This window comes from Patulibacter ginsengiterrae, assembly GCF_056269115.1.
Genome location: NZ_JBWDOG010000005.1, coordinates 171,972 through 225,549 on the forward strand (window position 1 = coordinate 171,972; position 53,578 = coordinate 225,549).

The 53,578-nt window shown below is 73.5% G+C and carries 59 protein-coding genes (2 of these 59 only partly in view); 43 read left to right on the forward strand and 16 right to left on the reverse strand.

Annotated features, from left to right (window positions below):
• Together ACVUH9_RS09850 and ACVUH9_RS09855 are read left to right on the forward strand one after the other, a co-directional pair.
• Positions 1-256 carry the 3' portion of a hypothetical protein gene (locus ACVUH9_RS09850; RefSeq protein ID WP_475756357.1) on the forward strand. Its footprint begins 65 nt before the window's first position, so only the last 256 of its 321 coding nucleotides appear in the window; its start codon lies off the left edge, out of view; the stop codon is at positions 254-256.
• A 258-nt stretch (positions 257-514) separates the two neighbouring features.
• On the forward strand, positions 515-928 hold the full coding sequence (locus tag ACVUH9_RS09855; protein ID WP_475756359.1) for a (R)-mandelonitrile lyase: 414 nt from the start codon (positions 515-517) through the stop codon (positions 926-928).
• 11 nt (positions 929-939) lie between these two features.
• Here the strand turns inward: ACVUH9_RS09855 and ACVUH9_RS09860 are convergent, their stop codons facing one another.
• The 3 genes from ACVUH9_RS09860 to ACVUH9_RS09870 all read right to left on the reverse strand — a co-directional run bounded on the left by ACVUH9_RS09860 (position 940) and on the right by ACVUH9_RS09870 (position 2,504).
• On the reverse strand, positions 940-1,455 hold the full coding sequence (locus tag ACVUH9_RS09860) for a DUF892 family protein (RefSeq protein WP_475756361.1): 516 nt from the start codon (positions 1,453-1,455) through the stop codon (positions 940-942).
• Positions 1,456-1,528: 73 nt separating this feature from the next.
• Positions 1,529-1,945, reverse strand: coding sequence for a DUF2834 domain-containing protein (locus ACVUH9_RS09865; protein WP_475756363.1), 417 nt, complete (start codon positions 1,943-1,945; stop codon positions 1,529-1,531).
• Positions 1,946-2,036: 91 nt separating this feature from the next.
• Positions 2,037-2,504 (reverse strand): MarR family winged helix-turn-helix transcriptional regulator, encoded by a 468-nt coding sequence (locus ACVUH9_RS09870; RefSeq protein ID WP_475756365.1) that lies wholly within the window; start codon positions 2,502-2,504, stop codon positions 2,037-2,039.
• 81 nt (positions 2,505-2,585) lie between these two features.
• On the opposite strand from ACVUH9_RS09870, the gene ACVUH9_RS09875 reads away from it, so the two are divergent.
• Positions 2,586-2,966 (forward strand): cupin domain-containing protein, encoded by a 381-nt coding sequence (locus ACVUH9_RS09875; protein ID WP_475756367.1) that lies wholly within the window; start codon positions 2,586-2,588, stop codon positions 2,964-2,966.
• A gap of 32 nt (positions 2,967-2,998) precedes the next feature.
• Here ACVUH9_RS09875 and nicT read toward each other — a convergent pair whose 3' ends face one another.
• Positions 2,999-4,156, reverse strand: a complete 1,158-nt coding sequence (nicT, locus tag ACVUH9_RS09880; RefSeq protein ID WP_475756369.1) for a Nickel transporter NicT — start codon at positions 4,154-4,156, stop codon at positions 2,999-3,001.
• A gap of 668 nt (positions 4,157-4,824) precedes the next feature.
• Here nicT and ACVUH9_RS09885 point away from each other — a divergent pair.
• The 11 genes from ACVUH9_RS09885 to crcB are packed head-to-tail and all read left to right on the forward strand — an operon-like array spanning position 4,825 to position 13,798.
• Entirely contained in the window at positions 4,825-5,826 is a 1,002-nt protein-coding gene (locus tag ACVUH9_RS09885) for an urea transporter (RefSeq protein ID WP_475756371.1), read from the forward strand.
• Positions 5,823-6,128 (forward strand): urease subunit gamma, encoded by a 306-nt coding sequence (locus tag ACVUH9_RS09890; RefSeq protein ID WP_475756373.1) that lies wholly within the window; start codon positions 5,823-5,825, stop codon positions 6,126-6,128. The genes ACVUH9_RS09885 and ACVUH9_RS09890 overlap by 4 nt, the downstream gene beginning before the upstream one ends.
• Before the next feature lie 6 nt (positions 6,129-6,134).
• Positions 6,135-7,010 (forward strand): sirohydrochlorin chelatase, encoded by an 876-nt coding sequence (locus tag ACVUH9_RS09895; protein ID WP_475756375.1) that lies wholly within the window; start codon positions 6,135-6,137, stop codon positions 7,008-7,010.
• Between the two features lie 15 nt (positions 7,011-7,025).
• The gene (gene ureB, locus ACVUH9_RS09900) at positions 7,026-7,499 is read left to right on the forward strand and encodes an urease subunit beta (protein ID WP_475756377.1); all 474 of its coding nucleotides are present in this window, start codon (positions 7,026-7,028) and stop codon (positions 7,497-7,499) included.
• A complete protein-coding gene (ureC, locus tag ACVUH9_RS09905) occupies positions 7,499-9,223 on the forward strand; it encodes an urease subunit alpha (protein WP_475756565.1) in 1,725 nt (574 codons plus the stop codon). The genes ureB and ureC overlap by 1 nt, the downstream gene beginning before the upstream one ends.
• Entirely contained in the window at positions 9,223-9,906 is a 684-nt protein-coding gene (locus tag ACVUH9_RS09910) for an urease accessory protein UreF (protein WP_475756379.1), read from the forward strand. The genes ureC and ACVUH9_RS09910 overlap by 1 nt, the downstream gene beginning before the upstream one ends.
• 29 nt (positions 9,907-9,935) lie before the next feature.
• On the forward strand, positions 9,936-10,568 hold the full coding sequence (gene ureG, locus ACVUH9_RS09915; protein WP_475756381.1) for an urease accessory protein UreG: 633 nt from the start codon (positions 9,936-9,938) through the stop codon (positions 10,566-10,568).
• A 7-nt stretch (positions 10,569-10,575) separates the two neighbouring features.
• The gene (locus ACVUH9_RS09920) at positions 10,576-11,529 is read left to right on the forward strand and encodes an urease accessory protein UreD (protein ID WP_475756383.1); all 954 of its coding nucleotides are present in this window, start codon (positions 10,576-10,578) and stop codon (positions 11,527-11,529) included.
• A gap of 21 nt (positions 11,530-11,550) precedes the next feature.
• Entirely contained in the window at positions 11,551-12,933 is a 1,383-nt protein-coding gene (locus ACVUH9_RS09925; RefSeq protein ID WP_475756385.1) for an ammonium transporter, read from the forward strand.
• Positions 12,930-13,430: a CrcB family protein gene (locus ACVUH9_RS09930; RefSeq protein WP_475756387.1), complete on the forward strand. Its 501-nt coding sequence runs from the start codon at positions 12,930-12,932 to the stop codon at positions 13,428-13,430. The genes ACVUH9_RS09925 and ACVUH9_RS09930 overlap by 4 nt, the downstream gene beginning before the upstream one ends.
• Positions 13,427-13,798 carry a fluoride efflux transporter CrcB gene (crcB, locus tag ACVUH9_RS09935; protein WP_475756389.1) on the forward strand — a complete coding sequence of 124 codons (372 nt, stop codon included), beginning with the start codon at positions 13,427-13,429 and terminating at the stop codon, positions 13,796-13,798. Before ACVUH9_RS09930 ends, crcB begins: the two co-directional genes overlap by 4 nt.
• A gap of 103 nt (positions 13,799-13,901) precedes the next feature.
• Here crcB and ACVUH9_RS09940 read toward each other — a convergent pair whose 3' ends face one another.
• Entirely contained in the window at positions 13,902-14,381 is a 480-nt protein-coding gene (locus ACVUH9_RS09940) for a Fur family transcriptional regulator (RefSeq protein WP_475756391.1), read from the reverse strand.
• Between the two features lie 188 nt (positions 14,382-14,569).
• On the opposite strand from ACVUH9_RS09940, the gene ACVUH9_RS09945 reads away from it, so the two are divergent.
• The 3 genes from ACVUH9_RS09945 (at position 14,570) to ACVUH9_RS09955 (ending at position 17,263) form a co-directional block, all read left to right on the forward strand.
• Positions 14,570-15,328: a glutathione S-transferase family protein gene (locus tag ACVUH9_RS09945; RefSeq protein WP_475756393.1), complete on the forward strand. Its 759-nt coding sequence runs from the start codon at positions 14,570-14,572 to the stop codon at positions 15,326-15,328.
• A 126-nt stretch (positions 15,329-15,454) separates the two neighbouring features.
• On the forward strand, positions 15,455-16,429 hold the full coding sequence (gene rarD / locus ACVUH9_RS09950; RefSeq protein ID WP_475756395.1) for an EamA family transporter RarD: 975 nt from the start codon (positions 15,455-15,457) through the stop codon (positions 16,427-16,429).
• A 324-nt stretch (positions 16,430-16,753) separates the two neighbouring features.
• Complete coding sequence (locus ACVUH9_RS09955; RefSeq protein ID WP_475756397.1) at positions 16,754-17,263, forward strand: methylated-DNA--[protein]-cysteine S-methyltransferase; 510 nt, start codon at positions 16,754-16,756, stop codon at positions 17,261-17,263.
• On the opposite strand, the gene ACVUH9_RS09960 is transcribed toward ACVUH9_RS09955, so the two are convergent.
• Complete coding sequence (locus tag ACVUH9_RS09960; protein ID WP_475756399.1) at positions 17,260-17,724, reverse strand: hypothetical protein; 465 nt, start codon at positions 17,722-17,724, stop codon at positions 17,260-17,262. The genes ACVUH9_RS09955 and ACVUH9_RS09960 overlap by 4 nt on opposite strands.
• Before the next feature lie 148 nt (positions 17,725-17,872).
• On the opposite strand from ACVUH9_RS09960, the gene ACVUH9_RS09965 reads away from it, so the two are divergent.
• From ACVUH9_RS09965 to ACVUH9_RS09980, 4 genes are read left to right on the forward strand one after another with little or no spacing between them, the layout of a single operon-like run.
• Entirely contained in the window at positions 17,873-19,039 is a 1,167-nt protein-coding gene (locus ACVUH9_RS09965) for a PspC domain-containing protein (protein ID WP_475756401.1), read from the forward strand.
• On the forward strand, positions 19,036-20,388 hold the full coding sequence (locus ACVUH9_RS09970; protein ID WP_475756403.1) for a sensor histidine kinase: 1,353 nt from the start codon (positions 19,036-19,038) through the stop codon (positions 20,386-20,388). Before ACVUH9_RS09965 ends, ACVUH9_RS09970 begins: the two co-directional genes overlap by 4 nt.
• Positions 20,385-21,056 (forward strand): response regulator, encoded by a 672-nt coding sequence (locus ACVUH9_RS09975; RefSeq protein WP_475756405.1) that lies wholly within the window; start codon positions 20,385-20,387, stop codon positions 21,054-21,056. The genes ACVUH9_RS09970 and ACVUH9_RS09975 overlap by 4 nt, the downstream gene beginning before the upstream one ends.
• Complete coding sequence (locus tag ACVUH9_RS09980; protein WP_475756406.1) at positions 21,056-21,241, forward strand: hypothetical protein; 186 nt, start codon at positions 21,056-21,058, stop codon at positions 21,239-21,241. The genes ACVUH9_RS09975 and ACVUH9_RS09980 overlap by 1 nt, the downstream gene beginning before the upstream one ends.
• Positions 21,242-21,326: 85 nt before the next feature.
• Here the strand turns inward: ACVUH9_RS09980 and ACVUH9_RS09985 are convergent, their stop codons facing one another.
• The gene (locus tag ACVUH9_RS09985) at positions 21,327-21,851 is read right to left on the reverse strand and encodes a hypothetical protein (protein ID WP_475756408.1); all 525 of its coding nucleotides are present in this window, start codon (positions 21,849-21,851) and stop codon (positions 21,327-21,329) included.
• Positions 21,852-22,175: 324 nt separating this feature from the next.
• Here ACVUH9_RS09985 and ACVUH9_RS09990 point away from each other — a divergent pair, with 324 nt between their 5' ends.
• Positions 22,176-22,703: a hypothetical protein gene (locus ACVUH9_RS09990; RefSeq protein ID WP_475756410.1), complete on the forward strand. Its 528-nt coding sequence runs from the start codon at positions 22,176-22,178 to the stop codon at positions 22,701-22,703.
• 75 nt (positions 22,704-22,778) lie between these two features.
• Here the strand turns inward: ACVUH9_RS09990 and ACVUH9_RS09995 are convergent, their stop codons facing one another.
• Genes ACVUH9_RS09995 through ACVUH9_RS10005 form a run of 3 tightly spaced genes read right to left on the reverse strand, consistent with a single transcriptional unit; the run spans position 22,779 to position 24,486 of the window.
• Positions 22,779-23,204, reverse strand: a complete 426-nt coding sequence (locus ACVUH9_RS09995) for a hypothetical protein (protein ID WP_475756412.1) — start codon at positions 23,202-23,204, stop codon at positions 22,779-22,781.
• Entirely contained in the window at positions 23,204-23,917 is a 714-nt protein-coding gene (locus ACVUH9_RS10000) for a TetR/AcrR family transcriptional regulator (RefSeq protein WP_475756414.1), read from the reverse strand. The genes ACVUH9_RS09995 and ACVUH9_RS10000 overlap by 1 nt, the downstream gene beginning before the upstream one ends.
• 26 nt (positions 23,918-23,943) lie before the next feature.
• Positions 23,944-24,486 carry a DUF4395 domain-containing protein gene (locus ACVUH9_RS10005; protein WP_475756416.1) on the reverse strand — a complete coding sequence of 181 codons (543 nt, stop codon included), beginning with the start codon at positions 24,484-24,486 and terminating at the stop codon, positions 23,944-23,946.
• Between the two features lie 133 nt (positions 24,487-24,619).
• Here ACVUH9_RS10005 and ACVUH9_RS10010 point away from each other — a divergent pair, with 133 nt between their 5' ends.
• From ACVUH9_RS10010 to ACVUH9_RS10040, 7 genes are all read left to right on the forward strand, one after another.
• Positions 24,620-27,262: a prenyltransferase/squalene oxidase repeat-containing protein gene (locus ACVUH9_RS10010; protein ID WP_475756418.1), complete on the forward strand. Its 2,643-nt coding sequence runs from the start codon at positions 24,620-24,622 to the stop codon at positions 27,260-27,262.
• A gap of 26 nt (positions 27,263-27,288) precedes the next feature.
• Complete coding sequence (locus ACVUH9_RS10015; protein ID WP_475756420.1) at positions 27,289-27,999, forward strand: hypothetical protein; 711 nt, start codon at positions 27,289-27,291, stop codon at positions 27,997-27,999.
• A gap of 3 nt (positions 28,000-28,002) precedes the next feature.
• Entirely contained in the window at positions 28,003-28,683 is a 681-nt protein-coding gene (locus tag ACVUH9_RS10020; protein WP_475756421.1) for a MotA/TolQ/ExbB proton channel family protein, read from the forward strand.
• Positions 28,680-28,994 carry a DUF2149 domain-containing protein gene (locus ACVUH9_RS10025; RefSeq protein ID WP_475756423.1) on the forward strand — a complete coding sequence of 105 codons (315 nt, stop codon included), beginning with the start codon at positions 28,680-28,682 and terminating at the stop codon, positions 28,992-28,994. The genes ACVUH9_RS10020 and ACVUH9_RS10025 overlap by 4 nt, the downstream gene beginning before the upstream one ends.
• Before the next feature lie 66 nt (positions 28,995-29,060).
• Positions 29,061-30,245, forward strand: coding sequence for a hypothetical protein (locus ACVUH9_RS10030; protein ID WP_475756425.1), 1,185 nt, complete (start codon positions 29,061-29,063; stop codon positions 30,243-30,245).
• A 180-nt stretch (positions 30,246-30,425) separates the two neighbouring features.
• Complete coding sequence (locus tag ACVUH9_RS10035) at positions 30,426-31,130, forward strand: hypothetical protein (protein ID WP_475756426.1); 705 nt, start codon at positions 30,426-30,428, stop codon at positions 31,128-31,130.
• 179 nt (positions 31,131-31,309) lie between these two features.
• Positions 31,310-33,370: an RCC1 domain-containing protein gene (locus ACVUH9_RS10040; RefSeq protein WP_475756428.1), complete on the forward strand. Its 2,061-nt coding sequence runs from the start codon at positions 31,310-31,312 to the stop codon at positions 33,368-33,370.
• 290 nt (positions 33,371-33,660) lie between these two features.
• Here the strand turns inward: ACVUH9_RS10040 and ACVUH9_RS10045 are convergent, their stop codons facing one another.
• Complete coding sequence (locus ACVUH9_RS10045; RefSeq protein WP_475756430.1) at positions 33,661-34,209, reverse strand: HhH-GPD-type base excision DNA repair protein; 549 nt, start codon at positions 34,207-34,209, stop codon at positions 33,661-33,663.
• 326 nt (positions 34,210-34,535) lie between these two features.
• Here ACVUH9_RS10045 and ACVUH9_RS10050 point away from each other — a divergent pair, with 326 nt between their 5' ends.
• Positions 34,536-35,261 (forward strand): alpha/beta fold hydrolase, encoded by a 726-nt coding sequence (locus ACVUH9_RS10050; protein WP_475756432.1) that lies wholly within the window; start codon positions 34,536-34,538, stop codon positions 35,259-35,261.
• Positions 35,262-35,381: 120 nt separating this feature from the next.
• Here ACVUH9_RS10050 and ACVUH9_RS10055 read toward each other — a convergent pair whose 3' ends face one another.
• From ACVUH9_RS10055 to ACVUH9_RS10065, 3 genes are all read right to left on the reverse strand, one after another.
• On the reverse strand, positions 35,382-36,002 hold the full coding sequence (locus ACVUH9_RS10055; protein WP_475756434.1) for a dihydrofolate reductase family protein: 621 nt from the start codon (positions 36,000-36,002) through the stop codon (positions 35,382-35,384).
• Between the two features lie 243 nt (positions 36,003-36,245).
• Complete coding sequence (locus ACVUH9_RS10060) at positions 36,246-36,908, reverse strand: 3-oxoacid CoA-transferase subunit B (RefSeq protein ID WP_475756436.1); 663 nt, start codon at positions 36,906-36,908, stop codon at positions 36,246-36,248.
• Entirely contained in the window at positions 36,905-37,630 is a 726-nt protein-coding gene (locus ACVUH9_RS10065; RefSeq protein ID WP_475756438.1) for a CoA transferase subunit A, read from the reverse strand. The genes ACVUH9_RS10060 and ACVUH9_RS10065 overlap by 4 nt, the downstream gene beginning before the upstream one ends.
• 70 nt (positions 37,631-37,700) lie before the next feature.
• Here ACVUH9_RS10065 and ACVUH9_RS10070 point away from each other — a divergent pair, with 70 nt between their 5' ends.
• On the forward strand, positions 37,701-38,591 hold the full coding sequence (locus ACVUH9_RS10070; RefSeq protein ID WP_475756440.1) for a LysR family transcriptional regulator: 891 nt from the start codon (positions 37,701-37,703) through the stop codon (positions 38,589-38,591).
• 378 nt (positions 38,592-38,969) lie between these two features.
• Here the strand turns inward: ACVUH9_RS10070 and ACVUH9_RS10075 are convergent, their stop codons facing one another.
• On the reverse strand, positions 38,970-40,682 hold the full coding sequence (locus ACVUH9_RS10075; protein WP_475756442.1) for an amidohydrolase: 1,713 nt from the start codon (positions 40,680-40,682) through the stop codon (positions 38,970-38,972).
• A gap of 280 nt (positions 40,683-40,962) precedes the next feature.
• On the opposite strand from ACVUH9_RS10075, the gene ACVUH9_RS10080 reads away from it, so the two are divergent.
• From ACVUH9_RS10080 to ACVUH9_RS10130, 11 genes are all read left to right on the forward strand, one after another.
• On the forward strand, positions 40,963-41,796 hold the full coding sequence (locus ACVUH9_RS10080) for an IclR family transcriptional regulator (protein WP_475756443.1): 834 nt from the start codon (positions 40,963-40,965) through the stop codon (positions 41,794-41,796).
• The gene (locus tag ACVUH9_RS10085) at positions 41,793-43,211 is read left to right on the forward strand and encodes an aldehyde dehydrogenase family protein (RefSeq protein ID WP_475756445.1); all 1,419 of its coding nucleotides are present in this window, start codon (positions 41,793-41,795) and stop codon (positions 43,209-43,211) included. Before ACVUH9_RS10080 ends, ACVUH9_RS10085 begins: the two co-directional genes overlap by 4 nt.
• A gap of 138 nt (positions 43,212-43,349) precedes the next feature.
• Positions 43,350-44,402 carry an ABC transporter substrate-binding protein gene (locus tag ACVUH9_RS10090; RefSeq protein ID WP_475756447.1) on the forward strand — a complete coding sequence of 351 codons (1,053 nt, stop codon included), beginning with the start codon at positions 43,350-43,352 and terminating at the stop codon, positions 44,400-44,402.
• Positions 44,403-44,410: 8 nt separating this feature from the next.
• Positions 44,411-45,310 (forward strand): ABC transporter permease, encoded by a 900-nt coding sequence (locus tag ACVUH9_RS10095; RefSeq protein ID WP_475756449.1) that lies wholly within the window; start codon positions 44,411-44,413, stop codon positions 45,308-45,310.
• Entirely contained in the window at positions 45,310-46,110 is an 801-nt protein-coding gene (locus ACVUH9_RS10100; protein WP_475756451.1) for an ABC transporter permease, read from the forward strand. Before ACVUH9_RS10095 ends, ACVUH9_RS10100 begins: the two co-directional genes overlap by 1 nt.
• Complete coding sequence (locus ACVUH9_RS10105; protein ID WP_475756453.1) at positions 46,107-47,219, forward strand: ABC transporter ATP-binding protein; 1,113 nt, start codon at positions 46,107-46,109, stop codon at positions 47,217-47,219. Before ACVUH9_RS10100 ends, ACVUH9_RS10105 begins: the two co-directional genes overlap by 4 nt.
• 49 nt (positions 47,220-47,268) lie before the next feature.
• Complete coding sequence (locus tag ACVUH9_RS10110) at positions 47,269-48,585, forward strand: aminotransferase family protein (protein WP_475756455.1); 1,317 nt, start codon at positions 47,269-47,271, stop codon at positions 48,583-48,585.
• A complete protein-coding gene (locus tag ACVUH9_RS10115; protein WP_475756457.1) occupies positions 48,572-49,621 on the forward strand; it encodes a dihydroorotate dehydrogenase in 1,050 nt (349 codons plus the stop codon). The genes ACVUH9_RS10110 and ACVUH9_RS10115 overlap by 14 nt, the downstream gene beginning before the upstream one ends.
• Positions 49,618-50,421 carry an HpcH/HpaI aldolase family protein gene (locus tag ACVUH9_RS10120; RefSeq protein ID WP_475756459.1) on the forward strand — a complete coding sequence of 268 codons (804 nt, stop codon included), beginning with the start codon at positions 49,618-49,620 and terminating at the stop codon, positions 50,419-50,421. Before ACVUH9_RS10115 ends, ACVUH9_RS10120 begins: the two co-directional genes overlap by 4 nt.
• Positions 50,405-51,349 carry a DUF6282 family protein gene (locus ACVUH9_RS10125; RefSeq protein WP_475756461.1) on the forward strand — a complete coding sequence of 315 codons (945 nt, stop codon included), beginning with the start codon at positions 50,405-50,407 and terminating at the stop codon, positions 51,347-51,349. The genes ACVUH9_RS10120 and ACVUH9_RS10125 overlap by 17 nt, the downstream gene beginning before the upstream one ends.
• Entirely contained in the window at positions 51,349-51,741 is a 393-nt protein-coding gene (locus ACVUH9_RS10130; RefSeq protein WP_475756463.1) for a cupin domain-containing protein, read from the forward strand. Before ACVUH9_RS10125 ends, ACVUH9_RS10130 begins: the two co-directional genes overlap by 1 nt.
• 292 nt (positions 51,742-52,033) lie before the next feature.
• Here ACVUH9_RS10130 and ACVUH9_RS10135 read toward each other — a convergent pair whose 3' ends face one another.
• On the reverse strand, positions 52,034-52,807 hold the full coding sequence (locus ACVUH9_RS10135) for a sulfite exporter TauE/SafE family protein (RefSeq protein ID WP_475756465.1): 774 nt from the start codon (positions 52,805-52,807) through the stop codon (positions 52,034-52,036).
• A 334-nt stretch (positions 52,808-53,141) separates the two neighbouring features.
• Here ACVUH9_RS10135 and ACVUH9_RS10140 point away from each other — a divergent pair, with 334 nt between their 5' ends.
• A protein-coding gene (locus tag ACVUH9_RS10140) for an ABC transporter substrate-binding protein (protein ID WP_475756467.1) crosses the window boundary here: on the forward strand, positions 53,142-53,578 show its 5' end (the start). Its footprint extends 1,396 nt past the window's final position; 437 of the gene's 1,833 nt are visible here — the first part of the coding sequence; its start codon is at positions 53,142-53,144; its stop codon lies off the right edge, out of view.

Below are 53,578 nucleotides of genomic sequence, written 5' to 3' on the forward strand. Positions count from 1 at the left end.
CGCCAGCTCGACCACGACCGAGGGCAAGACGGTCTCGTACGCGGCCGGCAAGCTCCAGGTCAAGTCGAAGAAGGGGACGTTCACGTACCTCGTCGGCAAGGCCACCGACTGCGGCGTCAGCCGGGGCCAGATGGGCGGCGAGATCCGCTGCGCGGACCTCAAGCAGAAGAAGTACGCCCGTCAGTCGGTGACGGTCACCTGGCACCTCGAGGGCAAGAAGCGGGTGGCCGAGCTGGTCGCCGTCCACCTGAAGTAGCAGCGAGCGAGTCCCGGCGGCGCCGCGCTCAGCCGGCGCCGTCGGTGCGGGGGACGGTGCTCTCCCGGGGACGGATCGGTCCCCGGAACGAACCCCGCCTCTTGCCTCCTCCTCCGGTCGCTGCGATCTTGTGCTCGTGGCCGCCTCCGACTCGTGGTGCCCCGGCGGACCGGGGCGCGCAGTCAGGAGCCCGGGGCGGCCCGCGGCGCACCCCTGCGTCGCGCCGGAGACGCAAGCGAACGATTGGGAAGGCTCGTCGTGCAGATCACGCGAAACACGTCGGAGACCGCTGCCGGGCCGAGCGACTGGTTCACCGGGTCGGTCTTCATCGACACGATCGCCGCCCCGGAGGCGTCGTCGCGGATCGCCGCGGCCAACGTCCACTTCACGCCCGGTGCGCGCACCGCCTGGCACACCCACCCGCACGGCCAGACGATCTGGGTCACCGAGGGCGTCGGGCTCTGTCAGCGCGAGGGCGGCCCGATCGAGCTGATCCGTCCCGGCGACCGGGTCTTCTTCGCCCCGGACGAGAACCACTGGCACGGCGCCGCCCCGACTCGCTTCATGGTCCACGTCGCGATGCAGCAGGTCGACGACCAAGGCAGCCCGGTCGTCTGGGGCGCCCACGTCAGCGACGACGAGTACGCCGCGGCACCGCCGCTCGACGGCTGAGCGACCCGGGGTCAGCGGCGCTCGCGCGCCGTGGCCTCGATCCCGTCGCCGGCCGGCCGCTGGGCGACGACCGCGTCCCAGGTCTGGTCGATGCGGGCGACCATCGCGAGCTCCTGGTCCCGGATCGTGCGGATCACCCGGGCGGTCTCGTCGTCGCCGAGGCGCGTCGCCAAGTGCTCCAGCAGGTGGCAGGTCGCGATCTCGAGGTGGGCGAACGCGTAGGCGTCGCGCGTGGTCCGGGCCCACCGGTCGCCGCGGAACCGCTCTGCCAGCTCCGTCGCCAGCGCCGTGCGCAGCGCCCGGAGGTCCTTGCGCGCCGACGCGCGGTGCCCGTAGGCCTCCAACCGCCCCTCCAGCAGCACGAGGTGGTGGCCCGCCTGCTGGTGGTGGCGACGCAGCTCGCGCACCATCCGCTGGTCGCGCTGCATCGAGAGCAGCGACGCGAGCACGTGCTCGACGTCGAGCTCGATCGCGTGCGCGTCCCCGAGGTAGTCGACGAGCTGCTGTTCGAGCTGGTCCTCGGTCATGCGGCGTCCCTTCGCTCGGCCTTCCCGTACCCGGAACGCGGGCGTCGGTCACGCCGATGGCGGGAGCATCGGCTCAGGTGGACGCTCCCGGGGCGATCGTGACCGGATCGGTCGCGCCGGACGCTCGCACGGCCTGCTGCCGGTCCCGCTGGACCTCGCGCCGCCAGAGGTGGAGCGGGATCGCGAAGCAGATGCCGACGAGGGCGGTCGCGGGGAGCAGGATCCACCAGCGGTCGATCCCGTGGCGCTGGGCGTCCCAGCGGCTCCAGGTCAGGAACGCGATGCAGCAGATCGCCAGGTCGGCGGTCAGCTGCGCGGCGGGGATCGTCTCGACCCAGGCGCGGAAGTAGCCGCCGATGTCGAGCCCGTGCGACGCGAGATAGGCGACCACGAACCCGTTGGGGACGAGGAACCCCGCGAGGGTCAGGCCGAGCAGCAGCCGCTGGCGACGGTGGCTCGCGCCCACGGCGGAGTTGGTGGCGGTGGACATCTCGACCTCCTGAGCGCCCTCGGCCGGCAACGCCGCGAAGGCTGGTGGGACCTGTCAGGCGGAGAGCGTAGCCGCCGGCCTGCGTCGCGCTTCAGCGGAGCAGGCCGGGCAGGCCGTGGAGATCGACGTCCCCGGCCTCGGTCAGCAGGATCCGCAGCCCGTCCTCGAGCGCCGTCAGCCGGTCCTCGCCGAGCTGGTCGATCCAACGTCGTCGCTCGGCGACGATCGCCCGGGCGGAGACCGCCAGCAGCTGCCGGCCACGCTCGCTGACGTTGAGCCGCTGGGCGCGGCGGTCCTGGTCGGCGGAGCGCGTGATCAGGCGGGCGTCCTCCAGCCGGGCCACGGTCTTCGCGGCCGCCTGCTTCGTGATCCCGAGCCGACGCCCGAGCTCGGAGGTCGTCACGCCCTCGCGGCCGATCGCCTGGAGGGCGAAGCCGTACAGCGGGCGAACGTCGTCGAAGCCCTCCGCGTCGAGCTGCGCGTGCATCCGGTCGAGGACGAGGCGGAACCCGCCGGCGAGCAGCAACGGGAGATCGGTCTCGAAGCGTGGCGCGGGCACCCGGCGATGATCCCGACTTGACCGGCGGAGGACAACCTGATTGTCTATCGACAACCTAGTTGTCCAATCTTGGAGCGACCCATGTCCCCCGTCGTACGCGCCGCTCAGGCGCGCCTCACCGTCACGCCGAACGCGGCGATGACCACGTTGGCCTCACCGACGCTCGGCGGGACCGAGCAGCTGAGCGTGTGGCGCGTCGCGATGGTCGCGGGCTCCGCCGGGCCGCTGCACGTCGCCGACGCCGAGCAGGTCCTGACCGTCGTCGACGGGCGGGTGCGGGTGACCCTCGACGACGTCGCGCTGGACCTGGACCGGGGCGACGCCGTCGTGCTCCCGGCCGGATCCGCGCGCCGGATCGAGGCGCCGGAGGCCGTCGAGCTGCTGGTCGCGGGGGTCGCGCGCGTCGCGGTCAGCGTGCCCGGCGAGCCGACCGGTCGCGGGACGCCGCCCTGGATCGCCTGACCGGCGGCCGAGCGCCGGCGGCCGGGTGCGGGTCAGTCCTCCTGCGGTGCGGGCACCGCGGCCGGCCCGCCGCTGCGGAGCTTGCCCTGCCACTTCTCCTCGATGTGGCCGTAGCGCCAGACGAGCAGGGCGACGACCCAGGTGCCGACGAAGAGGGCGACGATGAAGTAGCCGACGGCCTGCAGGTCGAGGCCGCCGAGGACGTCCCAGACGGGACCCTCGAGGTGGAGCTTCTCGACCAGGATCGAGACGAGCTCGATCGAGCCGACGATCAGCGCCACCGCCACGGAGAGTCCCGTGATCGTCATGTTGTAGTAGATCTTCCGCACCGGTTGGGCGAACGCCCAGCCGTAGGCGAAGTTCATGAACGCGCCGTCGATCGTGTCGAGCAGCGACATCCCGGCCGCGAACAGGATCGGCAGGCAGAGGATCGCGTAGAACGGCAGCCCGCCGAACGCGGCGCCGGCGGCGAGGAAGAGCAGCGCGACCTCGGTCGCGGTGTCGAATCCGACGCCGAACAGGATCCCGATCGGGTACATCTGCCACGACTTGGTGACCGAGCGGGTGAAGCGCCCGTAGAAGCGGCTCATCGCCCCGCGCTGCTCGAGCTGGCGCTTCAGCTGGTCCTCGTCGAGTCGTCCGGCGCGCATGTGCCGGAAGACCCGCACGATCCCGATCAGCACGACGAGGTTGACCAGGCCGATCACCATCAGGAACGTGCCGGAGACCGCGGTGCCGACCAGTCCGGTCACCGATTGTAGGGTCGAACCGTCGTTCTCGACCTGGGCGCCGAGCGCCTTGAGGCCGAAGGCGAACAGCAGCGCGAGCGCGAAGACCACCGTCGAGTGGCCGAGCGAGAAGAAGAAGCCGACCCCCAGCGGCCGCTGGCCGTCCGACATCAGCTTGCGGGTCGTGTTGTCGATCGCGGCGATGTGGTCGGCGTCGAAGGCGTGGCGCAGGCCGAGGGTGTACGCGGTCAGGCCGAGCCCGAGGCCGAACACGCCGGTGCTGCCGAGGACGAAGTGGTCGGGCACCACGAGCACGAGCAGGATGAAGAAGCCGAGCACGTGCAGCAGGGCGACGACGGCGAGCATCGCGGCGATCCGGCGCCACTCCGCCGGACTCAGGGAGCCCTTCAGCCGCGACCAGCGGTCCACACGCCCGGACGTGAGCGTTGGTGACGCTTGCATACGAGACCTCGCTTGGTGAGCAGGCCGTCATTTGCGGTTGCATCGGCAAATGAGGAAGCGGTTCGAACGTACAGCAACTGCTCTGTTCCTGCAATGATTTTGCACTTCGTCTGTGGGTCTCGCTACGGGCTGCTGGTGCGGTTGGGGATCTTCTCCGTCGCGCGTCTGGGGGCGTCGGGCCGCAGGGCGGATGCCGTGCGGATCGGTCGGTGGGCGGTCGCCGGCGGGTGTCCCGGAGGTGGCTGGCGCCGGCCCCTGCCGAGGGCGGTCCAGGGGGGAATATGCCGATAGGCATAGGGATATCGTCCGCGTCGCTCCCGGGCGGCGCGTGGGCGAGTGACCGTTCCCGGGTCGCTCGGAGGCGCGGCCTGCGTCCAGGCTATTCCGGGCGTGGGCGCCCGTCCCGTCGCGTGAGCTGGTCTCGGGCGCGGGGGTATATGGGCGCCAGGGCCTTCTCGCCATCTTCCTTTTATTGCGACCTATTTGCAGTTGCGAAAGGATGCTCGGCCTGGATCTTGCTAACGCGCATGGACGGCGAATTAGAGGTGGACTCAGCGAGTGTCGGTCGGTAGTGTCGCGGCGGAGTCAGCAGGCGAGCGACCGAGATTTTCGGTGGATACGGAAGCGTGTCTCTCGCACCCCAGGACGACACGGAGAGGGCGCGGTCGATGAGCACGATCCCCGGTGACGCCGCCTCGGGCAGCCAGATCCCGTGGCACGAGCGTCAGCCCGCGCGCTTCGCCATCGAGACCCTGCGCGGGGTCGGCCAGGTCGACCTCCAGGACAAGCTCGTCACCGGGGTCCTGATCACGATCGCGCTGTTCTCGGCGGGCTGGAAGCCGGGGGTCTTCGGACTCCTCGGGGCCGGGGTCGCGACGGGCACGGCCGTGGTCCTGGGCGTCGACCGTCAGCGCATCTACCACGGCCTCGAGGGCTACTGCGGCGCCCTGATCGGGATCGCGGCCGTCACCTACCTCGGCCTGCACCCGTCCTCCTGGCTGGTCGCGATCAGCGGCGCGATCGCCTGCACGGTCGCGACGGCGGCGCTGTCGACCACGCTCGGCGTCTGGAGGCTGCCCGCGCTGACCGGGCCGTTCTGCCTGGTGGGCTCGGCGATCGTGATCGGCGCTCCCGGCTTCGAGCGGATCTGGCACGGCGGGCCGAGCGCGGCCTCGGTCCCCAGCATCACCACCGGGAGCACGTCGATGACGCTCGGGAACCTGGTGGAGTCGTTCTTCACCAACGTCGCCGAGATCTTCCTGCTCGACAAGTGGTGGGCCGGCGCGATCATGCTCGTGGGCCTCGGCCTGGCCAGCCGCACGGTGCTGGCCGCAGCCGCCGCCGGCAGCGTGATCGGGACGCTGACCGCCTGGGCCGTCGGCGCCCCGGCGTCGCTGATCACCGAGGGCATCTACGGCTACAACGCGGTCCTGGTGATGATCGCGCTGGGGGCCACGTTCCTCGCCCCGACCGCGACCAACCTCGCCTTCGCCGTCGCGGCCGCCGTCTTCTCGACCGTCCTCACGGCCACGATGGCCAACCTCTTCGCCCCCGTCGGGGGCCACACCCTGACGTGGCCGTTCAACTTGACGGTCTGGGCGTTCCTGGCCGCCGTGCCCGTCTTCACCGCCGTAACGACCCCGAAGCAGAAGGAGCCGAGCGCCCCATGAACCTCTCGCCTCGTGAGCAGGACAAGCTGAACATCTACATCGTCGCCGACCTCGCACGAAGGCGGCGCGACCGAGGGGTCCCGCTGAACTTCAGCGAGGCCGTCGCCCTGATCTCGGAGGCGATCCTCGAGGGCGCCCGAGACGGCAGGACCGTCGCCGAGTGCATGGAGCTCGGCAAGCAGGTCGTCTCGGCCAAGGACGTGATGGACGGCGTCCGCGAGATGGCCGATCTGATCCAGGTCGAGGCGACCTTCATGGACGGGACGAAGCTCGTCTCGTGCCACGACCCGGTCGGCGGCTGAGGAGCGATGGCCACCGAAGGTCACGCTCGGGCCGCCGCCGTGATCCTGGTCGGCGGACACGAGAGCGACGGAGGCCGGACGCTGCCGGTGCTCGACGGCCAGCGTGCGCTCGCGGGGCTGACGCCGCAGGTGGCGGCGCCCGGACGCGAGCTGGAGCAGGCCATCGAGCAGGCGCTCGCGTCGCGGGTCGCGGAGCACCCGGTCGTCGTCGTGCCGATGACGCTGGGACGCGACCCGCGCCTGGTCGCGAACACCGCCCGCACGGTCCGTTGGGCGGCGCGCGGCGCACACGCCGGAGCGATCGCCCTGGCGCCGCCGTTCGGTACTGCCGACCACCTCATCAGCTGGCTGCGGGCGGCCTGCCGCCGGCTCAACGACGACGACACGGCGATCCTGATCACCGCGCGGATCGCCGACCCGTTCGACGACGCGGAGCTGTACCGGATCGCGGCGCTCGTGCGGACTCACGGCACCCACGCGATGGTCGAGGTCGGCCTGCGGCCGGCCGGCGGCGGCCACCTCGAAGGCCTCGAGCGCTGCCGGCGGCTCGGAGCGACCCGGGTCGCGGTGGTGCCCGCCGACTTCAGCGTGCCGGAGGGCGCGGACGGGCCGCTGCTCTCGGCCTCGGCGGTCGCCCCGGTGGTCGCCGCCCGCGTCGCGACGGCGCTGCACCGGCTCGCCCGCCACGGCGACGACGGGGTCGCGACGGCCCACGACGCCGACCACCACCACGGCTTCGCGCACAGCCACGGCGACGACGGCCCCCACGGCCACGGCCACGCGCACGGCCCTGACCACGCGTCCGGCGGCGAAGGCCACGACCACCGCCACCCGCACGACCACACCGATTCCCACGCCCGCGACCATCTGGCCGTCGGCTGAGCGAGGAGCACCGAGATGGCAGCCAACGACCGATACATGTTCGCCAGCGGCGACATCGAGATCAACGCCAACCGCGAGAAGACGAAGCTGCGGGTCGTCAACACCGGCGACCGCGCGATCCAGATCGGGTCGCACTACCACTTCTTCGAGGCCAACCGGGCGCTGCGCTTCGACCGCGTCGCCGCGCTCGGGAAGCACCTCGACCTGCCGGCCGGCACCGCCGTCCGCTTCGAGCCCGGGGACACCCACGAGGTCCAGGTCTGCAACTACGGCGGGCTCGGCTTCCTCGCCGGGTTCAGCGGGCTGGTCCAGGGCGGCATCCGCGGCCGCGACAACCGCAACCACGCGATCGAGCGGATGCGCGAGCTCGGCTTCGAGGACACCGGCGAGACCGACGACGCCGGCTACGAGAGCTCCCAGACGGTCGCCGAGCCGAAGGGCCGGGCCAAGACCAAGCGCACCACGAAGAGCACGAAGAGAGGCCGATGATGACCAAGATCTCGCGCAAGGAATACGCCGACCTGTTCGGCCCGACGACGGGCGACCGCGTGCGGCTCGCGGACACCAACCTCGTCATCGAGATCGAGAAGGACTTCCACGAGGGCCGCTACGGCGACGAGGCGGTCTACGGCGGCGGCAAGACCGCCCGCGACGGGATGGCCGCCGACCCGTCCGGCGTCTCGGCCGAGGGGATGCTCGACCTGGTCATCACCAACGCGATCGTGCTCGACCCGCTGCTCGGCGTGGTCAAGGGCGACATCGGGGTCCGGAACGGCCTGATCGTCGGGGTCGGCAAGGCCGGCAACCCGGGCATCCAGGACGACATCCACCCCGAGCTGATCATCGGCGCCGGCACCGAGATCATCGCCGGCGAGCACACGATCATCACCGCGGGAGCGATCGACACCCACGTCCACTTCCTCGCCCCGCAGCAGGCCGAGCACGCGCTGACCAACGGCATCACGACCCTCTTCGGCGGCGGCACCGGCCCGACCGACGCCAGCAACGGCTGCACCTGCACCCCGGGCCCCTGGAACATCCAGCGGATGCTCGAGGCGAGCGAAGGGATGCCGGTCAACATCGGGATCATGGGCAAGGGCAACTCGAGCCTGCCGATCTCGCTCAACGAGCAGCTCGAGGGTGGCGCGGCCGGGCTGAAGGTGCACGAGGACTTCGGCGCGACGCCGGCGGTGATCGACTGCGCCCTGAGCGCCGCCGACCGCTACGACGTCCAGGTCGCGATCCACACCGACAGCCTCAACGAGTCGGGCTACTTCGAGGACACGCGCTCGGCGTTCAACGGCCGCGCGATCCACACGTTCCACAGCGAGGGCGCCGGCGGCGGCCACGCCCCGGACATCATGCGCGTCACGGGCGAGCCGAACGTGCTGCCGTCGTCGACGAACCCGACGCTGCCGTACGGGATCAACTCGGTCGACGAGCTGCTCGACATGGTGATGGTCTGCCACCACCTCAGCCACGACATCCCGGAGGACGTCTCGTTCGCCGACAGTCGCGTGCGGGCGGAGACGATCGCCGCCGAGACGGTGCTCCACGACCTCGGCGTGATCAGCATGATCTCGTCGGACTCGCAGGCGATGGGCCGCGTCGGCGAGTCGGTCACCCGCGCGTTCCAGATCGCCCACCACTGCAAGGCCCAGTTCGGGGCGCTCGCGGAGGAGACGGGCAACAACGACAACCAGCGGGTGCTCCGGTACCTCGCGAAGGTGACGATCAACCCCGCGATCACCAACGGGGTCAGCCACGCGATCGGGTCGATCGCGCCGGGCAAGGTCGCTGACCTCGTCCAGTGGCCGATCGCCTCGTTCGCCGCCAAGCCGCGCCTGATCGTCAAGGGCGGGATGGTCAGCTGGGCGGCGATGGGCGACCCGAACGCCTCGCTGCCGACCCCGCAGCCCGTCTACTACCGGCCGATGTTCGGCGCCTACGGCAAGGCCCGCCAGTCGACCGGCGTCACGTTCATGGCCGAGGCCGGGATCGCCGCGGGGATCCCCGAGCAGCTCGAGCTCGACCGCCAGATCATCCCGGTCCGCAACTGCCGCTCGATCGGGAAGCAGCACATGGTCCGCAACGACCGGGTGCCGAACATCCAGGTCGATCCGGAGACGTTCAAGGTGACCGTCGACGGCGAGATCGTGACGATCGACCCCGCCAAGGAGCTGCCGCTCACCCGGCTGTTCTTCCTGGTCTGATGCGCTCCGCGGACCTGGTCACCTGGCAGTTGATGGACTCGGCCTTCCCGAGCGGGAGCTACACGCTCTCGCACGGGTTGGAGGGCTACGCCCAGGACCGCGCGATCGACGCGGCGGCGGTCCCCGGACTGCTGCGCGACCTGCTGCTGCACGCGATCGGTCCGGCCGACGCGACCGCCCTGGCGCTCGCCCACCGCGGGGCCACGAGCGATGACTGGGAGCTGGTCCGTCAGGCCGACGCGCGGCTGCTGGCCAGCAAGCTGACGCTGGAGCCACGGCAGGCGTCGCTGCGGATCGGCCGCCAGCTGCTGCCGGTCTGCGCCGAGGTCTTCCCCTCGCCGCAGCTGGAGCGGCTGACCGAGCTGGTCGCCGCACGCGAGACGCCCGGGACCCAGGCCGTGGTCACCGGCGTCGTCTACGCCGGGATGGACGTCGGCTGCGCCGAGGCGGTCGCGGCCGACCTGTTCGCCTTCTGCACCTCGTTCGCGGGGGCCGCGCTGCGGCTGCGACTCGCCGACCACCGCAGCGCCCAGACCCTGATCCGCGGGGTGGCGCCGGTGATCGAGCAGGCGACGGCGGCGGCGGTCCTGCGCCCGTTGGAGGACGTCGGCGGCTGCGCACCGCTCGTCGACGTGATGTCGGCCCGGCACGAACGGGCCGAGGCAAAGCTGTTCGCGAGTTGAGCGGACGACACCCCGATGAGAGGAAACGCATGACCAGCACAGATGACCTGCAACGGGTCGGCATCGGCGGCCCCGTCGGCTCCGGCAAGACCGCGCTGATCGAGGCGATGGTGCCGGTGCTGATCGCGCGCGGCCACCGGCCGGCGGTGATCACCAACGACATCTACACCCAGGAGGACGCCGCGCACGTGCGTCGCTCGCTCGACGGGACCCTCGACCCGGCGCGGGTCGTCGGGGTCGAGACGGGGGCCTGCCCGCACACCGCCGTCCGCGACGACCCGACGATGAACCTCGCGGCGGGCGCCGAGATGCTCGATGCCTTCCCCGACGTCGACACGCTGCTCTACGAGAGCGGCGGCGACAACCTGACGCTGACCTTCAGCCCCGCGCTCGTCGACCTCTTCCTGTTCGTGCTCGACACGGCCGAGGGCGACAAGATGCCGCGCAAGCGCGGGCCCGGGATCACCGAGTGCGACCTGCTGGTGATCAACAAGATCGACATCGCCCAGTACGTCCGCTGCGACCTCGACCGGATGCACCGAGACGCGCTCGAGGTCCGCGACGGCCGGCCGGTCCTGCTCACCAACTCGCTCGACGGCCAGGGCGTGACCGAGATCGTCGACTACCTCGAAGCACGCCGCGGCGCGCTGGCCGCGGGCTGAGCGCGAGATGCCGATCGCGCGCCTGAGTCCCGAGCACTACGAGCCCCGGCCGCTGCCGGGCGAGGTCGCCGCCTACTCGTCGGTGCCCGAGATGCTCCCGGCCGGCGCGGCCGGCAAGGTCGCGATCCTCGACCTCGAGTTCGCCCCGATCGACGGCCGGACCGAGCTGGTCAAGCGCTACCAGCGCTCGCCGCTGCAGGTGATCCGGCCGCTCTACTACGACCCCTCCCGGCCCGACCTCGCGATCGTGCTGATCATGTCGGCGGGGGCGGGGATGGTCCAGGGCGATCGCTTCCGGATCGACGCGACCTGCGCCGCCGGCAGCGCCCTGCACCTGACCACCCAGGGCGCCACGAAGGTCATGCAGATGGAGCACGACTACGCCACCAGCGTGGTCAACCTGACCGTGGGCGAGGGCTCGCTGCTCGAGTACCTGCCCGACCCGATCATCCCCTGCGCGGGCTCCCGCTCTTACCACCGGACGCGGGTGACGGTCGCGCCGGGGACGACGGCGATCGTCGGCGAGACGATCCGGGCGGGCCGGCTGGGTCACGGCGAGCGGCACGACTACGACATCGTCGCCACCGACCTGGAGCTCCTCCGGCCCGACGGCACCCCGCTGGTGCTCGACCGCGTCCGCCTGGCCCCGGGACTGACCGCGGACGGGATCGCCGGCCCGGGCGTGCTCGGCGACGCCGACCAGATCGCGGCCCTGCACGTGGTCAGCGACGCGGCTCCGGCCGCCGAGATCGCCGACGCGATGCGCGCCGCGCTGGTCGACGCCGACCTCCGTTGGGGCGTCAGCGTGCTGCCCGGGGAGTGCGGGGCGTGGGTCCGGATGCTCGGTAGCGACTCACCCGTCCTCGACCGCGCGATGCGCGACGTCTGGGACGCCGCCCGGCGGCGGCTGATCGGGGTGCCCGCCCCGCGGATGCGCAAGTCCACGACCTACCTCAACTGACCACAGCAAGGAGCAATCCGCATGCCTGGTGTCGACAACGGCAACACCGCTTGGTTGATGGCGAGCACCGCGATGGTGCTGTTGATGACGCCAGGTCTCGCGTTCTTCTACGGCGGCATGGTCCGCACGAACCACGTGCTCACGATGCTGCGGATGAGCTTCGTCTGCCTCGGGATCGTGACGATCATCTGGTTCCTGTTCGGCTACTCGCTCGCCTTCAGCGGCGACGTCGGCGGGGCCGGCCTGATCGGCAACCTCGACCAGGTCCTGATGAACGGGATCGGCGCCGACGAGACGACCAGCAACGGGATCCCGACGCTGATCTTCTCGTGCTTCATGCTCTCGTTCGCGATCATCACGGTCGCGCTGATCAGCGGCTCGATCGCGGGCCGGGCGAGCAGCAAGGGCTGGATCGTCTTCGTCGGGTTCTGGTCGGTCCTGGTCTTCATCCCGATCTGCCACTGGGTCTTCTCCGACGGCGGCTGGGTCACGCACAAGCTCGGCGCGCTCGACTTCGCCGGCGGCACGGTCGTCGAGCTGAACTCCGGGATGGCGGGGCTGGCCTGCGCGATCGTGCTGCGCAAGCGCAAGGACTTCCAGCGAATCGAGGAGCGTCCGGCCAGCATCCCGCTGGTGGCGATCGGGCTCGGCCTGCTGTGGTTCGGCTGGTTCGGCTTCAACGCCGGATCGGCGCTGCAGGACGAGGGTGCGGCGCCGGCCGCGTTCCTCAACACGCAGCTCGGCGCGGCCGGCGGCATGCTCGGCTGGGTCGTGCTCGACCGCCTCCGCTTCGGCAAGGTCAACATGATCGGCTTCCTGACCTCGGCGGTGGCGGGGATGGTCGCGATCACGCCGGCCTGCGGCGAGGTCAACGCGACCGGGGCGCTCCTGATCGGGATCGCCGCCGGCGTCGTCTGCTCGTTCGCGATCGGCTTCAAGTTCAAGTTCGGGATCGACGACACGCTCGACGTCGTCGGCGTCCACGGCTGGGGCGGGATCGTCGGCATGCTGATGATCGGGCTCTTCGCGACCGGCACCTTCAGCGGGAGCGAGGGGCTGTTCTACGGTGGCGACCTGTCGCTGCTCGGGAAGCAGGCGGTCGCGCTGCTGGCGACGGGCGCCTACTCGTTCGTGGTCACCTACCTGATCGCGCAGGCGGTCGACAGGACCGTCGGCTTCCGCACCGCGGAGGAGTACCAGGAGGTGCCGGGCGGCGGCCAGGCGGAGGAGTTCACCGCCGGTCTGGTGCAGCGGATCGAGGACCTGGCGGCCACGCCGACCGCGGCGGCGGGCGCGGGCACGACCGCCGGGGGATCGGCCCCGGGGACCGGAGCATCCGACGCCGAGGTCCTCGAACGGGTGCGTGAGGCGCTCGCCGGCCGCGACCGGGGCCACGACGGATGAGCAGCGACGCTCCGTCGCCCGGGGGGCTCGCCGGCTGGCGCGCCCGCGGTCGTGCCGCGCCGCTGCGGAGCGTCGTCGACGTCAGCGCGATCGCCCACGGGCGACGGATCGAGCGCAGCGGCACGCACTGGGCGTTCGTCTTCGCGGGCGGTGCCGTCGGGGCCGGGACGCGCGCCGTGCTCGAGAAGCTCGTGCCGACCGATCCGGGCGAGTTCCCGTGGCCGACGCTGATGATCAACCTGATCGGCGTCTTCATCCTCGTCTGGACGGCCACCCGCCTGGCCCAGCGTCCGCGTCCCCTCGAGCGGGCGTTCCTCGTCTCCGGCTTCTGCGGGGGGCTGACGACCTTCGCGACCATGCAGCTGGAGCTGGTCAAGCTGGTCGACGGCGGCGACGGCTGGATCGCGGTCGCCTACGGGGCGGCGAGCATCGGCGCCGGACTGCTCGTCGCGCGCGGCGCGTTCCTGCTCGCGGATCGGACGACGGAGGCGACGTGAGCCAGGTCTTCCTGTGGATCGGCGTGCTCGCCCTCGGCGGCTGCGGCGCGATCCTGCGGACCGGGATCGGGGCCACGATCGACGGGCACAAGCGGACGCCGTTCCCGCTCGGGACGTTCACCGTGAACATGTCGGGCAGCTTCCTGGTCGGGCTGGTCTACGGCGCGGGGGTCGTCGGCGACGCCCACCTGCTGGTGGGCACGGGCCTGATCGGCGCCTACACGACCTACTCGACCTGGATCGGCGACAGCGAGAAGATGACCCGCGGCGGCCACGTCGAGACCGCGATGCTGAACCTGTTCGGGAGCATCCTGCTCGGCTTCGGCTTCGCGCTGCTGGGCAAGCTCGTGGGCGAGGGGCTGTTCTAGGACCTCCCCGGCTCGGACGTGCCCGGGACCGATCCTCGTTCGGGTCCCGGCGTCGTCGTCGCGGCGGCGTTCCCGGTCATCGGGCGCGGGGCCGGCGGACGAGCTAGGCGTCGTCGGTCCGGTGGGCCGCGGTGGCGCAGGTGCTGCAGAGGCCGACGAGCGGGAAGTGGGTGAAGTGCGCCTCGTGCGCGAACTCGCGCTGGATCAGCTCGCGGACGCGGTCGAGCGCGGCGGGCTCGATCACCCGCACCGCCCCGCACTCCTCGCACAGCAGGTACTCGTGCTGGGGCCCCGACGCGCGCATGTAGAGGCCGGGGCCGTGGCCGAGGTGCACGTGGCGGACGAGGCCTGCCCGCTCGAGCGTCTCGAGGTTGCGGTAGACCGACGCCAGATCCGACTGGGGCAACAGGCCGTCGAGCCCGCCCGCGACCTGGTCGGCGGTCAGTGGGGCGTCCGCGGCGTAGAGCGTGCCGAGCACGAGCCGGCGGGCGGCGGAGGCACGCATCCCCTGGCTGCGCAGGACCGCGAGCGCCGAATCGAGATCCGGTGCGTCGACACCTGCTGCTGCGTGGGTGCGGGTCATGTCTGCTCGAGCCGTTGACGTCGCGCTGCTGTCGCCGAGCGTACCGTGTCGGCAGGAGCCGTTCGGGAGCTCGGGCGGGCCGACCGCGAGCGGCCCGCAGCCCCCGTGACGGTGTCCGTCGCCGAGCGGGAACGGCGATCGCGCCGCGGTTCGGTCGAGGGACCCCGACGGCGTGGGAGACTCGCCGCGTGCGTGCGCGTCTGGTGACGATCCCGATCAGCCACTTCTGCGAGAAGGCCCGCTGGGCGCTCGAGCGGGCCGAGGTCGACTACGGCGAGCAGGGGCACCTGCAGGGGATCCACATGGTGGCCGCGCGGCGGGCCGGAGGCGGCCGGACGGTGCCGGTCTTCGTCTCCGAGACCGGTGAGGTGGTCCCCGACTCCTCCGAGATCCTGCGCTGGGCCGATCGCCGGCTGGAGCCCGCACGGCGGCTCTACCCCGACGGGCCGCTCGGGCACGAGGCGGCGGAGCTCGAAACGAGGTTCGACGAGGGCCTCGGCCCCGACGGGCGGCTGTGGCTGTACCAGGAGACGCTGCCCGTGGCCGAGCAGCTGGCGCAGTGGTCGTTGGTCGGGATCCCGCCGTGGGAGCGGCGCGTCTTCCGCTTCGGCGGGCCGCTCGTCGACCTCACGATCCGGCGGGTGCTCGGGGTCGACGCGGCCGCCGCCGACGCGGCCTGGGAGCGGGTCGAGCGGGTCTTCGACGAGGTCGACGAGCGGCTCTCCGACGGCCGCCGCTACCTCGTCGGAGACCGCTTCACCGCCGCCGACCTGGCCTTCGCCGCGCTCTCCTCGCCGATCCTGCTGCCCGCGCGCTACGGCCTGAAGCTGCCGCCGCTGGAGGCGCTGCCCGCGACGATGGCGGGCAAGGTCACGCGGATGCGGGAGCGCCCGGCCGGCCGCTTCGCCGACCGCCTCTACGTCGAGGAGCGGCCGCCGGTCGTCTGAGGGGCGGTGGGGCCTGCAGGAAGCCCGTTCGGCCGAACCGGGTGGGAGACGTCCGAGACCAACGCCACGGGGCGCGCCACGACAGGCGCCACCCCGCGACATCGGATGGTCGGTACAACAGTCGTCGTGTCTCGGGGCGTGGTCGCATCGATCCTGGCGTCCGTCCTGTTCGGCGCGCTGTACTACCTGACGTCGCGCCTGACGCCGCTGAGCGGCGAGGCGATCTTCGGCTGGCGGGTGGTCCTGACGCTGCCGATCGCCACCGCCTTCGCCGCCGGGTTCGGCGGGGACGAGTCGATCCGGCGGGTGGTCCGCCTCGTTCGCGAGCGTCCGCTCGTCCTGTTCGGGCTGGCCCTGTCGTCGGCGCTGCTCGGCATCCAGTTCTGGCTCTTCACCTGGGCCCCGGTCCACGGCCGGGCGCTGGAGGTCTCGCTCGGGTACTTCCTGCTGCCGCTGGCGATGGTGCTGGTCGGCCGGGTGGTCTACGGCGAGCGACTCTCGCGGTTCCAGCAGCTGGCGACCTTCGCGGCCGTGCTCGGCGTGGGCAACGAGCTGTTCGTCCTGGGCAACTTCGCCTGGCCGACGATGGTCGTGGCGCTCGGCTACCCGGTCTACTTCGTCCTCCGCCGCACGCTGGGGACCGACCACTTCGGCGGTCTCTGGTGCGACATGCTGCTGATGGTGCCGGTCGCGGTCTGGTTCCTGGTCGCCAGCGACCGGCCGCTGGCCGTCCTCTCCGACCATCCGAAGCTCTTCGTGCTGCTGCCGTTGATGGGCCTGATGAGCGCCGGCGCGGTGAGCATCTACATGCTCGCCAGCCGGCTGCTGCCGTTCGGCCTCTTCGGGCTGCTCTCCTACGTCGAGCCGGTGCTGCTGGTGCTCGTGGCGCTGCTGCTCGGCGAGGGCCTGGCGAGCGGGCAGCTGCTCACCTACGTGCCGATCTGGATCGCGGTCGCGCTGTTGGCAGTCGAGGGCGCGGTCCGGCTGCGGCGGTCGCGGGCCGGCGGGGGCCGGGGGCCGGGGGCGCCCGGTGGGCCGGATGGGGAGCCGGGTGGCTCGGCGGCGGAGACGGAGACGCGCGGGGCGTCGTTGGTGGGTTGAGGGCGCGGGGGCCGGGGGTGCGGGGTCCGGGTGGCGCGGGGTCGGGTGGCTGATGCAGGTTGGCGTTCCCCGGCAACGCCAACCTGCATCAGCTGGCGGCGGGGCGGCCGAGGTGGGGCGAACTGATGCGGATTCATGGCCTATATGGCGGTAAATCCGCATCAGTCCGCTGCACCTCCGTGTCGGATTCCTGCCAGACATCGGCCCGCCGCCGTGGGACGGTGTCGTGGTGAGCTTCGGGACCCCAGCGGCCGTCGGCGCATGTCGCCGGGTCGGGACGGGGACGCCGGGCTCGGGCAGATCGCGACACACGAGGACGCCAGCATGACTTCCGCCCTGCGGTACACGACCATCGACAGTGCGATCGGCGAGCTGCTGCTCGTCGGCGACGACCGGGCTCTGCGCGGGCTCTACATGCAGGCCGGCCCCCGGCCGATGGCGGTCGCGGCCGACTGGCGGCACGAGCCGGACGGCTTCGGCGACGTCCGCGACCAGCTGGCCGCGTACTTCGCCGGTGACCGGACGGCGTTCCAGCTCGACCTGGCCCTCGACGGCACGCCGTTCCAGCAGCGCGTCTGGCGGGCGCTCCGGGAGATCCCCTTCGGCGAGACCGTCAGCTACGGCGAGCTGGCCCGGACCATCGGGCAGCCGAGCGCGGTGCGGGCGGTCGGGCTCGCCAACGGCCGCAACCCGATCTCGGTGATCGTGCCCTGCCACCGGGTGATCGGGGCCGACGGATCGCTGACCGGCTACGGCGGCGGGATCGAGCGCAAGCGGCTGCTGCTCGACCTCGAGCAGACGTCCCGTCCTGGGCCGGGCGCGACGGCGGCCTAGGGCTTCCGCTTGGCGGTCCAGTCGGCCGTTCGCGTGCAGGTGCCGGTACGGAACTTGACGTCGTAGTCGATCTTGCCCTGGGTCACCCGGCGACCCTTGAGGCGCCCGCTGACCTCGATCCGGGCGTCGAAGCCGTCGACCGGGCCGGTGAAGACGCTCCGGAAGCGCCCGTTGGCGGCGACCTTCATCGTCGGCATCGTCTGCGTGATCAGGTCGACGCGGACCGGATAGGACGCGCAGGTCACGTTCATCGTCACCCGCCAACGTGTGATCCGCTTGCCGTCGGAGGCGACGTCGAAGAAGACCGGTCCGCCGTCGACCGCGGTCTCGGCGACGAGGTTGCCCCGGTAACGTCCGTCGGGATCGGGGGCGCCCGCGGCGGTCGCGTTGGCCACGGTGGCGAGGCCGGTGGCCGCCACGGCCACGAGGACGACGCCCGACCGCACGATTCGACGCTGCATGGAGCGGAGGATAGTCCAGGCCCCGGCGGGCGTTCCAGCGTACGCGGGACGGCAGTCGGCGGGAGCGGCGTCTCCGGGACATCCCTGAGATCGCTCCGGGGCATCGCGGATTGTGCGGCCTGGCTGGGCCCCGGAAGATCGTTGACGCATGGAATCCCCCCGCTCGCATCCTCCAACGCCGCCGCTGCGTCGCTCGACCGAGGGACGCTGGATCGGCGGCGTCTGCCACGGTCTCGCCCAACGGACCGGAGTGCCGGTCGGGCCGGTCCGGGCGCTGGCCGTGCTCGCGACGCTGCTGGTCGGCCTCGCCGCCGCCGTGGTGCTCGGCAGCTTCGCGACGATGGTGCTCGGGATCGGGGTGCTCGCCTACCTCGTCTGCTGGCTGGTGCTGCCGAGCGACGGCGAGGGCGAGGCGGAGGACGCCCCGCCGCTCGTCCGCGGCCTCGCCACGGCGGCGTTGGTGCTCGCCGCCTGCGCGGGGCTCGGGGCGCTCGCGCTGCTCGGCGCCGTCGCGGCGGTCTTCGGCTTCGGCTGGACGGTCGCGGTCGCAGTCGCGGTGCTGGTCGTCGGGACCCTGGTCGCGTGGCCCACGATCCGACCGGCGTGGGTCCTCCCGCCGCTGGCTGCGCTGGCGCTCGCGGCGACGGTGGTCGCGGCCAGCGGCGTGCGGATCGAGCCGAGCTCGAAGACCGTGATCGCGCGCCCGACGACGGTCACGGCGCTGCCGAAGGACGGCTACCGTGCCGGGCTCGGCGACCTGCTCGTCGACCTCCGTGCGCTGCGGCCGGCGGCGGGCACCAGCGTGCCGGTCCGGATCGACTCGGGTACCGGCCGGACGGTGGTCGCGCTGCCGACCGACCGTTGCCTCGACCTGGAGGTCGACTACCGGACGACGCTGCTCAGCACGCGGCTGACCGACGCGGTCCTGGGGCGGCTCGGTGGCTCCTACGGGCCCCAGCCGATGATGTTCTACGGCGACCCGCGCCTCAGCGGAGCGGGTCACTGGTCGCGCCGCAGCAGCGACCCTCGCGCGGCGACGGTCCGGATCGACTTCCGCACCGTCCGCGGCGAGCTGTGGCTGCGGGACTATCCCGAGGCGATCGATCCGCTGGCAACCCCCGAGTGGCCGGACCTGTTGCAGCGGCAGCCGCCGCTGTCGCCCGAGGACCGGCGACCGGAGTGGCGCGAGTCGCGCCGCAACTCGCCGGCCGTCAAGCGGCTCTGGCGGACCTGGAAGCGCCAGAACGCGCGCTACGAGCGGGAGCAGGAGACGCGCCGGGCCGGGGCCTGCGCGCCGGCGGGGAGCGTCGGATGAGCGCGTCGGAGCAGGGGACGAACGGGGGCGCGACAGACGCCTCCGCCGTGACGGCCGTGAGCGACGCGGCCGCGCCGATCCCCGCCCCCGCACCGGACGTCGCCGCGCGTCGGCGGCCATGGCACGACCCGGCCTGGCGGACGACCGCGCTGACCGGCATGCTGCTGCTCGCCGCGCTGCTGCTGGCGCTGACCGCCGACGGCGACGGCCTGCGGGTCGCGTCGGTCGCGCTCTCCGTGGCCGTGCTGCCGCTACTGGCGGCGCTGTTCGGCCCGGCGGTCGTGCGGGGCCTGCGCGGCGCCGACGGCGCCGCATACCTGAGCGCGCTGCCGATCCTCGGGCTTCCGCTGCTGGCGCTGGTCGCCGAGCGGGTCACCGGGTACCGGATCCCCGGGCTGCTGGTGGTCGCGTCGCTGCTGGCGCTCTGCGGTCTCGTGCTCGTCAGCTACGACCTCCACCGCCGCGCCCAGGGGGCCGGCGCGCGGGCCACGCGCTCGCCGTGGCGGCAGCTGACCGGCAACCAGCCGGCGCGGGTCGGGCCGTGGCGGATCCTGCTCGGCGTGCTGCTGATCGGCTGCGCGGCGTGGCTGGCGCTGGTCGCGCTCGGGCCGTACGTCTCCAGCGTTCGAGCGACGTCGCTGCTGGAGATCGGCGCTTCCGGCGTCGGCCGGTTCCCGATGCTGCTGGTCGGGGCGGTCGTCGTCGCGGCGATCGCGCTCGTGGGGCTGCCGCTGCTCGTCGGCGCGACCGCGACCGCCGACCGCAACCGGCTGGCGCGGTCCCACGAGGACGAGCGGGCACGGATGGCGGCGCACCTCCACGACTCGGTCCTGCAGACGCTCTCGCTGGTCCAGCGCCAGGCCGGCGACCCGGCCGCGGTCACCCGGCTCGCGCGCCACCAGGAGCGGGAGCTGCGGGCGTGGCTCGCGGGGCAGGCCGACGCCGGCGAGGACTCGCTGGCCGGGGCGCTGCACGCGGTCGTCGAGGAGGTCGAGGCCGAGCAGCCGGTCACGATCGAGGCGACCGTGCTCGGCGACCTTCCGCTCGACGGCCGCGGCGACGCGCTCGCGGCGGCCACGCGGGAGGCGCTGCGCAACGCCGCGCGTCACGCGCCCGGGGCGGCGATCGTGGTCTTCGCCGAGCTCGGGCCGGGCGGCTCCGAGGTCTACGTCCGCGACGAGGGGCCGGGCTTCGAGCTCGAGTCGGTCTCGCCGCGGCGGCGCGGTGTGCGCGACTCGATCCTGGCGCGGATGGCGAGCGTCGGCGGCAGCGCGACGATCGAGAGCGCGGCCGGCGAGGGGACCGAGGTCGCGCTGCGACTGCCGGCGACCGGAAGGGGAGCACGATGAGCCCGGACGTGACGCGGGTCGTGCTCGTCGACGACCACCACCTCTTCCGTGCGGGCGTCCGCGCGGAGCTGGCCGACGCCTGCGAGATCGTCGGCGAGGCCGAGGCACCGGCCGCGGCGATCGCGGTGATCCAGCGGACCACGCCGGACGTGGTCCTGCTCGACGTCCACCTCCCGGACGGCGGCGGCCTGGCCGTGCTCGAGGCCTTCCGCGACGTGCCCGACGCCCCGGCCTTCCTGGCGCTGTCGGTCTCCGACGCGCCGGAGGACGTCGTGCCGATGGTGCGCGCCGGGGCCCGCGGCTACGTCACCAAGACGATCGACACCGACGCGCTGCTGACCGCGATCGAGCGGGTGCGGCAGGGCGACGCGTACTTCAGTCCGCGGCTGGCGGCCTTCGTGCTCCAGGCGTTCACCGCGCCGGAGCCCGCGAAGCGGGACGCCGAGCTGGAGCAGCTGACGCCGCGCGAGCGCGAGGTCCTCCACCACATCGCGCGCGGCTACGCGTACAAGCGGATCGCGTTGCGGCTGGAGGTGAGTCCGCGGACGGTCGAGACCCACGTCAGCTCGGTGCTGCGCAAGCTCCAGCTCTCCTCGCGCCACGAGCTGAGCCACTGGGCGACGACCCGCGGGCTCGTCGACCCGGAGGCCGACGGGGACCAGGCCTGATGGCTCCCGTCCTGCCCGCGGCCGACGCCACCCGCTACGCCTGCGTCGGCTGCGGCGCCCGCTGGCGCTACGACCAGGTCCGGGTGATCGCCTGCTGCCGGGCCTGCGGTGGCGGGCTGTGGGCGCTCGACCGCGCGGAGCGGGCGGAGCCGCGTCGCGGGGCGTCGCCCGGGGCCGCGCCGTAGGGGCGGGGAGACCCTCGGCGATCCCCACGCGCGACGCCGGGGTCTCGCGGACCGCGACGTCGTCCGGCTCGACGCCCGGCGCGACTCAGCGGTCGGTCAGGTCGATCGCGCCCTTCGGCGCGGTCAGCTTCAGGGGCTGGTCGAAGCGGCTGAAGCGCATCTCGGACGCGGTCGAGGTGTCGCGTTCGTCGTCGCAGCGGGGGTCGAGCCGGCCGCCGGGGCGGCGCTTGCCGGTCTGGACGCTGCGGATCGGGAGCGTCGGACCCGCGGCGGTCACGTACAGCCGGCCGGGGGTCGTGCCGGGCTTGTCGCCCTTGTCGACGATCACGATCGCCCGCTTGCCGTCGATCGTGGTGGTCCCGCCCTTGGCGAGCGTCCCGGTGTTGCGGGTGACGCAGGACGCCATGCCCGCGGGCGCCAGCTGGTCGACCACCGCGCCGAACTCGTCGGCGTCCGAGCGGGCCATCTTGACCCAGCGGTTGGCGAACTGGCGGGCGGCAGCGGGGCCGTCGTCCTTGCCGCCGACCTGCTTCCAGTACCCGGCGTTGCCCTGCAGGTAGAAGGCCGAGGGCAGCGCCATCATCCGTGCGGAGGTCTCGCCCTGGCGCATCGAGATCGCGAAGCTGCCCGTCTTCGAGACGTCCGCCGTCAGGGCCAGCCGGCCGTCGGCATCCGTCTGCGTGGCCGCGACTCGGTAGCTGGAGACCTTGCCCAGATCGCGGGCGAGGTCGGACAGGATCGCCTTGGGTGGCTTGGAGGCCTCGTCGGCGGCGGTGGCCAGTGGTCCACCGGCGGCGACGAGCGCGAGCGGCAGGGATCAGGAGAACGGCGGGACGGGGAGCACGCATGGTCCGGGGAACCTACCCGGGGGAGGCTGGATCCGCGGCCCGGCGGCGACGGTCGACGATCGGCCGTCATCGCCTACGCTGCGGCGATGACGGCCGACGCCCGAGCCTCCCGCGGAGACCGCGTTCCCCCCGAGCCGGCGGTCGCCGCCGAGCACCTACGCGAGCGGGTCTACGGGACGGTCTCGGTGCTGGCGTCGATCGTCACGCTGCTGGAGGCGCGCCATGACGACGACGCGATCGAGGCCGCGATCACGCTGGTCGTCGCGGTCGGTGCGCTGTGGGCGGCGAGCCTGTTCGCGGGGCTGACCGCGCGGTTTGCCGTCCATCAGGCGTGGCCGGGCCGGCACGAGCTGCGGGAGCTGCTGTCCAGCCACCGCGAGATCCTCGCGGTCGCGGTGCTGCCGACGGTGCTCGTGCTCAGCACCGAGACGGGCTGGTGGAGCCTGGGAACCGCGCTCGGCTGGGCGGCGGCGACCCAGATCCTGACCCTCGCGGTGGTCGGGTCGCTGGCGGTCCGTGGCACGGCGATCCCGACCTGGGGCAAGGTGGTCGTGGTCGCGGGCGAGGTCGTGCTCGGGCTGATCGTCGTCGCGATCAAGCTGATCGCGCACTGACCGACGGCGCGTCCGGCCCGAGCCGGGACCGCTCCCGGGCGGCGGTGGGAGCGGCGTCGGCCGAGGGCGGCCCGCTCAGCGGGGCGACGCGTCGTACGCGAACAGCACCGTGGCGAAGGTCTGCTCGGCCGCATCGACGTCGGGCGGCGGCTCGCCGGCCAGGATCCGGCTGCGGATCGTCGCGTGGATCATGCTCAGCGCCAGCTCGGCCTGGACCCGTGCGGGGGCGTCGTCGCGGGAGCTGTCGAGCAGCGCGAGCAGGCGTTCGCGGTGGTCGGTCCGGACCTGCTGGACCTGGGGATCGCGCGTGGTGACGACGAAGTGCATCTGGAGCGCGTCGGGCTCCGAGCGCATCTCGGCGTAGCAGGCGCGGACCGAGAGGTAGAGGCCGGCGCGCCAGCTCGGCGCGGACGGCAGCAGCTCGTGGCTGCGTCGGTAGACCCGGTCGAGCACCTGCTGGTAGGAGGCGAGGGCCAGCTCGGTCGGGGCTTCGCGGCGCATCAGGCGGAGCGCGGGTCGGGGTCGCGGCGGAAGAGCGTGCGCGCGAACGCGTCGAGGTCGTCGAGCAGCGTGGGCAGCTGCTCGGCCTCGCCGGCGGCGACGCGCTTGTAGACCACGTCGTAGACCGCGCCGACCAGGCCCTCGGCGGCGAGCGCGGGCAGCGGGGCGCCGGTCCCCGCGACCGCGGCCCGCTGCAGCAGGTCGACGAGCGTGCGCATGTGGGCGTCGCGTCGCTCGATCGCCGCCTGGCCGACGACCAGCACGTCGACGACCAGCAGGTGGGCGACCGTCGGCTCGGCGGCGAAGTCCTCGAGCAGGGCCGCGAGCGCGGCCCGCAGCGCGGCGTCGATCGTCCCGTCGGCGGCCTCCGGCTCGTCCGCCCGCTCGGCGGCGTCGCGGATCCGCTCGATCAGGCCGCTGGCGAGCAGGTCGTAGGTCTGGAGGAAGGCGTCCTCCTTGCCGGAGAACTGCTCGTAGAAGGTGCGCCGCGAGACCCCGGCGTGGGAGGCGATCCGCTCGACCGCAGCGGCCGGGTAGCCGTGGGAGTCGACGACCTCGACGACCGCCTCGACGATCCGCTCGCGCTGGTGCTCGACCACGAACGCGCGCGAGAGCCCATGGCGGCCGGACGGGAGCTGGGTGCCCGACCCGCCCGCTCCGCCGGCCCGCCGCCGTCGGCCGGGCCGCCCGGCGCTCTCGCTCCGCTCGCTCACCGGCGGGATCGTACTCGCGGTGCCGCTCACGAACCGACGGTGGTGTCCGTGGGCGGGACCGGCCGCTCGCGCCCGATCCAGATGTCGTTGCAGCTCTCGCAGACCTCCTCGGGCACGACGCCGAGGCGGATCAGGACGGCGAAGGCCCGACAGCCGAGGCAGACGCCGAACGCGGCCTCGAGCGTGGCGGCGACGACCAGCGCGCCGAGCACGACGTAGGCGGCGGTGTCGAGCCCGGCCGCGAGCGAGAGCACGGCGGCGGCGCCCGCGAACGCGAGGCCGATCGCCTGCGCGAAGCGCTTCGGCGGTCCGGCGACGAAGCGCGGAGGCAGGCCGAGGCGGGGGACGACCACGCGGGTGGCGAGCAGGCCGAGCGGGCTCGCCTTCGGCCCGGCCGCGAGGCGGGCGGCGAACCCGAGCGCGAGGACGACGCTCAGCCACGGGGCCTGGAGGGCGATCGCGGCCAGCCCGAGCACGACCACGCCGCCGGCGATCACCCGTGCGGCCACGTCGTTGACCGGGTTCGGGAACGAGAAGAACGACGGGCTGGGGGCGGGCGGAGCGGACATGGCCGAACAAGGATAGCGCAGTGAAACTAGGTAAATCGGATGTGATTTGAGTATTGTTTTTCGAACTCTCGTGTCGCTCGTCCTTCCCGCCCTTCTCTCCGGCCGCCCACGGCCCCGTTCGATCACGTCCTCCGTGCCGGTCGCCGTCGCCGCTCAGCGGGGCGTCGTCCCCCCGGCGCTGGGCGAGCGCGGCCCGCTCGGTCGCGGGCTGCTGGCCGTGCTGCTGCTCGTCGTCGCGCTGGCGACCCTGGTGGTCGCGGCGCCAGCTCCGGTCCAGGCCGCCGGCAGCGCATCGGCGGCGGCGGAGTTCGTCGAGCAGGCGCAGAACGACGACGGCGGCTTCGGGATCCGCCACGGCCGCCGGTCCGATCCGGAGACGAGCCTGTGGGCATCGGTCGCCCTGCTCGCCGCGGGCAAGAACCCGCAGGACGAGTGGCTGAAGGGCGGCCGCAGCGCCTCCGATTACCTGATCGCGCACCGCAAGCGGTTCACCTCCGTCGGCGACCTCGGGCTGCTGGCGCTGGTCCAGAGCAGCGGTCGGCTCGGCGCCACGCGCTACGGACGGCCGGCCGCGAAGCTGCGCGCGCGGCTCTCGGAGGACGTCGCCCGAACCGATCCGCGGGGCGCCGCGCTCGCCGTCTTCGGGCTGCTCTCCGCCGGCGGGAGCGAGAACGAGCGGGTCGCCGCCGCGACCGCTCGCGCGCTGCTGGCGACGGCGACCTCCGACGGCGCCTGGGGGCCGAGCGGCAACGCCGACAGCGCGTCGACGGCGCTCGTGCTCCAGGCGCTCTCCGCGACCCGCGTCGTCGGCGCCGACGACGCGCCCGTCCGGGACGGCCTCGCCTACCTGCACGCGGCGCAGGGCAACGACGGCGGGATCGTGCCGAACACGCGACTCGACAAGGCGATCACCCCGGCGTCGGTCCCGGCGACCGCGTTCACGCTCCAGGCGCTGAAGGAGCTCGGGATCACGACGCTGCGGACGACCACCGGCAAGACCGTCCGGCAGGGCCTGAGCGACTACCAGCAACAGGCCAGCGGGGGCCTGACCGCAACCGGCGCCTACGACGAGAAGACCCCGCCGTCGGTGCTCGACACGGCCCAGGCGTTCGCGGCCTTCGACGGCAAGGGCTTCCGGCTCGCCCCGGTCGAGGCGCGGACCGCGGGGCCGTCGGCGACGAAGCGCAAGGCCGACAAGGTCCGGGGCCACGACGAGTCGTCGCGGCGGGTCAGCGCCGGCACCGCTTCGAGCGGGGTCAGCGGCGAGGGGTCGACCTCCGGCGACGGCGGCGCCTACCGCGGTGCCACGGCCAGCCGCCGTGGTCAGCGCTCGGGCAACGACGCGACCGACAGCAAGGGCAAGCGCGGCGCGAAGGGTGCGGGCAAGCAGGCGGCCGCCGGCAAGGCCACGAAGCCGGCGGCCGGCGGCGGGGGTGGCGGCAGCAACGTGTCGGGGACGGTCGTCGGCGCGACGGCGACCCCGAAGCTGGCGACGAAGGCGGGGGCCAGCGACGACGAGCTCAGCGGCGAGCAGCGGGTCACGCTGCTGCTCGCGGGGACGCTGGTGCTGCTGATCCTGTTCGGGCTCGGGGCCGAACGGCTGCGCCCGCGCCCGACCGGGGCGGTGCCGCCGGTCACGGCCGGGCTCGCCGCGGCCGCCGCGGCGGGGTCGTTCGTCGGTCGCCCGCTGATCCGCGGCGCCGCCCGCGCGGGCGGCTTCTCCGCCCAACGGCAGGCGGCGGTCCGGCCGGCCCCGCGCCGCCGCTGGCTGCTGCTGCCGGTGCTGCTCGTCGGCCTGGCGCTGCTCGCGACGCCGTTCGCCGTCGGCATGTTCGAGCGGGCCCCGCAGGGCGCGACGATGGTCGAGGCGTTCGCCCCGTACATGCAGGAGCAGCGGCTGGCCGGCTTCCAGCGCGACGTCGCCCAGGTCGACGCCGGCGCCCGCCAGGCCGCGGCGGAGGTCCCCGCGCTGCTGTTCCCGGACCAGGATCCGGCGGCGGCGACCCGCGCGTTCCAGCAGCGCTTCCCCCAGTTCCTGCTCTTCGCCCAGCAGTGGCCGGAGGTCCACCGCAGCTTCACCAGCCTGCTCGGCACGATCAGCGCCAACCGAACGACCTACGAGGCGGTCGCGGCGCTGCCGTCGTTCCGGCTCTTCCCCTGGTTCTTCGTCGTGCCCGGGGCGCTGCTCGTGCTGCTCGCCGCCGCCGGCCTCGTCCAGCGGCGGGGCTGGATCCCGCTCCGGCGGGGGCTGCTCGTCGTGGGCGTCGGCTTGCTGCTCGCGCCGCTGGCCTTCCAGATGTTCACCCGCGCGCCGCAGGGCGGGCGGATGATCGAGGCCTTCCGGACGGTCGAGACCCGCGCCACGGTCCAGCGGGTCCAGGGCCAGTTCGGCACGATCGCCGTCGGCCAGGGGGCGATCCGGACCGAGCTGGTCCCCGCGCTGCGGGCCGCGGGCCTGAGCGACGCGCAGATCCGCGAGCGACTGCCGGCGATCGTCCGCCTCCAGGAGCGCTGGCCGCAAATCCTGGGGAACCTGACGCCGATGATCGGCGTGATGAGCGACAACGTCGGCAACTACCGCGCCGTCGCGGCGCTGCCGCCGTTTCCGCTCTTCCCCTGGCTGTTCGCCGTTCCCGGCCTGCTGGTGGTCGGGCTCGGCCTGCTGGCCGGGCGCCGCGGCACGGCCCGCGCTGCCGCCGCTGCGGCGTCGTCCGCCGCGAGCGCGCAGCCGTCGTCCGGATCGGCGGAGGCCGCGCCCACCGAGGTCGCCGCATGACCCCCGCAACCCCACCAAGGAGCACCATGTCCCGTCTCTCTCCCGGTCGCCTCGGCCTGCTCGCGCTGACCCTGCTCGCGACCGCCGCCGCGGCCCCGGCGGCCCGCGCCGCCACCCCGCTCAACGGCACCTTCGGCCTGGCCCCCGGCCGGTACCAGGTGACGAAGAAGACCGGCAAGCGGACCGTCAAGGTCAGCGGCTCGTACTTCCGGATGATCTACCCGAAGGGCAGCCTCGCCAAGGGGCCGTTCTTCGCCAACTCCGACTCGCGGGCGAAGGACAACACCTACACGCTGTTCCGTCCCGGGATCGACGGGGGGCTGCGAACCGGCGTCTTCCAGGAGCAGCCCGTGCCGGCCTTCGACGGCCGCGGCTTCGCGCTCGCCAACCGGATCGTGCGGCCGCTGCCGTTCGCCGGGATCGAGTTCAGCCTCTCGACGGCCAACCCGGACGCGCAGAGCGGGGCGAAGGTCGGGGTGCCGACGATCAGCGCGAGCGGACGCCGGCTGACCGGCGACCTGCGCGCCTTCACCGCGTCGTGGAACAGCATCTACTTCAACCAGGGTGCGCCGAAGCCGGCGGGCAACCTGCCCGGCCTGACCCGCGCCCCCCGCGGGACCTACGACCCGAAGACGAAGCGCTACGAGATCGACTGGGTCAGCCAGATCGTCGGCGGCCCGTTCAACGACTTCTCGGGCTACTGGCACTTCGAGGGCCGCTTCGAGCCGGGGAGCTAGGCCGTGTCGCTCCCGCTCCCGCTTCCGCTCGCCGCCGACAGCATCGGCCAGGCGCTCTCCGGCATCGCCGGCGCGCTCGAGGTGCCGGTCCACGTCGGCGCCCTGTTCCTGCTCGGGATCCTCGCCGTCGAGGTCGGCCGGGTCCTGACCGAGGGCTGGCGGCGGGTCCGGCCGGGAGCGCCGCCGCTGCGCGAGATCGCGGCGCGGGCGCTGGCCGACCCGGCGGGGGCCGAGGCCTACGCCCGCCGGGCGCCGGGGCCGTTGGCCGAGCGGACGGTCCGGGACCTCGCCGCGGCCGCCGGTCGCGGGGGCGCGGACGAGGTCGAGCAGGCGCTGGCCGACTACGAGCTGGCGGTCCAGCGGCGTCTCGACCGGACCCGGATGCTGGTTCGCGCCGGGCCGGCGCTGGGCCTGATGGGCACCCTGATCCCGCTGGCTCCGGGGTTGGCGGCGCTCGGCGAGGGGGACTTCCAGACGCTCGCGGGGGACCTCAAGGTCGCCTTCGCCGCGACGGTGATCGGGATCCTGGTCGGGACCGCGGCCTTCGCCCTGACCCTCTTCCGCACGCGGGTCTACACCGAGGACCTGGCCGCGTTCGAGCGCGCGGTCGCGGGCCGGCCGCAGACGCCGCCGGTCTACCGTCACGAGCGGGTCGCGGCGTCGGTCGGGGAGCACGCGGCGTGAGCCGGGTCGGGCTGGGCCGTCACGGCCAGCTGGACAGCGACGTCGGCGATCCGCTCGACGGCCTGGTCAACCTCTTCGACGTCGGGCTGGTGCTGGCCGTGGCGTTCCTGATCGCCGGACTCGGGCTGAACGTCGACCGGCAGACCGGCAAGGTCGAGCGGCGGCCGACGGACGGCGCCGAGAAGACGCTGACCACCCCGAAGGCGCCGACCGAGGCGTCGGGGCAGGGGGAGGCCGTCGGTCAGGTCTACCGACTGCCCGACGGGCGGCTGGTGCTGGTCGATCCGAACGGCAAGCGGATGACGCCGTAGGGCCGGCGAGGGCCGTCCCGGGGCTAAATGCTTGAAAGCAGATCAGGATTAGGCTATATTTTCTCTATGACCCAGACAGAGCCGACAGCGACCGCGGCGACCCCGCTCCGGCGGCCGGGAGATCGTGCCCGCCCAGCCGCCCGTCGGAGCCGCGCGGTCGCGGTCGCCCTGCTCGCCGCGCTGCCGCTGGTCGGCGCACCAGCCAGCCACGCTGCCGCCCCGAAGGCGAAGGTCAAGCCGGCGAAGCTCACGCTCGCCAAGGTCCAGGTACGGGCGACGACGGTCGCTGCGAGCGGGCGGGTGCGCCTGCCGACCGCGCTGCGGAGCACGGCCGCCAACCGCAAGCGGGTCCGGGTCGTCCTGACCCTCTCCGGGGGGACCGGCAAGCCCGAGTCGTTCAGCGTCGGGATCGACGCACGCCGTCGGTTCGCGGTTGCGCGGGAGACGAAGCTGACCGGCAAGCTGAAGCTGGGCGCCCGGGTGACCGTCCGCGGGAGGACCTCCGGCCAGACGCTCCGGCGGACGCTGTCGGTCACGCGGCCGGCCGCGTCGGGGGCCGGGCCGGCGGCCAGCGCCGGGCCCGCGGCGACCACCGCGCCGCCGCCGGTCGCCGCCGATGCCGCGCCGCTGACCGGGCTGTTCCGGCTCGACGCCGGAACCCAGTCGAAGGCCAACGGCGGGTTCAGCGGCAGCTACTTCCGGATGGGCTACCCGGGCGGCTTTCTCGTCAACGCCGGCTCGACCGCGCTCGACCAGACCTACACGCTGCTGCGCCCCGGGACCGACGGCGGCCTGCGGACCGGTGCCTACCAGGAGCCGCCGGTCCCGGCCTTCGACGGCACGGTCGACGACGGGGGGATCCTCCGCGGCAATGCGCTCGCGAACCGGATCGTCCTGCCCCAGACCTTCTTCGGCCGCGACTTCAGCATCGTCACCGCCGCGTCGGACCCGCAGTACGCGCTGGCCGACCCGGTCGCGGAGATCCGCCACCAGGGCGGTCGGATCGGCGGCCAGATCACGGCCTGGAACGCCCAGTGGAACGGGCAGTCGTTCAACCAGGGCACGCCGAAGCCGGTCGGGGCACCGGCCCCAACGCTCGGTCCGGACACCACCACGACCCCGCTCAGCGGGACCTACGACCCCGCGAGCCGGCGGTTCGTCCTCGAGTGGACGAGCCTGATCGTCGGCGGCCCGTTCAACAACTACGCCGGCGTCTGGCACCTGGAAGGCAGCTTCGTGCCGGGCGGCTGAGCCTCCGTCCCGCCCGACCCGACGCCGCCGCTCGGCGCACGGGTCGGACCCCAGAACTTCCCCGCAAGGGAGGCCCGCGCGCCCCGACGAGCTTGCCTGCTCGGGCGCGCGGCGAGTGAGCACCGCGGTACCCGAGGCGGCATCCGTCGCCCCGGCCACACAGAGCAGAAGGACACCACCATGAGCACCACCATCGAACAGCCCCGGGCCCGCCAGCGCTCGTTCCGCCGGACCGCGATCGTCGCGGCCTCGACCTTCGCCCTCGGGATCGGCGCCACCGCCGGCCTCGCGGCGACGGCCAACGCCGAGTCGCTGAGCGGCGGCACGATCACTCTCGACACCGGGGCGACTTCCGGCTCGCTGCCCTACGCCGGCTCCTGGGTCCACCTCTACGAGGACGGCAACCCGAGCGCGCCGTACACGAACCCCTCGTCGCCGGCGGCGAACCAGACCTACACGCCACTGGTCGACGGTACTGCCGGCCTGACGATCGGCACCGCGCAGGGCGAGGCCAGCCCGGCCTACGACGGCAGCTTCAACTCGCTCAGCGACGCGATCGTGGACCCGCAGCTGTTCGGGCCGCTGACGTTCGGCGTCTTCACGACCTCGGCCCCGGCCCTCCACGTGGCCAGTGGCAGCACGGCGGCGACGCAGGCGATCACCTCCGGCGACCTCGGGGGCTGGACCGTCGCCTACGGCGGCACGAGCTACCCGACGAGCTCCAACACGACCACGGGCAACCTGGCCGGCACGGTCACCTGGAACGACCGCTTCGACCACAGCCAGGGCGGCCACATCAAGTTGACGTGGATCGCCGACATCACGAACGGCGACTTCGCGCCGTTCACGTCGAAGTGGAACGCGGAGGGGGTCATCAGCTTCTAGAGCCCTGGCCCTCGCCGCACCCGGGGACTCCGGGGTGGCAGCACGGGCCAGCAGGACGACGGGGCACCGCGAGCGTGCGGTGCCCCGCGACGACGACCGCGTCCCGGCGGCGGGCTCTCTCTCCTCCTCCCCGCCGCCGGACGTCGGTCTCCCCCTTCCGCACGACCGAGGACCGCTCCATGCTTCCATCGACCGCCCCGCTACGGCATCGACTTCCGTCCCCCGCCCGCTCGCTCCGCGCGCGGGCGCTCCCCTTCCTGCTGCTGGCGCTCGGCGTGCTGCTGCTGGCCTGGCCGACCCTCGCCGGGGCCGACGAGGACAGCCAGATCGTCGGCTGGGGCGGTTCGGCCAGCGGGACCCTCGGGGCCGGCTTCGACGGCGTGACGGTCGCCGTCCCGACCTCGTTGACCGGCGCCGACGCGGCCACCGGTGCCGCGGTCGCCGCGACCCGCAGCTTCCTGCTCACGCCCGACGGCCTGCTCGCGTCCGGGGCCGGGCCGCTGGGACTCGGGACCACGGCCTCGGCGAGCAGCTTCACCCCGGTCCCCGGGACCGCGGGCGCGACCCAGGTCGCCGCCGGGACCGACGCGACGCTGGTCGTCCAGGAGGACGGCAGCGTCGCCGCCTTCGGCACCAACAAGCACGGCGGCGCCGGCAGCGGTGCGCTCGGCGCCGCGGTCCTCGCGCCGACGCCGGTCGCGGGCCTGCCGAGCGGGGTCCGGATCGCGCAGGTCGCCGCGGGCACCTACGCCAGCCTCGCCCGTGCCGCCGACGGCAGCGTCTGGAGCTGGGGCGGCGTCAAGCGCGCCACCAACGGCCAGGCGGTCGGTGTCGCCGGGGACACGGTCGTCCCGCAGGCGGTCGCGCTGCCCGCCGGACGGCAGGCGACCGAGATCGCCGCCGGCACCACCCACGCGCTCGCGCTGCTCGACGACGGCAGCGTCTGGGCCTGGGGCGCGACCAACGGCAGCGGCCAGATCGGCAACGGCACGACCGGAGCGACCGCGGTCGCCCCGGTCCAGGTGATCGTCTCGCCCGCCGCCGGGCAGCCGCGCGTCAGCACGATCTCGGCCGGCGCCGCCCGCAGCTTCGCGGTCCTCGACGACGGCAGCTTCCTCGCCTGGGGCGCGGCGGCGGGCGGGGGGCTCGGGCTCGGTCAGGGCGAGGAGACGGCTGGCCTGCCGCTCCCGACCGCACCGAACCCGAACCTGCGCCCGTCGTTCCCGACCTACCCGAAGCTGGCCCGGATCGAGGCCGGCGCGCTCACGACCTACGGGCTCGGTCGCGACGGCCGCGTCTACGCCTGGGGCCGCAACGACAACGGCCAGCTCGGCTCGTCGTCGTACGCCTACGCGTTCCCCTTCGACGGCAGCGCCGGCGGCGCCGTCGGGCAGACGTCGACCGAGATCCCCCAGCGGGTCGGGGCGCTCAAGGAGGTGCCGTGGTTGGCGACCGGGGCGACCGGCACCCGCCAGCTGCTGCGGACGGCTAAGACGCTGCGGCTGGCGACCGTCCGCGAGCCGACCAGCTTCCTCGGCCAGCCGCTCGGCACGCTCGGCGAGACCCACACGATCCGGCTGCGCTCGGCCGACGACCCGTCGACGGTCGAGCGGGTCCGGATCGTCGGCCGCAACGCCCGCGACTTCCTGGTCGTCGGGACCGAGGGCGACGTCGTGCTGCCCCGTACCCTCCCCGCCGCCGGTCAGATCGGGATCGACGTCCGGTTCGCCCCGTCCGGGCTCGGTGAGCGGACCGCCAGCCTGGTCGTCGAGGCCGCGGGCGAGACGGTCACCGTGCCGCTCGACGGCTACGGCGACGCGCTGTCCGGCAGCCTCGCCGGGGTTCCGGGCCTGCCCGGCGTCAACGGGCTCGACGGAGCGAAGGGCCGCGACGGCGTCGACGGCGGGGCCGGACGGGCCGGGACGATCGGCTTCGCGGCGGTCACGGCGCGGACGACCGTGAAGCGCGGCCGGACCGCGTCGCTCCCGCTGCTGCTGGTCAACGGCACCAGCACGACGCTGGCGGCGACCGCGGTCACGGCGACGGCACCCGCCTCGCTGCGGGTGCGCGGCGGACGGCGGACGACGGTCCCCGCCACCGGCTCGGGTCGCAGTCGGAAGCTGGCGGTCCGGCTGCGGATCGGCGCCCGCGCGAAGATCGGGACGCACAGCGTCCGGCTGCGACTGAAGGTCGGGACGACCACGGCGACCCGGACGGTGCAGGTGCGCGTCACGCGTTGACCGGGTCGGGACGACGACCGTCGTTCGGCGTCGACCGGGGGCGGCGCCGCGGGAGGCCCTCGCTCGGTCGACGAAGGCGCTCCGACGGCGTCGGCGCGGCGGACGGGGCGGCAAGACTCCCCGCGGCGCGACGGTTGCCTCCGCACGCCGCAGGGAGCGCAGTACCGGCGACGACCGCGAGGTCGTCGCTGTGGCCACACAGACCGCCACCGAGGGTACCGCGCGGGCCGTCGTCGCTGGGCTCGGTCGTCCGCCATCCGGCGCGGGCCGAGTGGCGGGCCGAGCGCGGCCTACGCCGGGCGGGCCTTCATCCACTCCGCCTTGTGGATGCGCTTGGCCGCCTGGTAGTCGGCGAGGGCCTGGGTCGAGTCGACGTCGCCGAGGGTCGGGTGCCAGGGGATCAGGTCGCGGGCGACCTCGACGTCGAACCGCTGGGCCAGGACCGAGCCGAGCGCCTTGACCTTCATCTCGCCGATCCCCGGCAGCGCGGCGAGATTGTCGCGCAGGGCGGACGCGTCCTCCGCGTCGGTCCAGACCCGGGCGGCGTCGCCGTCGTAGTGGTCGCGGACGTGGACCGCGAGGTCGTGGACGCGCTGGGCCATCGTGCCCGGATAGCGGTGGATCGCCGGCTTGGTCCGGAAGACCGGCTCGAGGTCGGCCGCGGCAAGCGTCTCCGCGTCGAAGCGGCCGAGCCGCTCGCGCAGCACCAACGGGCCGGCGAACGCCTTCTGGACGGTCACCTGCTGGTCCAGCACGAAGCCGACGAGCAGCGCCAGCGGATCGCTGGCGATCAGGGCGTTGGCCTCGTCGGAGTCGGTGAAGTACAGGCGATCGGGCACGGCTCGATCGTAGCCGCCGGCCTCCGTGTCGCCACGCGGCGGGACCTCCGAGAGCGGTCCAGGTCGCTTTGGAAACCGCGGCGAGTCCGGTAGGTTCACGCGGGAACCCGCGCCGACGGCTCCCGCTCGCAGCTCGCGACCGTCTGGTTCTGGGTCCTGCGCGCGCCGAAGGGCTGAGCGCGGCGGTCGTTGGGCGCGGTGGCGCCCGGCGGTCGTGGGTGTCGGCGGCCGGTCGTGGCGGACGGCCGGCAATCGCGCGGCGCGGCGTGCCCCGGCCGATCGACCGAGGACGGAAGCTGTCCTCGTCGCGACCTAGCCTCGCGGGTATGACGAATGCGAGCCTCCCGGCGGTCTTCCTGAGCGGGGCGGGCCTGCCCGCGTGGATCTGGGACGACGTTCGGGCGGCGTTGCCCGAGGGACGTCCGAGTCGGGTCGCGGAGTACCCGCGCCGGCCCGACGCGTCGCTCGACGACTACGCCGCGCACGTCCTGGCGGAGGCCCCGTGGCCGCGGTTCGTCGTCGTCGCGCACTCGCTCGGCGGGGCCGTCGCGACGCAGATGGCGGGCCAGGCCCCCGACCGACTCGCCGGGTTGCTCGGGATCTCGGCCGTGATCCCCGCGTCGGGACGGTCGTTCCTCGGGGCGATGCCGTTCCCGCAGCGGCTCGTGGTCGGGGCGATGATGCGGGTCGCGGGCACACGGCCGCCGGCCAAGGTGATCCGCGCGGGCCTCGCTCGCGGTCTGGCGCCGGCGGAGCAGGAGCGGCTGGTCCGCGAGTTCGTGCCCGAGAGCCAGGCCGTCTACCGCGACCCGACCGGCCCGCGGAGCTTCCCCGCCCACCGTGGATACGTCCGCACGACCGACGACCGCGAGCTGCCCGACGGGCTGCAGCAGCGGTTCGAGCGGACCCTCGGCGGCCCCTGGTCGCGGACGATCGCCAGCGGACACCTGCCGATGCTCGAGGCGCCGGGAGCGTTGGCCGCGCTGGTCGAGGAGTTCCTCGGCGCCGCGGACGCCGACGCCGACCCCGACGCGCGCCGTGCGGCCAGCTGATGCGGATTTGCCGTCGTATAGGCGGTAAATCCGCATCAGTTCACCCGTCCGCCCCGCCACCGGTCCGCCGCCGGCCGCCGGTCCGCCCGCCGCGCCCCGCCCGCCGCCCGCCGCCCCGCCCTACCGCAGCACCCGGTACTTCAGGTGCGTCGCGTGCGTCCCGTCGATCACGTGGAGCGGCTCGAGCTCGATGTGCTCGGGGTCGAGCCGGTCGAAGAGGCGGACGCCCTGGTTCATCAGCACCGGCAGGACGTGCAGGTGCAGCTCGTCGAGCAGACCGGCGGCGATCGCCTGCTGGACCGCGCTGGCGCCGCCGCCGATGTCGACGTTGCGGTCGCCCGCTGCGGCCGAGGCCTGGGCGATCGCGCTCTCGATCCCGTCGGTGACGAACGTGTAGGAGGTTCCGCCCTGCTTGACCACGGTCGGTCGCGGGCGGTGGGTGAGGACGAAGACCGGCGTTCGGAAGGGCGGATCGTCGCCCCAGTGCTCTTCGCCGGTGTCGAACATCGTCCGGCCCATCACGACCGCGCCGGTCGCTTCGAACCACTCGCGGAGCAGCTCGGAGTCGGTGTTGTGCTCGCCCCCGGTCATGCCCTGGCGCTCCCGCCAGCTGGCCAGGCCGGCCGCCCACTCGTGCAGCCGGATCCCGCCGTCGCCGCCCGGGTTGTCCGGCACGCGCACGTTGGGTCCGGCGATGAATCCGTCCAGCGAGATCATCAGGTCGGCGGTCACGGTCGTCATTCGCTGCTCCTCGTTCCGGGCTCCCCTGTGGCGCCCATCGTAAGCAGGTCGGCGCCGACCGCCGGTTCTCGACACGGCGCTGACAGTCGCCCCGGACCTCGCGCCGCGGCGACCGTCATTCCGTAGCGGTTCGGGGTGGTGGGGACCGTAGCGGCGAAGCGGCGAGCTGATGCGGATCTGCTGTCGTATAGGCGGCAAATCGGCATCAGCTTGCCGGACGGCCGCTCGCCGCGCGCTCGACCCTCAGTCGCCCGCGGCCCCGACCAGCTCTCGCGCGACGACGAACGGGGCCTCGGTCTTCTCGCGGATCTCGTCGACGGTCGCGTCGCCGAGGGTCTCGACCAGGACGAGGCCGTCCGGGCCGCCGAGGTCGAAGACGGCGAGGTCGGTGATCAGGCGGTCGACGCAGCGGCGGCCGGTCAGCGGCAGGTCGCAGCTGGTCTTGATCCGGGCGGCCCCGGCGCGGCTGACGTGCTCCATGATCACGATCGTCCGCTTGGCGCCCTGGACCAGGTCCATCGCGCCGCCCATCCCCTTGACCATCTTGCCGGGGATCATCCAGTTCGCCAGGTCGCCGTCGGCGGAGACCTCCATCCCGCCGAGGATCGCCAGGTCGATGTGGCCGCCGCGGATCATCGCGAACGACTCGGCGCTGTCGAAGAACGACGCTCCCGGAACGGCGGTGACCGTCTCCTTCCCGGCGTTGATCAGGTCGGCGTCGAGCTGGTCCGGGGTCGGGTAGGCACCGATCCCGAGCAGGCCGTTCTCCGACTGCAACAGGACGCCGACGCGGTCGCTGGCGACGTTGGCCAGCAGGGTCGGCATCCCGATCCCGAGGTTGACGTAGGTGTCGTCCTGGATCTCGGCGGCGGCGCGCTCGACGATCCGCTGACGGGCGCTGCTCATGCTCCGACCTCCGTGACGGTCCGGCGTTCGATTCGCTTCTCCAGCCCGGGGCTCTCGAAGACCCGCTGGACGAAGACCCCCGGCGTGTGGACGTGATCGGGATCGAGCTCGCCGACCTCGACCAGCTCCTCGACCTCGGCGATCGTGATCCGCCCGGCGGTCGCGGCCAGCGGGTTGAAGTTCCGCGCCGACTTGCGGTAGACGAGGTTGCCGGCGCGGTCGCCCTTCCACGCCCGGACGAGCGCGAAGTCGGCGGTGATCGCGCGCTCCAGCAGGTACTCGACGCCGTCGAACTCGCGGGTGTCCTTGCCCTCGGCGACCGGGGTGCCGACGCCGGCGGGGGTGTAGAAGGCGGGGATCCCGGCGCCTCCGGCCCGCATCCGCTCGGCCAGCGTGCCCTGGGGGACCAGCTCGACCTCGAGCTCGCCGGACAGGAACTGCTGCTCGAAGCGCTTGTTCTCGCCGACGTAGGACGCGACCATCTTGCGGATCTGACGGTCGGCGAGCAGGATCCCGAGGCCGAAGTCGTCGACGCCGCAGTTGTTGCTGGTCACGGTCAGGTCGCGGACGCCGCGGTCGCGGAGGGCGGCGATCGCGTGCTCGGGGATCCCGCAGAGGCCGAAGCCGCCGACGACGAGGCTGGCCCCGTCGGGGACGTCCGCCACCGCCGCCTCGGCGGAGGCGACCACCTTGCTGCTGGACCGGGAGCCGATGGGAGCCATGGCTCCAGCCTGCCGCGCCCGGTTCGAGAAGTCCAAGACCAACTGGCGCTCCGACTTATAAGCTGAACCTATGGAACTGCGGCAGCTGCGGTACCTCGTGGCGCTCGCCGACGAACGCCACTTCACCCGCGCCGCGGCCCGGCTCGGGATCGCCCAGCCGGCGCTGTCGCAGCAGATCCGGCGGCTCGAGTCGCAGGTCGGGATGGCGCTGGTCGAGCGGACCACCCGCAGCGTCGCGATGACGGTCGCCGGCGAGACCCTGGTCGCCGGGGCCCGCCGGATCCTGCGCGAGGTCGACGCCACCGCCGACGAGCTGCGGGCCCTGCGTGGGCTGGAGACGGGGCGGATCGTGATCGGGGTGACCAGCACGCCGGGCGCGGTTGACGTCGCCGCGCTGCTCGGGCGCTTCCACCGCGAGCACCCGGGGATCGAGCTGGACGTGCAGGAGGACCTCAGCGTCGCGCTGATCGCCCAGCTCGAGGCCGACGCCCTCGATCTGGCCCTGATCGCCGAGGGCCCCGGGTCGGCTCCGGCCACGCTCGAGGTCCGCTCGTTGGCGTCCGAGCCGCTGGTCGCGGTCGTCCCGCCCCGGCATCGGCTCGCCGGGCGGGCGGAGGTCTCGTTCGCCGACCTGCGCGACGAGCCGCTGGTGACCTTCCGCCGCGGGGCGCGGATTCGCGATCAGCTGGAGGAGTGCGCGGCCGCGCTCGGGTTCGTCCCGCGGATCGCGTTCGAGACCGCCGACGTGGCCCGCGCCCGGGCCCTCGTCGCCCAGGGCCTGGCCGTCTCGGTGCTGCCCTCGACCGACGCCCTGCTGCCGGGGGCCGGGGTCGTGGTGGTCCCGTTCGAGGACGAGCGACTGGCGCTCCGGACCGCGATCGCCGTCCGCCGTGGTCGCCACCTGGCGCCGGCCGCAGCCGCGTTCCTGGCGGCGGTCGGGGACGGCGAGAGCGCGAGGTAGGTGGGCCGGGGTTGGGGTTGGGGTTGGGGTCGGTCGGGGCGGGGTGGCGTTGGCGGCGAGCCCGGGTCCGCGGCGGGTCGGGTCGGGTCGGCGGGGATGGGGGCGCGTCGGGTCGGCGGGGATGGCGGCGCATCCGGCAGCCGGTTTGAGCGGCCGCGATGTCTTGTCCACCGTGGCGGTGGCAAACGCATCGAGAAGCGAGGCGGCCGACCCTGCCCTCGGCCCTCGCACCGACCGCGATGTCTTGTCCACCGTGGCGGTGGCAAACGCATCGAGAAGCGGAGCGGCGCACTTGCCCCGCCTACCGACGGGCCTTCGCCGCCGACCGACGGCCCGCCGACCGGGCGCCCCCGCCGACCGCCGGGGGCGCCCCGCCCCTCAGCCCTCCAGCAACCCCGCCCCGTCGAACACGCACCGCCCGCCGACGAAGGTCGCGGCCGGGGTCAGGGCGTGCAGCCGGTCGGCGTCGATGGTCAGCGGGTCCTCCTCGAGCACGACCAGGTCGGCGAGCTTGCCCGGCTCGATCGAGCCCTTGTCGCGCTCGGCGTGCTGCTGGTAGGCGGCCGTCGCCGTCCACGCCCGCAGCGCCTCGTCGCGCTCGATCCGCTGGTCGGGGCCGACCGGGCGCCCGTCCGACTCGGCGGTCTCGCGGGTCACCAGCGCCTGGACGCCGCGGCGCCAGTCGGCCGGGACCACCGGGGCGTCGGAGCTGTCGGAGACGGCGACCCCGGCGTCGAGCAGCGCCCGCACCGCGACCGTCCCGTCCCAGCGCTCGTCGCCCAGCGCCGGCCGCATCGCTCCGGCGTGGTGGTAGCGGATCAGGGCGTTGGTCGAGACCCCGATCCGGTGCGCGGCCAGCCGGGCGATCGTCTCCGGCCGCAGGACCACGCCGTGGATCAGGACCGGGCGCGCGTCCGGCCACGGGTCCGCCTCCTGGGCGGCGACGAAGCCGTCGACGACCGCATCCCCGGCGCGGTCGCCGATCGCGTGGACCTGGACCTGCAGCCGGTGCTCGTGGAGCAGCCGGATGCAGCGGTGGAGGTCGGCGACGCGGGCCTCGTCGTCCTCGCCCTCGACGACCAGGCCGCCGGTCTGGTCGGTCCCGGGGTAGGCGTCCCCGACCCAGGCGGTCCGCTGGCTGGGCACGCCGTCGGCGAAGACCTTGCCGCCGGCGATCGCCAGCCACTCGTCGCCGAAGCCGGTCGTGACCCCGGAGCCCTCGAGCCCGCGGGCGATCTCGTCGCTGGTGTTGCTCGTCCCCGACGCGCCCCAGTGCAGCAGGCAGTGCACGCGCACGGTCGGGTCGCCGATCCGGCGGACCTCGGCGTAGTCGCGCAGGCCCTCCGCGGTCACCCGTGGGTCGGTCACGCTGGTGACCCCGAGCCGGTTGAGCTGGGCCATCGCGGCCAGGATCTCGGCGGCGCGGACCGACCGCGGCGGATCCGGCATGCAGCACTCGACCAGCTCGGTCGCGGACTCCAGCAGCAGCCCGGTCGGCTCGCCGCTGGCGGGGTCGCGGACGATCAGGCCGCCGGTCGGGTCGGGGGTGTCGCGGTCGATCCCCGCCGCCCGCAGCGCCGCGGCGTTGACGAGCGCGGCGTGCATCGAGAAGTGCCAGAGGAAGACCGGGCGGTCGGGATGCGCGGCGTCGAGCTCCTCGCGGCTGGCGGCCCGGCCCCCGTCGCCGAGCTCGCCGACGGTCGTCTCGCTCCAGCCGGCGCCGACCAGCCAGGCGTCGTCCGGGCGCCGACGGCCGTGGGCGACGGTCGCGTCGACCAGCTCGGCGAGGGTCGCGAACGGCACGGTCAGGTCGAGGATCCGGCCCGACAGCGCGGCGCTCAGCTCGTCGAGGTGGATGTGCTGGTCGATGAGCCCGGGCAGCACGGTCCGCCCGCGCAACTCGACCACGCGGGTCGCGGGGCCGACGAGGCCGGACAGCTCGGCATCCCCGCCAACCGCGACAATCCGTCCGTCGCGGATCGCGACCGCCTCCGCGCGGCGGAAGGCGGCGTCGACGGTCACGACGTTGCCCCCGCGCAGCAGGAGGTCGGCGGGCAGGTCCCGGCGCTCGGATGGGGTCGGCACGGCCATGGGAGGTCCTTCGGTCGGAGGGCGCGAGCGACACCGGCAAGGCCGCCGGATCCCGCGTACGGATCTCGTATATCACGATCCATGTTGCGGTATCCAGGCGCCTACCGTCTGTTTGGCTGCCGCGGCGAATCCCCCGATGTCCGCTGACTTTGGGCGATTTGTGCCGCCTCCAAAGAACTTTCGCGATCGTCCCTTGACGAACGACCGCTTCTTTGCGTAAGGTGCCGCTACCCGAATAGCGCAATGCGTGTTGCGCTAAGTGGGACGCCAAGGGAACGACATGACAGAACCACGACACGACGACCGCGCCACGGCGCTCAGCGAGCCCGCCAAGGGCCGCGGCGCAGGCGACATCCAGGCCGTGCACCGCTGTGCGCAGATCCTGGAGCTGCTGACGCTCCACGAGCAGGTGCGGACGGTCGACGTCGCCGCGGCGCTCGAGCTCGAACGCTCGACGGCCCACCGCTACGTCACGTCGATGGCCAACACCGGCCTGGTCGAGCGCTCCGACGGCGGCTTCCGCTTCGGCCCGCTCGCCCGCCACCTCGGCGCCGTCGCGCTGCGCCGGACCCGCGTGCTCGAGGAGGCGGCCCCGTACATGGCCGCGCTCGCCGAGGAGATCCGCGAGACCGTCGTGCTCAGCGTCTGGAGCGGCCGCGGCGCGGTCGTCGCCAAGGTCCAGGAGGACCCGCGCCGGCAGGTCCAGGTGATGGTCCGCGAGGGCAGCCAGCTGCCGCTCTACGCCGCCCAGTCGCAGGTCTTCCTCGAGCTGCTCGACGACCGCGTCCTGGTCGACGCGCTGCTCACGCAGCTGCCCGTGGCGGCCCGCGACGACGTCGACTCCGGGATGGCGAGCTTCCGGGAGACCGGCGTCGCCGAGAACGCCGTCGTCGCCCAGGGGATCCGCACGATCGCGGTCCCGATCCTCGACAGCCGCGAGGCGGTCGCCGCGACCCTGGCGATCGTCGGCACCACCGCGGCGGTCGCCAGCGACCCCGGATCCGGCATGGCCGGGGCGTTGCGCCGGACCGCCGATCAGATCGCCGCCCGCCTCGCGGGCGCAGCACCTCCGTCGACCGTCGCGTCGACCAGCGAGAAGGACAACGAAGCATGATCGAGCACGACGACCACTACATCGGCGGCGCCTGGACCCCCAGCGCCGGCAGCGGACGGATCGACGTGATCGACCCCGTCACCGAGCAGGTCATCGGCCGCGTCCCGGCCGGCACCGCGGAGGACGTCGACCGGGCGGTCGCGGCCGCCCGCGCCGCCTTCGGCCCCTGGGCCGCGACCCCCGCCGCCGAGCGCGCGGCGATCCTGCGCCGGATCGCCGCCGGGATCCGCGCCAACCAGGACCGGATCGTCGACTCGATCGTCGCCGAGCTCGGCACGCCCCGCACGCAGGCGCAGGCGATGCAGGTCGGGATCGTCGCTCACACCTTCGAGGACGCCGCCGACGCGATCGAGCAGCGGCCCGAGGTCGAGCAGCTCGGCAACTCGCTGATCCGCTGGGAGCCGATCGGGGTCGTCGGCGCGATCACGCCGTGGAACTTCACGCTCTACCAGCTGGCCCTGAAGGCGGCCCCGGCGATCGCCGCCGGCTGCACCGTCGTCGCCAAGCCGAGCGAGGTCGTCGGCCTGACCCCGTACCTGCTGGGCGAGATCGTCAGCGAGGCGGGCCTGCCCGGCGGCGTGCTGAACCTGGTCTGGGGCGACGGCCCGGTCGTCGGCGAGGCGATCGCCTCCCACCCCGGGATCGACGCGATCTCCTTCACCGGCTCCAACCGTGCCGGCCGCCGGGTCGCCGAGCTGGCCGCCGCGACGGTCAAGCCGGTCGCGCTCGAGCTGGGCGGCAAGAGCCCGCAGATCCTGCTCGACGACGCCGACCTCGAGCAGGCCGTCGCCGCCGGCGTCGCCAACTGCTTCGGCAACAACGGCCAGGTCTGCGCCGCGCTCTCGCGGATGATCGTGCCGCGCGAGCGGCTGGCCGAGGTCGAGCAGCTGGCGGCCGCCGCCGCCGCGACCTACGTCCCGGGCGACCCCCGCGAGGCCGACACCAAGCTCGGCCCGGTCGTCTCGGCCGTCCAGCGCGACCGCGTGCTCGGCTACCTGCGGGCCGGAGTCGAGGACGGCGCCCGCGTCGTGCTCGGCGGTCCCGACGACCAGGACGTGCCGGAGACCGGCTACTTCGTCCGCCCGACGGTCTTCTCGGACGTCGCCCCCGACGCCCGGATCGCCCAGGAGGAGATCTTCGGCCCGGTCCTGTCGATCATCCCGGTCGACAGCGAGGAGGAGGCCGTCGCCGTCGCCAACGGCACGCCGTTCGGCCTCAACGCCGCGGTCTGGTCGGCCGACGCCGACCGTGCGACCCGCGTGGCCGCCCAGGTCGACGCGAGCACGGTCTACATCAACGCCGGCGCGTTCAACCCGTCGGCGCCGTTCGGCGGCACGAAGCAGTCCGGCTACGGCCGCGAGCGCGGCCCGCACGGGCTCGACGAGTACCTGCGAACCAAGGCCTACCAGGTGTAGGGGGCCCAGCCGTCCGCCGGCCGCGTGCCGGCGGACGAGCGAGGGACACGATCGCCGGTCCTGGACCGGCGTCGGGGTGAGGGTCACCGGTCGCGGACCGGGGGCCGAGGGTGTGAACGAGAGGTACGAGGAGAGACCATGAAGAAGACAACGGGTGTGATCGCGACCTGCGCGGTCCTCGCAGCCCTGACCGGCTGCGGAGGGTCCGCGACCGGTTCATCGGACGACGGCGGCAAGGGCGGCAGCCTGACGTTCGTGTCGTTCGGCGGCGCGTTCCAGGACAACCAGACCAAGGCCTGGAGCACCCCCTTCACCGCGAAGACGGGGATCAAGGTCGTCAACGACGCGCCGCCGGACCCGGCGAAGCTGCGCGCGATGGTCGAGGCCAAGCGCGTCTCGTGGGACGTCATGGAGTGGGACAGCGGCAGCGCCACCTCGTGGTGCGGAACCCTGCTGGAGAAGCTCGACTACTCGGTCATCGACCGCGACCAGTTCCCGAAGGGGACCGCGACCGACTGCGGCGTCCCGGGCGTCTCGTACGGCCTGGTGATGCTCTACAACACCGACGACTTCAAGGACAAGCCGCCGACCAAGCTGGCGGACTTCTACGACACCAAGAGCTTCCCGGGCAAGCGCGTCACCTCGCGTGAGGTCGAGACCGGCCTGCTCGAGAACGCGCTGCTGGCCGACGGCGTCGCCGCGGACCAGCTGTACCCGCTCGACGTCGACCGCGCGCTGGACGTCTGGGGCCGCGTCAAGGACAAGACGACGTTCGCCAAGACCTACGGCCAGATCCAGCAGCTGATGGTCAGCAAGCAGGCCTCGATGGCGCTGGTCGTCCAGGCCCGTGCGCTCTCGGCGACCCGCGAGGGCGCCCCGTTCAAGCCGGTCTGGGACAAGACGACGGTCGTCTCCGACGACCTGATGGTGCCCAAGGGCGCGCCGAACAAGGCCGAGGCGATGAAGTACATCGCGTTCGCGACCGAGGCCCCGCAGTCGGCGAAGTTCGCCGAGCTGTCCGGGACCGCCCCGGCCAACGTCAACGCCAAGCCGACCTACGACCCGAAGGCCGCCGAGCTCGACCCGCTCGCGGGCAAGGATCGCGGCGAGACCGTCCAGATCGAGTCCAAGTGGTGGGCGCAGAACGGCGAGGACACCCGCCGCAAGTTCACCCTCTGGCTCGGGGGCTGAGGCCGACCATGTCCTCTCCGGCTTCCCCGGCCACTCCGGCCCCTCCGGCGCCTGCGGCGACGGGCGCGACGCGCGCCCGGGGGAGCCGGAGGTTCCGGCTCACGGCACCGTGGCTGCTGCTGCCCGCGGTGCTCGTGCTGCTCGTCTTCTTCGCCTACCCGGTCGCCAAGATCGTCGGTGACAGCTTCTTCGAAGGTGGCTTCGGCTTCGGCCACTACCAGGAGCTCTTCAGCGACGGCGTGACCAACAAGGTGCTGCTGCGGACGGTGCTCGTCTCGCTCGCGGTCGCCACGCTCACGCTGCTGCTGGCCTACCCGTACGCCTACGCGATGACGGTCGTCTCGGCGCGGACCCGCACGCTGATGATGATCGTCGTGCTGCTCCCGTTCTGGACCAGCCTGATGGCCCGCAGCTTCGCCTGGGTGCTGCTGTTCCAGGACAACGGCCCCGTCGACAAGCTGCTCGGGCTCTCGCTCGCCGGCACCGTCTGGGCCGTGATCATCGCGATGTCGCAGGTGCTGCTCGCCTACATGGTGCTGCCGCTCTACAGCGCGATGCGCGGCATCGACCGCCGCTACCTCGACGCTGCGGCCAGCCTCGGTGCGCCCCGGCGCAGCGCCTTCCTCCGCGTCTACATGCCGCTCTCGATCCCCGGGGCGATCGCGGGCTTCTCGCTCGTCTTCATCCTCAGCATGGGCTTCTTCGTGATCCCGGCCCTGCTCGGCTCGTCCCAGCAGTCGCTGATCGCGCAGCTGATCCAGGAGCGGACCAGCGAGCTGCTCGACTTCCCCGCCGCCGGCGCGCTCGGGACCCTGCTGCTGGTCGTGACCCTCGGTCTGCTGGCGATCGTCCAGTTCGTCGGGCGCCGCGCCGTCTCCCCCGCCACGACGCCGGGAGGCGATCGCTGATGGTCCTTCGCCGACTCTCCCCGCTGCGGATCGTCGCGGGGCTGGTGGCCCTCGTGCTCGTCGTGCCGTCGCTGATGGTGATCCCGATGAGCTTCACCTCGGGCACGACGTTCGCGTTCCCGCCCAAGGGCTGGTCGCTGCGCTGGTACGAGGAGTTCTTCTCCAACCCCGCCTGGCGGACCTCGCTGGAGAACTCGCTGATCGTGGCCGCGCTGGTGACGGTCTGCGCCACGGTCCTCGGCGTCGCCTCGGCCTACGCGCTGTCGCACACGCGGCTGCGCGGCCGCGGGTTCGCCCAGGGCCTGCACATGGCCCCGCAGGTGGTCCCGAACATCATCGTCGCCGTCTCGATCTACGCGGTCTTCCTCCGCTGGGGCCTGACCGGCAACGTCGCCGGCTTCGTGCTCGCGCACACCGTGCTGGCGCTGCCGTTCGTGCTGGTCGCCGTATCGGCCAGCCTCCAGGGGCTCGACCGCCGGATCGAGCACGCCGCCGCCAGCCTCGGAGCCAACCCGTGGCAGACGTTCTTCCGCGTGACGCTGCCGGCGATCCGGCCCGGGGTCTTCACGGGCGCGGTCTTCGCGTTCGCGACCTCGTTCGACGAGACCGTCGTCGCGCTGTTCCTCCAGACCCCGCAGCTCCAGACCCTGCCGGTGCAGATGTACAACGCGATCACGGTCGAGATCGACCCCACGATCGCCGCCGCATCGAGCCTGATCGTCGTGGTGACGACGATCGCCATCGTGGTGCCGGTGCTCCTGCGCCGGCCCGGCAAGACGACTCCCCAGAGGGACGCATGAGCACGACCCATGCCGGCCACGGCATCCGCATCGAAGGCCTGACCAAGCAGTTCGGCCGCCACGACCTGCTCGCCGTCGACGACGTCTCGATCGACATCGCCCCCGGCGAGTTCATGACCTTCCTCGGGCCGAGCGGCTCGGGCAAGTCGACGACGCTCAACCTGATCGCCGGCTTCACGCCGCTGACCAGCGGGCGGATCGAGATCGACGGTCGCGACATCGGGCGGCTCCCGCCCTACAAGCGCAACCTCGGCGTCGTCTTCCAGTTCTACGCGCTGTTCCCGCAGATGACGGTCGCCAAGAACGTCGCCTTCGGCCTCCGCTACAAGAAGACCCCGAAGTCCGAGGTCGCCGGCCGCGTCCGCGAGGCGCTGCGGATGGTGCGGATGGAGGAGTACGCCGACCGCCTGCCGAGCCAGCTCTCGGGCGGCCAGCAGCAGCGGGTGGCGCTCGCCCGCGCGATCGTCTGCGAGCCGCGCGCGGTGCTGATGGACGAGCCGCTCGGCGCGCTCGACAAGAAGCTCCGCGAGGAGCTGCAGATCGAGATCGCGCGGATGCACCGCGACCTCGGCACGACCTTCGTCTTCGTCACCCACGACCAGGACGAGGCGCTGCGGCTGTCCGACCGGATCGCCGTCTTCGACCGCGGCAAGGTCGCCCAGGTCGGGACCCCGCACGAGCTGTACAACGAGCCGACCAGCCTCTTCATCGCCGAGTTCCTGGGGGAGTCGAACGTCTTCCGCGGGAGCGCGGCGAGCGGCGGCGACCTCTTCGACACCGGCTTCTCGCGGCTGCGGACCGTCGGCGGGACGTCGCCCGAGGCGGCCGCGCTGGTCGTCCGGCCGGAGGCGCTGCAGCTGAACCCGAGCGCGTCGGACGCGATCAACGTCGTCGAGGCCGACGTCATCTCGACCAGCTTCGCCGGGCGCTACGTCCGCGTCGAGCTGCGCTACCCCGACGGAGCCCCCGGGCTCGCCCTGCTCGAGCAGCACGAGGTCGCGCCCCAGCCGGGGACGCGGGTGCGGGTCGGCTGGGAGCACACGCGCCAGGCGCTGGTCCGCGACGACGGCCCCCGGACCGCCGACGAGAGCAACGCGGTGGCGGCGTGAACGCCGCACGACGCCACCGGATCCCCCACCAGGACACAGGAGCAGTTCGATGACCGACACGACCCCTTCCGCCGCCCTCGCCGCGCGCGACCAGGCCGCCCTCATCCACCCCCACAGCACGATCGGCTCGCCCGCTCAGCCGCTGGTGATCGACCGCGGCCAGGGCGCCACGATCTGGGACGCCGACGGCAACGAGTACGTCGACGGCACCTGCGGCCTCTGGCAGTGCGCGGTCGGCCACGGACGCCAGGAGCTGGCCGACGTCGCCGCGGCCCAGATCGGCAAGCTCGAGTTCTACTCGTCGTTCGGCGACTACACGAACGTCCCCGCGATCACGCTCGCCGAGCGGCTGCTGGAGTTGGCGCCGGAGGGGATCGAGCGGATCTTCTTCACCAACGGCGGCTCCGAGGGGATCGAGACCGCGATCAAGCTGGTGCGGCTGGCCAACACCAACGCCGGCCGGCCCGAGCGCCACGTGATCCTCTCCCGCGACCGCGCCTACCACGGCGTCGGCGCGGCCTCGCTGGCGGCGACCGGGATGCCGGCGATGAAGGCCGGGATGGGCCCGCTGCCCGACGGCTTCGTCCACCTCTCCGCCCCGCACGCCCGCGCCGACGACGCCGACGCCTGCGACCGGATGGTCGCCGAGCTGGAGCAGAAGATCGAGGAGATCGGGCCCGAGAGGATCGCGGCCTTCGTCGGCGAGCCGATCCTCGGCGTCGGCGGCATGGTCCCGCCGCCCGAGGGCTACTGGCCGCGGGTCCAGGAGGTCCTCCGCCGTCACGAGATCCTCCTGATCCTCGACGAGATCGTGACCGCCTTCGGGCGCACCGGCTACTGGTTCGCGGCCGAGCGCTACGGCCTCGAGCCCGACATGATCGTGACCGCCAAGGGGCTCTCCAGCGGCTACGTGCCGATGGGCGCGGTCCTGATCGGGCGTCGCGTGCTGGCGCTGGCCGAGGGCGCGACCTTCCTCCACGGCTTCACCTACAACGGCCACCCGGTTGGCTCGGCGGTCGCGCTGGAGAACCTCGCGATCATCGAGCGCGAGGGCCTGCTGGAGCGGGCCAAGACGGTCGGCGCGCGGCTGCTGGACGGCCTCCGGCCGCTGGCCGAGCTCGACCAGATCGTCGAGGTCCGCGGCGCGGGGATGATGCTCGGCGTCGAGGCCGCGACCCCCGCGGTCTCGTCCGCGATCGCCGCCGGCTGCCGCCGCGACGGGCTGATCGTGCGTGCGGCCGGCGCCTCGCTGGTGATCTCGCCGCCGCTGGTGATCAGCGACGAGCAGGCCGACCGCCTGGTCGCGATCTTCAGCGAGAACGCGCGCGCCGCGGCCGGGGCGGAGAGCGCCAGTGCCCCGGCCTGACCCCCGGGTCGCGCTCGGCCCGATCGCGCTCAAGCACCCGCTCGTCTGCGGGGCGTCGGAGCAGCTCGTCAGCGAGGACGCGCTGCGGGCGGCGATCGACGCCGGCGCCGCCGCGGTGGTGGCGAAGTCGGCCAACGAGACCCCTGAGGGCCGCCACCAGTGGCGCGCGGCCGAGCACGTCACGCTCGACGCGCGCTGGCGGGTCGTCCCCGAGGGGACGGCCGCGCCGGGCAGCTCGATCTTCAACCGCTCCGGGCTCCAGCCCGACCCGTGGCCGGAGTGGGTGGCGACGCTCGCTCGCGCCGACGCCTACGCGGCCGAGCACGACGCCTACGTGGTGCCGAGCCTGATCCCGGCCGACCTCGACGCGCTGGTCGGCCTGGTCGGCGACCTCGAGCGCGCCGGGCTGCGCTGGATCGAGCTGAACCTGTCGGCACCGCACGCCCGCGAGGCCCGCGACGGCGTGATCCGCCGGCCCGCCGACCCGGCGACGGTCGCCGAGATCGTCGGCCGCGTCCGCGCCGCGACCACGCTGCCGCTGACCGCCAAGCTGACCGCCGAGACCGACGACGTCGTCGCGCTGGCCGCCGCTGCGCGCGACGCGGGGGCCGACATCGTGGCGATGACGGGCCGCTTCATGGGCTTCCTGCCCGACCCGGCGACCCGTCGTCCGCTGCTGGGCACGTTCGGGGCGATCAGCGGCACCTGGTCGCTGCCGCTGGCGCTGCGCTGGGTCGCCAAGACCCGGATCGCGCTCGGCCCGGAGCTGCCGCTGGTCGGCACCAACGGCGCCCGCAGCGGCGAGGACGTCGCCCGCTTCCTGCTCGCCGGGGCCCGTGCGGTTCAGGTCGCGACCGCGGCCCTGGTCGAGGGACCGACCGCGGTCACCCGGATCCGCGACGAGCTGCTCGCGTACCTGGAGCAGCAGGGCGTCTCCGCCGCGGAGATCGTCGGCGAGGCCGCCGACCACGTGCAGAGCTACGCCGACGTGATCGCGGCCGCCGATGCGGACGCGACCGGATCGGGGCCGGCATGACCGATCTGCGCGAGGCGATGGCCCGCGGGCCGGTCGTCGGCACGTTCCTCAAGCTGCCCCGCCGCGAGGTCGTCGACCTGCTGGCGCTGGCCGGCTACGACTTCGTGATCTGCGACTTCGAGCACGCGCGGATCGACGAGGCCGAGGCCCGCGAGGTGCTGCTCGCCGCGGCCTACCACGGGCTGCCCGTGGTGGTGCGGGTCGAGGACCTCTCGCGCGGGCCGATCAACCGCCTGCTCGAGCTCGGCGCGGTCGGGATCCAGCTGCCGCGGACCCGCGGCGTCGCCGACACCGAGACGCTGGTCGACCTGACGCGGTTCCCGCCGGTCGGCTCGCGCTCGGTCGGGACCGCCCACCTCGGCGCCGGCTACGGCCGGGTCCCCGTCGCGGAGTACGTCGCCGACGGCGACCGTCGTCCGCTGCTGGTCGGTCAGTTCGAGACCCGCGGCGTCGACGACCCGGTGGCGGAGATCGTCGCCGGGCTCGACGTCGCCTTCGTCGGCACCGTCGACCTGACCGTCGACCACGGCGCGGCCGGTGACCTCGACCATCCCGCGGTCGCCGCCCGGATCGCGGAGATCGAGGCGGCCGCGGCCGCCTCCGGCGTCGCGCTCGGCGTGTTCGCCGCGGGCGAGGCCCAGATCCGCCGGTTCGCCGCCGCCGGCTACCGCTACATCGCCGTCAGCGGCGACCTGTCGATGCTCGCGACGGGGGCCCGTCGCGCGATCGACGACACGCGGGCCGTGCTCGACGCGGCCCGAGACCAGTACCAGGAGATCCCCCGTGACCACGATCGATGACCTGCTCGACGGCGCCGTCGACCTCCACACCCACCCGTTCCCCTCGACGTTCGAGCGCCAGGTCTCGATCGAAGAGCTGGCGGTCCAGTACGCGGAGGCCGGCTTCCGGGCGTTCGTCGCCAAGTGCCACCACCACAGCACGGCGCCGGACGTGCTGGCGCTGCGCCGGGCGGGCTCGATCCCTGCGGGGATCGAGGCCTACGGCGGGGTCGCGCTGAACGGCGCGGTCGGCGGGGTCAACCCGCGGGCGCTCGACGCGACGATCCAGATGGACGGTCGGATCGTCTGGTTCCCGACCACCGGCGCGGCGAACCACCTGCGCCACGCGGCCGAGGCCGCTGCCGGCGGCAAGGCGATGCGGTTCCCGAAGATGGCCCGCAGCCTGATGCCGGAGGAGCCGATCGGGATCCTCGACGGCGAGGGCCGGCTGCGGCCGGAGGTCGGCCGCACGCTCGAGCTGATCGCCGACGCGGGCAACGTGATCCTCGCCTCCGGCCACCTGGCCGCTGACGAGGTGATGGCCCTGTTCGAGGCCGCGCACGCCGCCGGGATCACGCGGATGCTCGTCAACCACCCGAACTTCGTGGTCGAGGTCGACCAGGACCAGGCCCGTCAGCTGGTCGCCTGGGGTGCCGTGATCGAGCACTCGCTCTGCATGTACGACGAGGACTCGACCTTCTGCAACTGGACGGTCGACGTGCTCGTCGACTGGATCGAGGCGGTCGGGGCGACGAACACGTCGCTCGGCTCCGACCTCGGGCAGACCAACAACCCGTTGCCGATCGCCGCCTACCGCAAGGTCTGCGAGCGGCTGCTGGCGGCCGGGGTGGCCGAGGCGGACGTGCGGGCGATGGTCGCCGACGTCCCGGCGCGGCTGCTGTACGGGACGGACGCGTCCCGATCCACCACCACGGAAGGAGGCCGCTGATGCGGCGCAACGTGTACCGGCAGGACGAGCTGGACCGGACCGAGATCCGGCCCGGCCTGTTCGGCGCGGTCTTCGAAGGCGACCAGAGCACCCTGGTCCGCTGGGAGTTCCCCGCCGGGCAGCCGCGGACGGGGATCCACACCCACGACGAGCACGAGCAGTACGGCGTGCTGATGTCGGGCGCGATCGAGATCGAGATCGGCGGCGAGACGTCGCAGCTGCGGGCGGGCGACATGTACTGGGTGCCGGCCGGCACCCCGCACGGTCGCACGCTGGTGCTCGGCGACGAGCCGGCGGTGGTGCTCGACATCTTCGCCCCGCCGCGCCCGGAGTACGTGGCCGCGGCCAACGGCGGTCCGCCGTCGGCGCCGGCGCCGAACGCGCAGGGCTGAGAGGAGCCCCACGAGGGACGGTCGGCCCGCTCGGTGGTCGGTCGCCCACCGTGGGCGTGGGAAACGCATCGCGGAGCCGGGAACGGCCGCGCGGTGCGGCCCGCTCGGCCAACAAAATGCCCCGAGCGACGTGTGAACGTCCCCGGGGCCCGGCACGGGAGGGCGAGCTCCCGTGCCCATCCAGAGTAGCCGCTGCGGCCCGCGCTCGCCGACCGCCTGTTTGGCTCGCGGGTCCGCCCGTGCCGCCGAGGGTCGCTCCGGCCCCGGCCGTTCGCGACGTCGCGGCGTGCGCCTAGCCGTGGAAGGCCAGGTACGGGGCCAGCCCGATCAGTGCGCCGGCCAGGAGGAACTTCAGCCGGTGCGCGGGCACGGCCTGGGCGATCCGCCAGCCGATCAGGACGCCGGCCAGCTCCGGGAGCCCGACGACCAGCGCCAGCGACCAGTCGATCGCGCCCTGGGCGGCGTAGCCGACGGTCCCGACGCCGGCGATCACGACCGACTGGGCCTGGGCGGCCGCGAGCGAGGAGAGCACCGGCACGCCGAGCGCGACCAGCAACGGGACGGCGAGCATCGGTCCGCCGAGGCCGAACAGCCCGGCCGCGACCGCGACGCCGAGGCCGACGGCGGCGATCACCGCCAGCGACAGCTCCGGATGGGGACGCTCGGCGAAGCGGCGGGCGCGGCGCTCGCGGACCCAGACCACGACCCCGGTGGTGGCGGTCAGGGCGCCGAGCAGGATCCCGAACCCGGGTCCCGAGACCGCCCCGTTGGCCAACACCCCGAGCGGCGTGCCGACCACCGCGGCCGCAGCCAGGACCAGCGCCGTCCTGCGGGTCGGGCGGTCGCGCAGCTGCCCCGAGCGGCGGTAGGCGGCGGTGCCGAGCAAGCCGGTCGCGACGTGGGTCGCGATCGCGGTTCCGGCGACCACGGACGGGGGCAGGTCGGTCAGGACGAAGAGGCCGATCGTGGCCAGCACGCCACCTGGTCCGACCGCCGTGATCCCGATCCCCGCCGCCAGCCCGAACAGCGCCAGGGCGACGACGGTGGCGAGATCGAGGCTAGCCAACGGTCGTCGGCCGGCTGAACGTCGTGGAGGCGATCGACCCTGTCTATCACGACGCTGCTCTCGCGCGCGCAGGTGCGCGCTCGCGCGAGGGCGGGGCAGAAGAGCTACAGCGGGGGCGGCGTCCGATCGGCTGGCGTCGTTCCGTCGGCTCGGGTCGTCCGACCGGCTGCTTCGTTGCGGCGTCGACGTGGCGCGCCGCGGACCGGCGGACCGGCTCCCGGGCCAGCAACGAGGCCGCCCGGCGGGGAGCCGACCGACCGTTGGGTTGGTCTCCAGCGGTCCGAAATGGCGCATAACTGCGCGTCGACGGCGTCGACGGCGTACCGTGTCGGTTGTGCCTGCAACAGGACATCGGGCGCTCGGGAGGGACGAGCCGACGCGAACCTCGTCGGCCGGGCTGCCGGCGGCCAGCGCCTACGTGACGGCTTCGGGACGGATCTCCGAGCACAACGACGGCCGCGGTCGCCGCGCGCTCGAGCGCCATCCCGCCCTGGTCGGCTACCTCCAGGCGATGCTCGGCTGCGACCTCGACCAGCTCCGCTTCCTCTGGCTCGGCGACGACGACCAATGGCAGACGGTCGCCGTCGAGCGGGTCCCCGAGGTCGGCCAGCCCGAGGCCGCGGCCCGGATCGAGCTGCGGCCGATCGACCCGCCCTACGGGCTCACCCCGCGCGAGGTCGACGTGCTGACGCTCGTCGCCGGCGGCCTCAGCAACCCCGAGGTCGCCGCGCACCTGGGGACGAGCACCCGGACCGTCTCGACCCAGGTCGC

What these genes read in the sequence shown, in the direction of transcription:
- ACVUH9_RS09860 (WP_475756361.1), bottom strand. Translation starts at nt 1,455, where the DNA reads ATGACCGAGGACCAGCTCGAACAGCAGCTCGTCGACTACCTCGGGGAC.
- ACVUH9_RS09865 (WP_475756363.1), bottom strand. Translation starts at nt 1,945, where the DNA reads ATGTCCACCGCCACCAACTCCGCCGTGGGCGCGAGCCACCGTCGCCAG.
- ACVUH9_RS09875 (WP_475756367.1), top strand. Translation starts at nt 2,586, where the DNA reads ATGTCCCCCGTCGTACGCGCCGCTCAGGCGCGCCTCACCGTCACGCCG.
- nicT (WP_475756369.1), bottom strand. Translation starts at nt 4,156, where the DNA reads ATGCAAGCGTCACCAACGCTCACGTCCGGGCGTGTGGACCGCTGGTCG.
- ACVUH9_RS09885 (WP_475756371.1), top strand. Translation starts at nt 4,825, where the DNA reads ATGAGCACGATCCCCGGTGACGCCGCCTCGGGCAGCCAGATCCCGTGG.
- ACVUH9_RS09890 (WP_475756373.1), top strand. Translation starts at nt 5,823, where the DNA reads ATGAACCTCTCGCCTCGTGAGCAGGACAAGCTGAACATCTACATCGTC.
- ACVUH9_RS09895 (WP_475756375.1), top strand. Translation starts at nt 6,135, where the DNA reads ATGGCCACCGAAGGTCACGCTCGGGCCGCCGCCGTGATCCTGGTCGGC.
- ureB (WP_475756377.1), top strand. Translation starts at nt 7,026, where the DNA reads ATGGCAGCCAACGACCGATACATGTTCGCCAGCGGCGACATCGAGATC.
- ureC (WP_475756565.1), top strand. Translation starts at nt 7,499, where the DNA reads ATGACCAAGATCTCGCGCAAGGAATACGCCGACCTGTTCGGCCCGACG.
- ACVUH9_RS09910 (WP_475756379.1), top strand. Translation starts at nt 9,223, where the DNA reads ATGCGCTCCGCGGACCTGGTCACCTGGCAGTTGATGGACTCGGCCTTC.
- ureG (WP_475756381.1), top strand. Translation starts at nt 9,936, where the DNA reads ATGACCAGCACAGATGACCTGCAACGGGTCGGCATCGGCGGCCCCGTC.
- ACVUH9_RS09920 (WP_475756383.1), top strand. Translation starts at nt 10,576, where the DNA reads ATGCCGATCGCGCGCCTGAGTCCCGAGCACTACGAGCCCCGGCCGCTG.
- ACVUH9_RS09925 (WP_475756385.1), top strand. Translation starts at nt 11,551, where the DNA reads ATGCCTGGTGTCGACAACGGCAACACCGCTTGGTTGATGGCGAGCACC.
- ACVUH9_RS09930 (WP_475756387.1), top strand. Translation starts at nt 12,930, where the DNA reads ATGAGCAGCGACGCTCCGTCGCCCGGGGGGCTCGCCGGCTGGCGCGCC.
- ACVUH9_RS09940 (WP_475756391.1), bottom strand. Translation starts at nt 14,381, where the DNA reads ATGACCCGCACCCACGCAGCAGCAGGTGTCGACGCACCGGATCTCGAT.
- ACVUH9_RS09955 (WP_475756397.1), top strand. Translation starts at nt 16,754, where the DNA reads ATGACTTCCGCCCTGCGGTACACGACCATCGACAGTGCGATCGGCGAG.
- ACVUH9_RS09960 (WP_475756399.1), bottom strand. Translation starts at nt 17,724, where the DNA reads ATGCAGCGTCGAATCGTGCGGTCGGGCGTCGTCCTCGTGGCCGTGGCG.
- ACVUH9_RS09965 (WP_475756401.1), top strand. Translation starts at nt 17,873, where the DNA reads ATGGAATCCCCCCGCTCGCATCCTCCAACGCCGCCGCTGCGTCGCTCG.
- ACVUH9_RS09970 (WP_475756403.1), top strand. Translation starts at nt 19,036, where the DNA reads ATGAGCGCGTCGGAGCAGGGGACGAACGGGGGCGCGACAGACGCCTCC.
- ACVUH9_RS09975 (WP_475756405.1), top strand. Translation starts at nt 20,385, where the DNA reads ATGAGCCCGGACGTGACGCGGGTCGTGCTCGTCGACGACCACCACCTC.
- ACVUH9_RS09980 (WP_475756406.1), top strand. Translation starts at nt 21,056, where the DNA reads ATGGCTCCCGTCCTGCCCGCGGCCGACGCCACCCGCTACGCCTGCGTC.
- ACVUH9_RS09985 (WP_475756408.1), bottom strand. Translation starts at nt 21,851, where the DNA reads ATGCGCCAGGGCGAGACCTCCGCACGGATGATGGCGCTGCCCTCGGCC.
- ACVUH9_RS09990 (WP_475756410.1), top strand. Translation starts at nt 22,176, where the DNA reads ATGACGGCCGACGCCCGAGCCTCCCGCGGAGACCGCGTTCCCCCCGAG.
- ACVUH9_RS09995 (WP_475756412.1), bottom strand. Translation starts at nt 23,204, where the DNA reads ATGCGCCGCGAAGCCCCGACCGAGCTGGCCCTCGCCTCCTACCAGCAG.
- ACVUH9_RS10005 (WP_475756416.1), bottom strand. Translation starts at nt 24,486, where the DNA reads ATGTCCGCTCCGCCCGCCCCCAGCCCGTCGTTCTTCTCGTTCCCGAAC.
- ACVUH9_RS10015 (WP_475756420.1), top strand. Translation starts at nt 27,289, where the DNA reads ATGTCCCGTCTCTCTCCCGGTCGCCTCGGCCTGCTCGCGCTGACCCTG.
- ACVUH9_RS10030 (WP_475756425.1), top strand. Translation starts at nt 29,061, where the DNA reads ATGACCCAGACAGAGCCGACAGCGACCGCGGCGACCCCGCTCCGGCGG.
- ACVUH9_RS10035 (WP_475756426.1), top strand. Translation starts at nt 30,426, where the DNA reads ATGAGCACCACCATCGAACAGCCCCGGGCCCGCCAGCGCTCGTTCCGC.
- ACVUH9_RS10040 (WP_475756428.1), top strand. Translation starts at nt 31,310, where the DNA reads ATGCTTCCATCGACCGCCCCGCTACGGCATCGACTTCCGTCCCCCGCC.
- ACVUH9_RS10050 (WP_475756432.1), top strand. Translation starts at nt 34,536, where the DNA reads ATGACGAATGCGAGCCTCCCGGCGGTCTTCCTGAGCGGGGCGGGCCTG.
- ACVUH9_RS10055 (WP_475756434.1), bottom strand. Translation starts at nt 36,002, where the DNA reads ATGACGACCGTGACCGCCGACCTGATGATCTCGCTGGACGGATTCATC.
- ACVUH9_RS10060 (WP_475756436.1), bottom strand. Translation starts at nt 36,908, where the DNA reads ATGAGCAGCGCCCGTCAGCGGATCGTCGAGCGCGCCGCCGCCGAGATC.
- ACVUH9_RS10065 (WP_475756438.1), bottom strand. Translation starts at nt 37,630, where the DNA reads ATGGCTCCCATCGGCTCCCGGTCCAGCAGCAAGGTGGTCGCCTCCGCC.
- ACVUH9_RS10070 (WP_475756440.1), top strand. Translation starts at nt 37,701, where the DNA reads ATGGAACTGCGGCAGCTGCGGTACCTCGTGGCGCTCGCCGACGAACGC.
- ACVUH9_RS10075 (WP_475756442.1), bottom strand. Translation starts at nt 40,682, where the DNA reads ATGGCCGTGCCGACCCCATCCGAGCGCCGGGACCTGCCCGCCGACCTC.
- ACVUH9_RS10080 (WP_475756443.1), top strand. Translation starts at nt 40,963, where the DNA reads ATGACAGAACCACGACACGACGACCGCGCCACGGCGCTCAGCGAGCCC.
- ACVUH9_RS10085 (WP_475756445.1), top strand. Translation starts at nt 41,793, where the DNA reads ATGATCGAGCACGACGACCACTACATCGGCGGCGCCTGGACCCCCAGC.
- ACVUH9_RS10090 (WP_475756447.1), top strand. Translation starts at nt 43,350, where the DNA reads ATGAAGAAGACAACGGGTGTGATCGCGACCTGCGCGGTCCTCGCAGCC.
- ACVUH9_RS10095 (WP_475756449.1), top strand. Translation starts at nt 44,411, where the DNA reads ATGTCCTCTCCGGCTTCCCCGGCCACTCCGGCCCCTCCGGCGCCTGCG.
- ACVUH9_RS10100 (WP_475756451.1), top strand. Translation starts at nt 45,310, where the DNA reads ATGGTCCTTCGCCGACTCTCCCCGCTGCGGATCGTCGCGGGGCTGGTG.
- ACVUH9_RS10105 (WP_475756453.1), top strand. Translation starts at nt 46,107, where the DNA reads ATGAGCACGACCCATGCCGGCCACGGCATCCGCATCGAAGGCCTGACC.
- ACVUH9_RS10110 (WP_475756455.1), top strand. Translation starts at nt 47,269, where the DNA reads ATGACCGACACGACCCCTTCCGCCGCCCTCGCCGCGCGCGACCAGGCC.
- ACVUH9_RS10120 (WP_475756459.1), top strand. Translation starts at nt 49,618, where the DNA reads ATGACCGATCTGCGCGAGGCGATGGCCCGCGGGCCGGTCGTCGGCACG.
- ACVUH9_RS10130 (WP_475756463.1), top strand. Translation starts at nt 51,349, where the DNA reads ATGCGGCGCAACGTGTACCGGCAGGACGAGCTGGACCGGACCGAGATC.